General features: G+C 56.1%; 53 protein-coding genes and 1 pseudogene (2 of these 54 cut by a window edge). 25 read left to right on the top strand and 29 right to left on the bottom strand.

Features of this window, described 5'->3' with window-relative positions:
* The 3 genes in view from mdcC to mdcA are tightly spaced (at most 9 nt apart) and all read right to left on the bottom strand, a layout consistent with a single transcriptional unit that may run on beyond the window.
* A protein-coding gene (gene mdcC / locus DAI21_RS06435; protein ID WP_107702724.1) for a malonate decarboxylase acyl carrier protein crosses the window boundary here: on the bottom strand, positions 1–244 show its 5' portion. It extends 56 nt beyond the left edge of the window; the window shows 244 of its 300 coding nt (coding positions 1–244); its start codon is at positions 242–244; the stop codon falls past the left edge of the window.
* A gap of 9 nt (positions 245–253) precedes the next feature.
* Entirely contained in the window at positions 254–1,111 is an 858-nt protein-coding gene (locus DAI21_RS06430; RefSeq protein ID WP_107702723.1) for a triphosphoribosyl-dephospho-CoA synthase, read from the bottom strand.
* Entirely contained in the window at positions 1,111–2,766 is a 1,656-nt protein-coding gene (mdcA, locus tag DAI21_RS06425) for a malonate decarboxylase subunit alpha (protein WP_100778629.1), read from the bottom strand. Before mdcA ends, DAI21_RS06430 begins: the two co-directional genes overlap by 1 nt.
* A gap of 279 nt (positions 2,767–3,045) precedes the next feature.
* Between mdcA and DAI21_RS06420 the strand changes: the two genes are divergently transcribed.
* Genes DAI21_RS06420 through DAI21_RS06410 form a run of 3 tightly spaced genes read left to right on the top strand, consistent with a single transcriptional unit; the run spans position 3,046 to position 5,183 of the window.
* Positions 3,046–4,068, top strand: a complete 1,023-nt coding sequence (locus DAI21_RS06420; protein ID WP_107702722.1) for a hydrolase — start codon at positions 3,046–3,048, stop codon at positions 4,066–4,068.
* Complete coding sequence (locus DAI21_RS06415; RefSeq protein WP_095283693.1) at positions 4,065–4,283, top strand: YheU family protein; 219 nt, start codon at positions 4,065–4,067, stop codon at positions 4,281–4,283. The genes DAI21_RS06420 and DAI21_RS06415 overlap by 4 nt, the downstream gene beginning before the upstream one ends.
* A gap of 30 nt (positions 4,284–4,313) precedes the next feature.
* Complete coding sequence (locus DAI21_RS06410; RefSeq protein ID WP_100778627.1) at positions 4,314–5,183, top strand: phosphoribulokinase; 870 nt, start codon at positions 4,314–4,316, stop codon at positions 5,181–5,183.
* 83 nt (positions 5,184–5,266) lie between these two features.
* On the opposite strand, the gene DAI21_RS06405 is transcribed toward DAI21_RS06410, so the two are convergent.
* Positions 5,267–5,671, bottom strand: coding sequence for an OsmC family protein (locus tag DAI21_RS06405; protein WP_100780801.1), 405 nt, complete (start codon positions 5,669–5,671; stop codon positions 5,267–5,269).
* A 306-nt stretch (positions 5,672–5,977) separates the two neighbouring features.
* Here DAI21_RS06405 and crp point away from each other — a divergent pair, with 306 nt between their 5' ends.
* Together crp and DAI21_RS06390 are read left to right on the top strand one after the other, a co-directional pair.
* Positions 5,978–6,610 carry a cAMP-activated global transcriptional regulator CRP gene (crp, locus tag DAI21_RS06395; RefSeq protein ID WP_000242758.1) on the top strand — a complete coding sequence of 211 codons (633 nt, stop codon included), beginning with the start codon at positions 5,978–5,980 and terminating at the stop codon, positions 6,608–6,610.
* Positions 6,611–6,668: 58 nt separating this feature from the next.
* A complete protein-coding gene (locus DAI21_RS06390) occupies positions 6,669–8,756 on the top strand; it encodes a YccS/YhfK family putative transporter (protein WP_107702721.1) in 2,088 nt (695 codons plus the stop codon).
* Between the two features lie 45 nt (positions 8,757–8,801).
* Here the strand turns inward: DAI21_RS06390 and DAI21_RS06385 are convergent, their stop codons facing one another.
* The 5 genes from DAI21_RS06385 to ppiA all read right to left on the bottom strand — a co-directional run bounded on the left by DAI21_RS06385 (position 8,802) and on the right by ppiA (position 12,143).
* A complete protein-coding gene (locus DAI21_RS06385) occupies positions 8,802–10,022 on the bottom strand; it encodes an aspartate aminotransferase family protein (RefSeq protein WP_159075406.1) in 1,221 nt (406 codons plus the stop codon).
* Between the two features lie 86 nt (positions 10,023–10,108).
* Complete coding sequence (gene pabA, locus DAI21_RS06380; protein ID WP_107702719.1) at positions 10,109–10,672, bottom strand: aminodeoxychorismate synthase component 2; 564 nt, start codon at positions 10,670–10,672, stop codon at positions 10,109–10,111.
* 32 nt (positions 10,673–10,704) lie between these two features.
* Entirely contained in the window at positions 10,705–11,307 is a 603-nt protein-coding gene (locus tag DAI21_RS06375; protein ID WP_107702718.1) for a putative adenosine monophosphate-protein transferase Fic, read from the bottom strand.
* Positions 11,297–11,464, bottom strand: coding sequence for a YhfG family protein (locus DAI21_RS06370; RefSeq protein ID WP_100778622.1), 168 nt, complete (start codon positions 11,462–11,464; stop codon positions 11,297–11,299). Before DAI21_RS06370 ends, DAI21_RS06375 begins: the two co-directional genes overlap by 11 nt.
* A gap of 106 nt (positions 11,465–11,570) precedes the next feature.
* The gene (ppiA, locus tag DAI21_RS06365) at positions 11,571–12,143 is read right to left on the bottom strand and encodes a peptidylprolyl isomerase A (protein WP_095283699.1); all 573 of its coding nucleotides are present in this window, start codon (positions 12,141–12,143) and stop codon (positions 11,571–11,573) included.
* A gap of 276 nt (positions 12,144–12,419) precedes the next feature.
* Here ppiA and tsgA point away from each other — a divergent pair, with 276 nt between their 5' ends.
* Positions 12,420–13,604, top strand: a complete 1,185-nt coding sequence (gene tsgA, locus DAI21_RS06360; RefSeq protein ID WP_102105346.1) for an MFS transporter TsgA — start codon at positions 12,420–12,422, stop codon at positions 13,602–13,604.
* 3 nt (positions 13,605–13,607) lie between these two features.
* On the opposite strand, the gene DAI21_RS06355 is transcribed toward tsgA, so the two are convergent.
* Positions 13,608–14,924 carry a cytosine deaminase gene (locus DAI21_RS06355; protein ID WP_107702717.1) on the bottom strand — a complete coding sequence of 439 codons (1,317 nt, stop codon included), beginning with the start codon at positions 14,922–14,924 and terminating at the stop codon, positions 13,608–13,610.
* 240 nt (positions 14,925–15,164) lie between these two features.
* Between DAI21_RS06355 and nirB the strand changes: the two genes are divergently transcribed.
* The 4 genes from nirB to DAI21_RS06335 all read left to right on the top strand — a co-directional run bounded on the left by nirB (position 15,165) and on the right by DAI21_RS06335 (position 19,885).
* Positions 15,165–17,708, top strand: coding sequence for a nitrite reductase large subunit NirB (gene nirB / locus DAI21_RS06350; RefSeq protein WP_107702716.1), 2,544 nt, complete (start codon positions 15,165–15,167; stop codon positions 17,706–17,708).
* Positions 17,705–18,031, top strand: coding sequence for a nitrite reductase small subunit NirD (nirD, locus tag DAI21_RS06345; protein ID WP_102105343.1), 327 nt, complete (start codon positions 17,705–17,707; stop codon positions 18,029–18,031). The genes nirB and nirD overlap by 4 nt, the downstream gene beginning before the upstream one ends.
* Positions 18,032–18,183: 152 nt before the next feature.
* Entirely contained in the window at positions 18,184–19,557 is a 1,374-nt protein-coding gene (cysG, locus tag DAI21_RS06340; protein WP_107702715.1) for a siroheme synthase CysG, read from the top strand.
* Between the two features lie 154 nt (positions 19,558–19,711).
* Positions 19,712–19,885: a YhfL family protein gene (locus DAI21_RS06335; protein WP_100778616.1), complete on the top strand. Its 174-nt coding sequence runs from the start codon at positions 19,712–19,714 to the stop codon at positions 19,883–19,885.
* Between the two features lie 118 nt (positions 19,886–20,003).
* Here the strand turns inward: DAI21_RS06335 and trpS are convergent, their stop codons facing one another.
* From trpS to DAI21_RS06270, 12 genes and pseudogenes are all read right to left on the bottom strand, one after another.
* Complete coding sequence (gene trpS, locus DAI21_RS06330; RefSeq protein ID WP_100778615.1) at positions 20,004–21,008, bottom strand: tryptophan--tRNA ligase; 1,005 nt, start codon at positions 21,006–21,008, stop codon at positions 20,004–20,006.
* Positions 21,001–21,762, bottom strand: coding sequence for a phosphoglycolate phosphatase (gph, locus tag DAI21_RS06325; protein ID WP_107702714.1), 762 nt, complete (start codon positions 21,760–21,762; stop codon positions 21,001–21,003). The genes trpS and gph overlap by 8 nt, the downstream gene beginning before the upstream one ends.
* A complete protein-coding gene (rpe, locus tag DAI21_RS06320; RefSeq protein ID WP_100778613.1) occupies positions 21,755–22,432 on the bottom strand; it encodes a ribulose-phosphate 3-epimerase in 678 nt (225 codons plus the stop codon). The genes gph and rpe overlap by 8 nt, the downstream gene beginning before the upstream one ends.
* A gap of 41 nt (positions 22,433–22,473) precedes the next feature.
* Positions 22,474–23,289, bottom strand: coding sequence for an adenine-specific DNA-methyltransferase (dam, locus tag DAI21_RS06315; protein WP_100778612.1), 816 nt, complete (start codon positions 23,287–23,289; stop codon positions 22,474–22,476).
* Positions 23,290–23,356: 67 nt separating this feature from the next.
* Positions 23,357–24,643, bottom strand: coding sequence for a cell division protein DamX (damX, locus tag DAI21_RS06310; protein ID WP_107702713.1), 1,287 nt, complete (start codon positions 24,641–24,643; stop codon positions 23,357–23,359).
* 92 nt (positions 24,644–24,735) lie between these two features.
* Positions 24,736–25,824 (bottom strand): 3-dehydroquinate synthase, encoded by a 1,089-nt coding sequence (aroB, locus tag DAI21_RS06305; protein WP_107702712.1) that lies wholly within the window; start codon positions 25,822–25,824, stop codon positions 24,736–24,738.
* Between the two features lie 57 nt (positions 25,825–25,881).
* Positions 25,882–26,403 (bottom strand): shikimate kinase AroK, encoded by a 522-nt coding sequence (gene aroK, locus DAI21_RS06300; protein ID WP_010436374.1) that lies wholly within the window; start codon positions 26,401–26,403, stop codon positions 25,882–25,884.
* Positions 26,404–26,700: 297 nt separating this feature from the next.
* Positions 26,701–27,941: pseudogene (gene hofQ / locus DAI21_RS06290) on the bottom strand (DNA uptake porin HofQ).
* Complete coding sequence (locus DAI21_RS06285; RefSeq protein WP_107702711.1) at positions 27,850–28,254, bottom strand: HofP DNA utilization family protein; 405 nt, start codon at positions 28,252–28,254, stop codon at positions 27,850–27,852. The pseudogene hofQ and the gene DAI21_RS06285 overlap by 92 nt, the downstream one beginning before the upstream one ends.
* Positions 28,244–28,705, bottom strand: a complete 462-nt coding sequence (locus tag DAI21_RS06280; protein ID WP_107702710.1) for a hypothetical protein — start codon at positions 28,703–28,705, stop codon at positions 28,244–28,246. Before DAI21_RS06280 ends, DAI21_RS06285 begins: the two co-directional genes overlap by 11 nt.
* Before the next feature lie 3 nt (positions 28,706–28,708).
* The gene (locus tag DAI21_RS06275) at positions 28,709–29,227 is read right to left on the bottom strand and encodes a PilN domain-containing protein (protein ID WP_107702709.1); all 519 of its coding nucleotides are present in this window, start codon (positions 29,225–29,227) and stop codon (positions 28,709–28,711) included.
* Positions 29,224–30,006, bottom strand: coding sequence for a DNA utilization protein HofM (locus DAI21_RS06270; RefSeq protein WP_107702708.1), 783 nt, complete (start codon positions 30,004–30,006; stop codon positions 29,224–29,226). The genes DAI21_RS06275 and DAI21_RS06270 overlap by 4 nt, the downstream gene beginning before the upstream one ends.
* A gap of 119 nt (positions 30,007–30,125) precedes the next feature.
* Between DAI21_RS06270 and mrcA the strand changes: the two genes are divergently transcribed.
* A complete protein-coding gene (gene mrcA / locus DAI21_RS06265) occupies positions 30,126–32,678 on the top strand; it encodes a peptidoglycan glycosyltransferase/peptidoglycan DD-transpeptidase MrcA (protein ID WP_102105333.1) in 2,553 nt (850 codons plus the stop codon).
* 90 nt (positions 32,679–32,768) lie between these two features.
* On the opposite strand, the gene nudE is transcribed toward mrcA, so the two are convergent.
* The gene (gene nudE / locus DAI21_RS06260) at positions 32,769–33,329 is read right to left on the bottom strand and encodes an ADP compounds hydrolase NudE (RefSeq protein WP_100778602.1); all 561 of its coding nucleotides are present in this window, start codon (positions 33,327–33,329) and stop codon (positions 32,769–32,771) included.
* A gap of 321 nt (positions 33,330–33,650) precedes the next feature.
* On the opposite strand from nudE, the gene DAI21_RS06250 reads away from it, so the two are divergent.
* From DAI21_RS06250 to pckA, 5 genes are all read left to right on the top strand, one after another.
* Entirely contained in the window at positions 33,651–35,789 is a 2,139-nt protein-coding gene (locus tag DAI21_RS06250; protein WP_100778601.1) for an intracellular growth attenuator family protein, read from the top strand.
* 64 nt (positions 35,790–35,853) lie between these two features.
* Positions 35,854–36,537 carry a GMP/IMP nucleotidase gene (gene yrfG, locus DAI21_RS06245; protein ID WP_107702707.1) on the top strand — a complete coding sequence of 228 codons (684 nt, stop codon included), beginning with the start codon at positions 35,854–35,856 and terminating at the stop codon, positions 36,535–36,537.
* On the top strand, positions 36,534–36,935 hold the full coding sequence (hslR, locus tag DAI21_RS06240; RefSeq protein WP_100778599.1) for a ribosome-associated heat shock protein Hsp15: 402 nt from the start codon (positions 36,534–36,536) through the stop codon (positions 36,933–36,935). The genes yrfG and hslR overlap by 4 nt, the downstream gene beginning before the upstream one ends.
* Positions 36,936–36,958: 23 nt before the next feature.
* Entirely contained in the window at positions 36,959–37,837 is an 879-nt protein-coding gene (hslO, locus tag DAI21_RS06235; protein ID WP_100778598.1) for an Hsp33 family molecular chaperone HslO, read from the top strand.
* A 331-nt stretch (positions 37,838–38,168) separates the two neighbouring features.
* Positions 38,169–39,788, top strand: a complete 1,620-nt coding sequence (gene pckA, locus DAI21_RS06230) for a phosphoenolpyruvate carboxykinase (ATP) (protein WP_107702706.1) — start codon at positions 38,169–38,171, stop codon at positions 39,786–39,788.
* 79 nt (positions 39,789–39,867) lie between these two features.
* Here the strand turns inward: pckA and envZ are convergent, their stop codons facing one another.
* Together envZ and ompR are read right to left on the bottom strand one after the other, a co-directional pair.
* Complete coding sequence (envZ, locus tag DAI21_RS06225) at positions 39,868–41,214, bottom strand: two-component system sensor histidine kinase EnvZ (protein ID WP_100778596.1); 1,347 nt, start codon at positions 41,212–41,214, stop codon at positions 39,868–39,870.
* Complete coding sequence (ompR, locus tag DAI21_RS06220; RefSeq protein WP_001157751.1) at positions 41,211–41,930, bottom strand: two-component system response regulator OmpR; 720 nt, start codon at positions 41,928–41,930, stop codon at positions 41,211–41,213. The genes envZ and ompR overlap by 4 nt, the downstream gene beginning before the upstream one ends.
* A 232-nt stretch (positions 41,931–42,162) precedes the next feature.
* On the opposite strand from ompR, the gene greB reads away from it, so the two are divergent.
* From greB to feoC, 5 genes are all read left to right on the top strand, one after another.
* Positions 42,163–42,636, top strand: coding sequence for a transcription elongation factor GreB (gene greB, locus DAI21_RS06215; protein WP_100778595.1), 474 nt, complete (start codon positions 42,163–42,165; stop codon positions 42,634–42,636).
* A gap of 86 nt (positions 42,637–42,722) precedes the next feature.
* On the top strand, positions 42,723–45,050 hold the full coding sequence (locus tag DAI21_RS06210; RefSeq protein ID WP_100778594.1) for a Tex family protein: 2,328 nt from the start codon (positions 42,723–42,725) through the stop codon (positions 45,048–45,050).
* Positions 45,051–45,393: 343 nt separating this feature from the next.
* On the top strand, positions 45,394–45,621 hold the full coding sequence (gene feoA, locus DAI21_RS06205) for a ferrous iron transporter A (protein ID WP_100778593.1): 228 nt from the start codon (positions 45,394–45,396) through the stop codon (positions 45,619–45,621).
* Positions 45,622–45,651: 30 nt separating this feature from the next.
* Positions 45,652–47,970, top strand: a complete 2,319-nt coding sequence (gene feoB / locus DAI21_RS06200; protein ID WP_107702705.1) for a Fe(2+) transporter permease subunit FeoB — start codon at positions 45,652–45,654, stop codon at positions 47,968–47,970.
* A gap of 11 nt (positions 47,971–47,981) precedes the next feature.
* Positions 47,982–48,218 (top strand): [Fe-S]-dependent transcriptional repressor FeoC, encoded by a 237-nt coding sequence (gene feoC, locus DAI21_RS06195; RefSeq protein ID WP_100778591.1) that lies wholly within the window; start codon positions 47,982–47,984, stop codon positions 48,216–48,218.
* 39 nt (positions 48,219–48,257) lie between these two features.
* On the opposite strand, the gene DAI21_RS06190 is transcribed toward feoC, so the two are convergent.
* Both DAI21_RS06190 and bioH read right to left on the bottom strand, forming a co-directional pair.
* Positions 48,258–48,527: a YdgH/BhsA/McbA-like domain containing protein gene (locus DAI21_RS06190; protein ID WP_107704221.1), complete on the bottom strand. Its 270-nt coding sequence runs from the start codon at positions 48,525–48,527 to the stop codon at positions 48,258–48,260.
* A gap of 112 nt (positions 48,528–48,639) precedes the next feature.
* A complete protein-coding gene (bioH, locus tag DAI21_RS06185) occupies positions 48,640–49,413 on the bottom strand; it encodes a pimeloyl-ACP methyl ester esterase BioH (RefSeq protein WP_107702704.1) in 774 nt (257 codons plus the stop codon).
* Between the two features lie 36 nt (positions 49,414–49,449).
* On the opposite strand from bioH, the gene gntX reads away from it, so the two are divergent.
* From gntX to gntT, 3 genes are all read left to right on the top strand, one after another.
* The gene (gntX, locus tag DAI21_RS06180; protein ID WP_107702703.1) at positions 49,450–50,133 is read left to right on the top strand and encodes a DNA utilization protein GntX; all 684 of its coding nucleotides are present in this window, start codon (positions 49,450–49,452) and stop codon (positions 50,131–50,133) included.
* Positions 50,134–50,194: 61 nt separating this feature from the next.
* Positions 50,195–50,770, top strand: coding sequence for a Fe-S biogenesis protein NfuA (gene nfuA, locus DAI21_RS06175; RefSeq protein WP_100778588.1), 576 nt, complete (start codon positions 50,195–50,197; stop codon positions 50,768–50,770).
* Between the two features lie 350 nt (positions 50,771–51,120).
* Positions 51,121–52,437 carry a gluconate transporter gene (gene gntT / locus DAI21_RS06170; protein WP_100778587.1) on the top strand — a complete coding sequence of 439 codons (1,317 nt, stop codon included), beginning with the start codon at positions 51,121–51,123 and terminating at the stop codon, positions 52,435–52,437.
* An 89-nt stretch (positions 52,438–52,526) separates the two neighbouring features.
* Here gntT and malQ read toward each other — a convergent pair whose 3' ends face one another.
* Together malQ and malP are read right to left on the bottom strand one after the other, a co-directional pair.
* Positions 52,527–54,605 (bottom strand): 4-alpha-glucanotransferase, encoded by a 2,079-nt coding sequence (gene malQ, locus DAI21_RS06165; RefSeq protein WP_107702702.1) that lies wholly within the window; start codon positions 54,603–54,605, stop codon positions 52,527–52,529.
* A 9-nt stretch (positions 54,606–54,614) separates the two neighbouring features.
* A complete protein-coding gene (malP, locus tag DAI21_RS06160; protein ID WP_107702701.1) occupies positions 54,615–57,008 on the bottom strand; it encodes a maltodextrin phosphorylase in 2,394 nt (797 codons plus the stop codon).
* 589 nt (positions 57,009–57,597) lie between these two features.
* Here malP and malT point away from each other — a divergent pair.
* Positions 57,598–57,671, top strand: partial view of an HTH-type transcriptional regulator MalT gene (gene malT, locus DAI21_RS06155; protein WP_100778584.1) — the beginning only. The gene runs 2,632 nt beyond the window's last position; 74 of the gene's 2,706 nt are visible here — the first part of the coding sequence; it begins with the start codon at positions 57,598–57,600; its stop codon lies off the right edge, out of view.

The following is a 57,671-nucleotide window of genomic DNA, read 5'->3' as shown; positions in this document are numbered from 1 at the left end:
GGGTGGCACCAAAGTCATGAATGGTGAGGCGACCGGCAGGCAGGCTGCTCACGGTGTGCAGACGGTTGAATAGCGCCTCCCAGCGACCACGGCTGTTGTCGACGGAAGTGGTGATATCGATGGTTAAGGTCTGGCTCTGGTCGGCGGTGAATAACACCTCCATATCACCAGAACCGACAACCCCTGCCAGCGCCCTGCCGCTTAATTCGCGGCTGGCTGGCACGGTCAATGTGATTTTTTCCATAACATCCTCTTAATGCTTTGAATAAGGCGTCTCGACGCGGTCAAGGAACAGCGTGGCGGCAAGCAGATCGGCGGCACCACCCGGAGAGGCGTTGAGCGCCAGCATCCGGCGGTCAAGTTCCGCCAAAGCGCGCTGGCCTTCCGGCTGCGCGGTTCCGCCCGCATTCAGCACGGCGCGAGCGCCGTCCTGCATTGTCTCCAGTCCTTCCATCCCGGCGCGGGAGAGCACGCAGGTGTCGGTCAGCGAGGTCATGATGGCCATCAGCGCATCAAGCCTGGCGTGCGATTCGCTGCTGCCGTTCAGGCGGCTGAGACGAAGCTGCGGCAGTGCCCGCTGTAAAACGTGTGGGAACGCCTGCTGCGCCTCTTCGCGTGCGCCCGGCACCCGGTAGCGGTGCGTGGCGCGAAGCCCTTTGCTGAACACTTTCGGGGCGGCGTCATCGGGCAGCGTGGCCAGTTCGGCTGCAGTCCGTGCGATAGTCTGCGGAAGCGCGTCGCCGCCCAGCATCGCTACCGCGCTTACCAGCAGTCCGAGCGCCCAGATTGCGCCACGGTGGGTGTTCACTCCCTGGGTGGCCGCCATCATGTTCTGCTCGCCCTCACGGCCGAGCCTGCCGATGGTTTGTCTGAGCGCAATGTCGGCCGGACGTTGCCAGCTTTGCTGTGCCAGTGCCTGAAACGTGGGGGTCAGGCTGTGCGCGGACCGCTCCATTAACGCGAGCGAGAGATCCAGGTGCGCGCCATTCCCCCGACTGTCCACCAGACCGGGTTTCGGGCTTAATCGTGCTTCGTCAATCAGACACTGCGTGGCGGTTCGCGCCAGCCATTCGGCACCGCCTTCAACCTGAATCTGTGGCAGAAGTTTCATTACCAGCTCCGGAATTTCGCAGGTGGGTTGTAAAGACCGCCGGACCATTCCACCAGGTCAGAGACACTCCCGGCTGCCAGCAGAGATCGGGTCGCATCGGTACGACGAATACCCATATCTTCCGGATAGACCACTTTGCCGCTCTGGCGCAGCGCGGCGACGCGTTTGGCGTCGACGCCCAGGCCGATGTCGGTGATCCCGGCCACTGCCGCAACCATTGCACGGCGCTCTTCGAGATTTTCAGCGCGATAGAGGTACGCAATCCCCTCTTCGGTGAGCACGTGCGTCACGTCATCGCCGTAGATCATGACTGGCGCCAGCGGCATCCCGGAGGTTTTCGCCACTTCAACGGCATCGAGTTTTTCCACGAAGGTTGGTTTAACGCCCGCCTGGAAAGTTTCCACCATCTGCACCACCAGCTTTTTACCGCGCTGCATCGGATCTGGTTCGGTGATCATGTTGAGCCATGCTGGTGTGGCATGACGACGACCGTGGGGATCGTGGCCCATGTTTGGCGCACCGCCGAAGCCCGACAGGCGACCGCGGGTCACAGTCGAGGAGTTGGCATAGCCGTCAACCTGGAGGGTCGAACCGATAAACATATCCACCGCGTACTGGCCTGCCAGCTGGCAGAATGCACGGTTAGAACGCATAGAGCCGTCGGCACCGGTAAAGAACACGTCAGGACGGGCACGGATGTACTCTTCCATCCCCAGCTCACCGCCGAAGCAGTGGACGCTCTCGACCCAGCCGCTTTCAATCGCCGGAATCAGCGTTGGGTGCGGGTTCAAGGTCCAGTGCTTACAGATTTTACCCTTCAGACCGAGCTGTTCGCCGTAGGTCGGCAGCAGCAGCTCAATCGCTGCGGTGTTAAAGCCAATACCGTGGTTCAGAGACTGCACCTGGTGTTCCGCGTAGATGCCCTTAATCGCCATCATCGCCATCAGGATGTGTTCTTGTTTGATGAGACGCGGGTCACGGGTAAACAGCGGTTCGATGAAGAACGGCTTGTCGGCAACGACCACGTAATCAATCCACGAGCCAGGAATATCGACGCGCGGCAGATCGCACTCATCGTCCACCAGCTCGTTCACCTGAGCGATGACGATCCCGTCGTGGAACGCGGCGGCTTCCACCAGTGCAGGCGTGTCTTCGGTGCTTGCGCCGGTATACAGGTTGCCTTTGCGGTCCGCTTTAAAACCGGCAATCAGCGCCACGTTCGGCGAAAGATCGACGTACAGGCGGGAGTAGAGTTCGATGTAAGTATGAATGGCGCCGATTTCGAGCTGGCCGTCCTCCAGCAGCTGCGAAATACGCAGGCTTTGGGTTCCGGAGAAGGAGAAATCGAGTTTGCGGGCGATGCCCTTTTCGAAGATATCGAGATGCTCGCTGCGACCGACGCTTGGCATGATCATATGCAGGTCATGCACGATTTGCGGATTGACCTCGGCCAGTGAACGGGACAGAAAATCAGCCTGCTTTTGGTTGTTGCCTTCCAGTACGACTTTATCGCCCGGAGCAATCAGTTTTTCCAGCATGGCGACAAGATCGTCGGTTGGCAGAACCTTGCCTTGCACCGGGACAGAAGCCAGGCGGCGCGCTTTTTCAGTGCGACGCGTGTTCCAGACCCGGGCGGGTGTTTGCCCAGATAACATTATTAACCTCCTGATTCAGCACATCATTCTGATTTGCTTAACGCTGAACAAAGTGTGCGCTCTGGTGAGAAAGGCATCAATTAAGCGTAGTGTGGAATCATTAGCCTGAGAGTAATAATCGAGGTAAAGATTTGTGATCGAGATCAGTTCGCATCGCGCGAAAAAATGCCAGAGGTGGCAGAAATGGCTGAATCGGAGGTAAACGCTCTTCGTTTTTATAAACAGGGTACAATTCGGAAGGTATAGTAAATGACTGACAAGAATTAACATTGCATCGTTATGACTCAAATTATTCCATCAGATTTCGACATCGCAAGCGATGAGAGCGCAGCATTCGTCCCCATGCGGGGTGTGGCGAACCCACATCTGCAGACCATGCTGCCGCGTATTTTGCGCCGAAAACTGCAGTTTACGCCGCACTGGCAGCGCCTCGACCTGCCGGACGGAGATTTCGTGGATTTAGCCTGGAGCGAAGATCCCGAACAGGCCAGGCACAAACCGCGTCTGGTGGTGTTTCATGGCCTGGAAGGGAGCCTGCACAGCCCCTATGCCCACGGGCTGATCCACGCGGCAAAATCACGCGGCTGGCTCGGCGTCGTGATGCATTTTCGCGGCTGCAGCGGCGAGCCGAATCGCCGTGAGCGAATTTATCACTCCGGTGAAACCGAAGACGGCACCTGGTTTTTACACTGGTTAAGCACTACCTTCGGCAGCGTGCCGACGGCCGCCGTAGGCTACTCCCTGGGCGGTAATATGCTCGCCTGCCTGCTGGCAAAAGAGAGCAATAACGTTCCGCTGGATGCGGCGGTGATTGTCTCCGCACCGTTCATGCTTGAGCAGTGCAGCTACCATATGGAAAAGGGTTTTTCGCGGGTCTATCAGCGCTATCTGCTCAACCTGCTGAAAGCTAACGCCGCGCGTAAGCTAAAGGCCTATCCGGACACTCTGCCCATCAGCCTGCAACAGCTGAAGCGGATGCGTCGTCTTCGCGAATTTGACGATCTGATCACGTCGAAGATCCACGGCTTTGCTGACGCGATCGACTACTATCGTCAGTGTAGCGCGATGCCATTGCTGAACCAGATCACCAAGCCGACGCTGATCATCCATGCGAAGGATGATCCCTTTATGGATCATCACTCCATTCCGGCCCCGGAACATCTGCCTGCAAACGTGCAGTATCAGCTGACCGAACACGGCGGCCACGTCGGCTTTATCACCGGGACGTTGCTTCGCCCGAAAATGTGGCTGGAATCGCGCATCCCTGACTGGTTAACCCCCTTTCTGGAGAGAGTAAAATGATGATTCCCTGGCAGGATCTGGCTCCCGAAACGCTGGATAGCCTGATTGAAAGCTTTGTATTACGCGAAGGCACCGATTATGGTGAACATGAGCGTTCGCTCGAACAAAAGGTCGCCGATGTAAAACGGCAGCTACAGAGTGGCGAGGTGTTGCTGGTGTGGTCTGAACTGCACGAAACCGTCAACATCATGCCGCGCAATCAGTTTCGCGGTTGATTGTTCCATCTTTCCAGTCAGGGAGTTGCTATGTCCGCCAGACATCCGGTTATTGCCGTTACGGGTTCGAGTGGTGCGGGAACCACCACCACCAGCCTCGCTTTTCGCAAGATTTTCGCGCAGCTCAATCTGCGCGCTGCCGAGGTTGAGGGCGACAGTTTTCATCGCTTCACCCGTCCTGAAATGGACATGGCTATCCGCAAGGCCCGGGATTTAGGTAAACACATCAGCTATTTCGGGCCAGACGCCAACGACTTTGGCCTGCTGGAACAAACTTTCCAGGACTACGGCCACACGGGAAAAGGTCAGTCGCGTAAATATCTGCACACCTACGATGAAGCGGTGCCGTGGAATCAGGTTCCTGGCACATTCACACCGTGGCAGCCCCTGCCGGAGCCGACGGACGTGTTGTTTTATGAAGGATTGCACGGCGGCGTGGTAACGCCGCAGCACGACGTGGCGCGCCATGTGGATCTGCTGGTCGGCGTGGTGCCGATTGTCAATCTGGAGTGGATTCAGAAGCTGACCCGTGACATGAGCGAGCGCGGCCATTCGCGTGAAGCGGTGATGGATTCGGTCGTACGCTCGATGGAAGATTACATCAACTTCCTGACGCCGCAGTTCTCGCGCACCCACATCAACTTCCAGCGCGTCCCGACGGTGGACACCTCTAACCCGTTTGCGGCGAAAACAATTCCGTCGCTGGACGAGAGTTTTGTGGTGATTCACTTCCGCAATCTGGAAGACATTGATTACCCCTGGCTGCTGGCGATGCTGCAGGGTTCATTCATTTCCCATATCAATACATTAGTGGTCCCGGGCGGGAAGATGGGGCTGGCGATGGAATTGATCATGATGCCGCTGGTGCAACGGCTGATGGAAGGCAAGAAGATCGCCTGATTTCAGTCGCCGGAGGGCACTTCGCTATCCGGCTGAATCATGCGGTGACAGGCCCGGCAAGCGTAGCGCTACCGGGCGTAGTGTTAAGCGTCGATCACTTCGTACGAATGCGTAATGTTCACCGCTTTTTCCAGCATCAGTGCCACGGAGCAGTACTTCTCCGCAGACAGATCCACCGCACGGGAAACCGCCGCATCCTTCAGCTCTTTACCGGTGACGATAAAATGCAAGTTGATGTGCGTAAAGAGACGTGGCGCCTCTTCGCGACGCTCTGACGTTAGCTTCACTTCGCAGTCCGTCACGTCATGACGGCCTTTCTGCAAAATCGAAACCACATCAATCGCGCTGCATCCGCCCGCCGCCATCAGCACCACTTCCATCGGGCTTGGCGCTTTATCTCCGGAGTTGCCGTCCATCAAAATCTGGTGTCCTGAAGCGGATTCGCCAAGGAACGTTAAACCTTCAACCCATTTCACACGCGCTTGCATTTTCATTAACTCCAAAGTTGCATTTTTCCGAACAGATTACGCGTGCGTTACAATTCTCGCAACGGAAGGCGACCTGCATCATGCTGAAGCGAGACACCAGGAGACACGCGGCTAAAGCTATGCTAAAACAGTCTCGATGCTACAGTAATACATTGACGTTACACATGTATGCAGAGGACATCAAACTTTACTGGCTGCGAACAGTGCGACAGCCACTTCCCAGGTACGGGTAAGAATTCGATTGCAACCCCAGAGTCAGGATGCGATTTTGACTCTGAGACAGCTTATAACAGAGGATAACAGCGCATGGTGCTTGGCAAACCGCAAACAGACCCGACTCTCGAATGGTTCTTGTCTCATTGCCACATTCATAAGTACCCATCGAAGAGCACGCTGATTCACCAGGGTGAAAAAGCGGAAACGTTGTATTACATCGTCAAAGGCTCGGTGGCAGTGCTGATCAAAGATGAAGAAGGGAAAGAGATGATCCTTTCTTATCTGAACCAGGGCGATTTCATCGGTGAACTGGGCCTGTTTGAAGAAGGCCAGGAACGTAGCGCCTGGGTGCGTGCGAAAACCGCGTGTGAAGTTGCAGAGATCTCCTATAAGAAATTCCGCCAGCTGATCCAGGTAAACCCGGACATCCTGATGCGTCTTTCTTCGCAGATGGCTCGCCGCCTGCAGGTCACTTCCGAGAAAGTGGGTAACCTCGCCTTCCTGGACGTAACAGGCCGCATCGCGCAGACCCTGCTGAACCTGGCGAAACAACCTGACGCCATGACCCACCCGGACGGTATGCAAATTAAAATTACCCGTCAGGAGATTGGTCAGATCGTCGGCTGTTCTCGTGAAACCGTTGGCCGTATCCTGAAAATGCTGGAAGATCAAAACCTGATCTCCGCTCACGGTAAAACTATCGTGGTCTACGGAACGCGTTAATTCCGGAACGAACGGCGTGCCATCGCGAGGTGTCACGCCGTTTTTGTCTCTGACGATCATGTGGCGCAGGCTGATTTATCACCCCGAAGTTAACTACGCACTACGTCAAACTCTGGTGTTATGTCTTCCCGTGGCTGTCGGTTTAATCCTGGGCCATCTGCAACATGGGCTGTTGTTTTCTCTCGTTCCTGCCTGCTGCAACATTGCCGGTCTCGATACACCGCATAAACGCTTTTTCAAACGCCTGATTATCGGCGGCTGCCTGTTCGCCGGATGTAGCCTGGCCGTGCAGTTGCTGCTGGCCCGTGATATCCCGCTGCCGTTAATCCTTACCGTGCTGGCGATGACGCTGGGCGTCACGGCGGAGATCAGTTCGCTGCACGCTCGCCTGCTGCCCGCCTCACTGATAGCCGCTATTTTCACACTGAGCCTCGCCGGAAATATGCCCGTCTGGGAGCCGCTGCTGATCTATACGTTCGGTACCCTGTGGTATGGGCTGTTTAACTGGTTCTGGTTCTGGATGTGGCGGGAGCAGCCCCTGCGCGAATCCCTGAGCCTGCTCTACGTCCAGCTCGCGGACTATTGCGAAGCCAAATACACCCTGCTGACGCAACACACAGACCCGGAAAAATCATTGCCCCCGCTGCTTACGCGCCAGCAAAAAGTGGTCGACTTAATCAGCCAGTGCTATCAGCAGCTGCACATGCTGGCGGCCAATAAAAACCATGAATACAAGCGACTGCTGCGCGTCTTCCAGGTGGGGCTTGATCTGCAGGAGCATATTTCGGTCAGTCTGCATCACCCCCAGGAGGTGCAAAAACTGGTGGAGCGCAGCCACGCCGAAGCGGTGATCCGCTGGAATGCCCAGACCGTCGCGGCCCGCCTGCGGGTGCTGGCTGACGATATTCTTTACCACCGTTATCCCACGCGTTTTACGATGGATAAACAGCTGGGCGCGCTGGAGAAAATTGCCCGTCAGCATCCGGATAATCCGGTTGGGCAGTTCTGCGCGTGGCACTTTAGTCGCATCGCACGCGTACTGCGCACTCAGCGCCCGCTCTACCCGCGCGACCTGATGGCCGATAAACAAAAGCGTCTGCCGCTGCTGCCGGCACTGAAAAGCTATTTATCACTGAAATCTTCCGCCCTGCGCAATGCCGCACGCATCAGCGTGATGCTGAGCATCGCCAGCCTGATGGGCGTCGCGCTGCACTTACCCAAGCCCTACTGGATTTTAATGACCGTGCTGTTTGTCACGCAGAATGGCTATGGCGCGACGCGCGTGCGAATTCTGCACCGTGCGCTCGGGACGTTTGCCGGGCTGGTGATTGCCGGTATCACACTGCACTTCCATGTTCCTGACGGCTATACCCTGCTGGGAATGCTGGTCATTACCCTGGTCGGCTATCTGATCATTCGCAAAAACTACGGCTGGGCAATGGTTGGGTTTACGGTGACGGCGGTATATACCCTGCAACTGCTGACCCTGAACGGCGAGCAGTTTATCGTGGCGCGGCTGGTGGATACGTTGATTGGCTGTCTGATCGCCTTCGGCGGCATGGTTTGGCTGTGGCCACAGTGGCAGAGCGGGCTGCTGCGCCAGAACGCCCACGACGCCCTTGAAGCGGACCAGCAGGCCATTCGTCTGATCCTGAGCGACGATCCCAAACCTTCGCCGCTGGCGTACGAGCGCATGAAGGTCAACCAGGCGCACAACGCGCTGTATAACTCCCTCAACCAGGCGATGCAGGAGCCGGGCTTTAATTCAGACTATCTGGCAGATATGAAACTGTGGGTGACGCACAGCCAGTTCATCGTCGAACACATTAACGCGATGACGACCCTGGCGCGCGAGCACACAATGCTGACGCCGGATCTGGCGCAGCGCTATTTGCAGTCGTGTGAAATTGCATTGCAGCGTTGCCAGCAGCGTCTGGAGTACGACGCGCCGGGAGAGTCGGGAGATTCCAATATTCTGGAAGCGCCAGAGACGCTCACCCACGGGCCAATGAGCACTCTGGAGCAGCATTTACAGCGCGTAATAGGACACCTGAACACCATGCACACCATTTCGTCGGTGGCATGGCGTCAGCGTCCGCATCACGGGATTTGGCTGACGAGGATTATGCGCCGTAAGGCGTCGTGAGGTTTGCGGCTCCGTAGGTCGGAACAAAACGAAGCCGCTGCTCCACTAGCCCTGAACGATCTTCATCACCGCACTGGCAAAGCGGTTCATACCGTCATCGATATCCTGCCCTTCAATCACTAGCGACGGCGCAAAGCGCATCACATCCGGCCCGGCATTCAGCACCATCACCCCTTCGTGGGCAGCGGCGTGGAGGAAATCGCGCGCGCGGCCTTTGTACTGCGGCTTCAGTTCCGCACCGACTAACAGTCCCATGCCGCGAATATCGCTGAACACGTCGCACTGCGCGTCGATCTGCTGGAGATGCTGCACAAACTGCTCACGCTTCGCGTTTACGCCGTTCAGCACTTCCGGGGTGTTGATAATATCGAACGCCGCCCCGGCGATCGCGCACGCCAGCGGGTTACCGCCATAAGTGGAGCCGTGAGAGCCAACGTGGAAGGCCGAGGCGATCTCTTGCGTCGTCAGGACGGCGCTCACCGGGAAACCGCCGCCGAGCGCTTTGGCACTGGTCAGGATATCTGGCGTTACGCCGTAGTGCATATAGGCAAACAGATCGCCGGTACGGCCCATACCGCTCTGCACTTCATCAAAGACCAGCAATGCCTGATGCTCATCGCATAGCTCGCGCAGTCCTTTCAGGAATTCTGGCGTCGCGGCCATCACGCCGCCCTCGCCCTGGATCGGCTCAACCACCACCGCGCAGGTGTGATCGTCCATCACCGCTTTTACCGCATGCAGATCGTTAAACGGCACGTGGATAATATCAGCGGGTTTTGGACCAAAACCGTCGGAATATTTCGGCTGCCCGCCCACGGAAACGGTGAACAGCGAACGGCCATGGAAGGCGTTATGGAATGCAATAATCTTGCTTTTGTATGGGCTGTGACGCGTGGAAGCGTAATAGCGCGCCAGCTTAAAGGCGGTTTCATTGGCTTCGGTGCCGGAGTTCATGAACAGCACACGCTCGGCAAAGGTAGCATCAATGATCTTACGGCCCAGGCGCAGCGCCGGTTCGTTGGTGAACACGTTGCTGGTGTGCCACAGGGTTTCCCCCTGGGTTTTCAGCGCCTCAACCAGCGCCGGATGGCAGTGCCCCAGCGCCGTCACCGCAATGCCGCCCGCGAAATCAACGTACTCTTTGCCCTGTTGATCCCATACCCGACTGCCTTTCCCTTTCACCGGGATAAACTCCGCCGGTGCATAAACCGGCAGAATCACTTCATCGAATGTTGCGCGCGTAATTGCAGGTTGTTCAGTTGCCATGTCATGCCCGTCCGTTTTATGCCACATTAATTGTGAAAATATAATCACAAAATATGCATAAAAAATCACAACAAGGCAATAAAAATTCAGCGATTGAGGAAATTGGCGAGAAGCTGGTGGCCCTGTTCGCTCAGAATGCTCTCCGGGTGGAACTGCACCCCTTCGAGGTCCCACTCGCGATGGCGAATGCCCATGATCTGCCGGGTGTCGCTCCAGGCGGTGACGTCAAAGCACACGGGAAGCGTGGGCGGGTCGATCACCAGCGAGTGGTAGCGCGTGACGGTCAGCGGGTTATTCAGCCCCTGAAACACGCCCACGCCGGTGTGGGTGACCGGTGAGGTTTTGCCGTGCATCACGCGTTCGGCACGAACAATGGTCGCACCAAACACCTGCGCGATAGCCTGATGACCGAGACAAACCCCCAGAATCGGCAGTTTGCCGGAATAGTGGCGGATGACCTCCAGCGAAATACCCGATTCGTCAGGCGTACACGGCCCCGGTGAAATCACGATTTTCTGCGGGGCCAGTGCGTCGATATCAGCCAGCGTGATGTCATCGTTGCGCCGGACAATGACCTCTGGACCCAGTTCACAAAAGTACTGGTAAAGGTTCCAGGTAAAGGAATCGTAATTATCAATCAGCAGGATCATGGCGGCTCCGGGACAAAAATAGCCGCCCTATTCTACTCAGTTTCCCGCGCTTCGCTCACAACTTTGGCAAAGATGGCGTTGAGCGCGGTCAGATCGCCCATCGCCCCGCTCTGGTTGGCCGCCGACCACGCATCCGGATCGATCCCCTGCCAGCTCAGCTGATAGCCTGCGTGGATCGCCAGCTGCTCGAAGAAGACGCGCTGCGCGATGCCGTTGCCAATGCGAAACGGGTGCAGCACGTTAATCTCGCAGTAGTAGTGGCTGAGTCTGGCAATAAACGCCTCGCGCTCAAGGCCGGTGAGATAGTGCTCCTCCTCCAGGTCCTGCATCAGGGCGTTGCCCTCTTTTTCGATGTAGGCAAAATGGCAGAAACGGGTATCGCCCTGATAAATATCGACCTCACGAATAGCCCCCGCCCAGCTAAAAATATCCTGATAAAGGTGGCGATGGATGGCGCACAGATGCGGCAACCCGCGGGCCGGCGGGCCGAGAGGCAGCGTGGCCGCGCGCAGGGCGGTGAGTTCGTAGGAGGCCTGTGCCAGACGCTCCGCCTGACGAATACTGAGCGCATTACGCATCACATTCAGGCCGGGATAGAGGTACGGATCGCGGTCGTCACCAATTTTATCGCTCATAGTGCCTCCTGAGTTCCTGGATACGAACCTCGGCGTCCTGCGCACTGAGCGTGACTAACGGGCTATCGACGCCTTCGAGACGGCGGCTGGCCTGGAAATTGGTATTTCGCTGTTGCTCCCAGAGACGGGATTTTTGCTTATCGGTGAGTTTTTTCACTTAACGCCTCCCTGAATGTGTCCGTTTGCCACAAGTATAAGCAGCAAACTGCGCTTTCGCAGGGAGGGGAAAGCAATGCGGGCGAGAATGCCCGCAGAGGAGAATCTTACGGCAGCACTTTTGCGGAGAGGATAACTACCGGTTTTGTCGGCACATTCTGGTATGGACCGACGTCGTGGGTTTGCACCTGAGAGATCTTGTCCGCCACGTCCATGCCTTTCACAACTTTACCGAAGACCGCATAACCAAAATCACGCTGACCGTGATCGAGGAAGGCGTTATCAGCAACGTTCAGGAAGAACTGGCTGGTCGCGCTGTCTTTGTCGGCAGTACGTGCCATGGAGATGGTGCCACGGGTGTTACGCAGGCCGTTATCGGCTTCGTTTTTGATCGGCGCGTTAGGCTGTTTCTGCTGCATCTGCTCGTTAAAACCGCCGCCCTGGAGCATAAAGCCCGGGATCACGCGGTGGAATGTGGTGTTGTTATAGAAACCGCTATTGACGTAATCAAGGAAGTTTTTCACAGAAACAGGAGCTTTCTGGCTATTCAGTTCCAGCTCAATATTCCCGGCGGACGTTGTCAGCAAAACATGGGGGTCGCCTTTCGCTGCGAGAACAGCAGGAGAGACAGCAGAAAGAGCAAACACAGCTGCGACAGCCGCCAGAGTTGATTTGAGCATGAGAATTCCTTAAAAAAGCGCGGTAAATAAGGCAAGTTGCTTGATTCTAAAGAGCAGTATGGATGGAGGCCAGCCTTTTACCTAATTTTACGAATTTGAAACAGTTGTAACGGCGCAAACAGTTGAATCCAGCAGGTAAAAAAGTGACTTACGTCATGATAAATACTGTAACGATGATCATAATTTTCAGAAAAGATTTAAATAGATCACTTTAATGACTAAAATCTGCCCGCACTTCGCGCGTCAACGCGCTTTACGTACATATACAAGGCAGACATGACTAACAGCAACCGCATCAAGCTCACATGGATCAGCTTCTTCTCGTACGCCCTCACCGGCGCACTGGTGATCGTCACCGGGATGGTAATGGGCAATATTGCCGATTATTTCCAGCTACCTGTTTCCAGCATGAGTAACACCTTCACCTTCCTGAACGCCGGGATCCTGATTTCGATCTTTTTAAACGCCTGGCTGATGGAAATCGTGCCGCTGAAAACGCAGCTGCGCTTCGGCTTTGTGCTGATGGTCGCCGCCGTGGCGGGCCTGATGGTCAGCCACAGTATCGCCCTGTTCTCGGCGTCGATGTTCGTTCTCGGGCTGGTCAGTGGGATCACCATGTCCATCGGGACCTTCCTGATCACCCACATGTATGAAGGCCGCCAGCGCGGCGCGCGTCTGCTGTTCACCGACTCGTTCTTCAGCATGGCGGGGATGATCTTCCCAATGGTGGCCGCCGTTCTGCTGGCGCGTAGCATCGAGTGGTACTGGGTTTATGCCTGCATCGGGCTGGTGTACGTTGCCATCTTTATTCTGACCTTCGGCTGCGATTTCCCGGTACTGGGCAAAAAAGCGGTGCAAACGTCTGAGCCGGTGGTGAAAGAGAAATGGGGAATCGGCGTGCTGTTCCTCTCCATAGCCGCGCTGTGCTATATCCTCGGCCAGCTGGGCTTTATCTCCTGGGTGCCGGAATATGCCAAAGGGCTAGGCATGAGTCTGAACGACGCCGGTAAACTGGTGAGTGATTTCTGGATGTCGTACATGTTTGGCATGTGGGCGTTTAGCTTCATCCTGCGCTTCTTCGATCTGCAGCGCATCCTGACCGTACTGGCGGGCCTGGCAACCGTGCTGATGTATCTTTTCATTAACGGTTCGCCGGAGCATATGCCGTGGTTTATTCTGACCCTCGGTTTCTTCTCCAGCGCGATTTACACCTCGATCATTACGCTCGGCTCCCTGCAAACTAAAGTGGCGTCGCCGAAGCTGGTAAACTTTGTGCTGACCTGCGGCACCATCGGCACCATGCTGACCTTCGTGGTGACCGGTCCAATCGTGGCACACAGTGGCCCGCTGGCAGCCCTGCACACGGCTAACGGCTTGTACGCCGTGGTGTTCGTGATGTGTCTGATTCTGGGCTTTGTCACCCGCCACCGTCAGCACAACACGGCAGCGGCTTCTCACTAATGCCTACGCCCCTTTGCCATCGGCGAAGGGGCTATTTCGGGTAAAACTCACTTCCTCTCCCCCGCTATCGGTTTGTATCCACGTTTGCGCCAGCTGTGTGGTGGCGATCACCCGTCCCTGACGAATCGACCAGCGCACCGGCACCTGGCAACGCACCGCTTCGAAACCGCTCTCAGCAGGCAGAATAATCAGGTTCGCCGGATGACCCGTTTCGATGCCGTAATCCGTCAGGCCAAACGTTCTGGCGCTGTTGTGCGTGATCAGATTTAACCCGCTGTCGATTTGCGGATAGCCCATCATCTGGCAAACATGCAGCCCCATGTGCAGCACCTGCAACATATTGCCCGTCCCCAGCGGATACCAGGGATCAAAGACGTCATCATGACCGAAGCAGACGTTAATCCCAGCCTCGAGCAGCTCCTTCACGCGGGTGATGCCGCGCCGTTTCGGATAGTCGTCAAAACGCCCTTGCAGATGGATATTCACCAGCGGATTGGCGACAAAGTTGATGTCTGACATTTTCAGCAGGCGGAACAGGCGCGACGTGTAAGCGCCGTTGTAGGAGTGCATCGCCGTGGTATGGCTGGCGGTCACGCGATGCCCAATGCCCGCCTCGTACGCCAGCATGGCGACGGTTTCGATGAAGCGCGACTGCTCATCGTCGATCTCATCGCAGTGGATATCCAGCGGGCGGTCATATTTTTTCGCCAGCGCGAAGGCGATGTGCAAGGACTCCACGCCGTACTCGCGGGTAAATTCAAAGTGCGGGATCGCCCCGACCACATCGGCCCCCAGTTTCAAGGCTTCCTCCAGCAGCGCCGCGCCGTTGGGATAAGAGAGAATGCCTTCCTGCGGGAATGCGACGATTTGCAGCGTAACCCACGGCGCCACCTCCTGCTTCACTTCCAGCATCGCTTTCAGGGCGGTAAGAGTCGGATCGGAGACATCCACATGGGTGCGCACGAACTGGATACCGTTGGCGATTTGCCATTTCAGGGTTTTCCACGCGCGGGCTTTGACATCGTCATGGCTGAGCAGCGCCTTGCGTTCGGCCCAGCGTTCGATGCCTTCAAACAGCGTCCCCGACTGGTTCCAGCTCGGTTCCCCGGCGGTTTGCGTCGTATCCAGATGAATATGAGGCTCGATAAACGGCGGAATCGCCAGTCCACCGCGAGCGTTAAGCACCTCATAACTTTCGTCATGAGCATCGCGCATCGGGGTGATCTCTGCAAAACGGCCATTCTCAATGCCGATTTGCCATAACCCTTCCCGGCCAGGTAACCGAACATTCTGAACCAGCCAAAGCGGTGTTGTCGTCATACCTTTCTCCCGAAAAATGCGGCTGAAATTAAGGGGTACGTCATCGTAATCATTAGCCCCCTAATTTGTATATAAATTAGACGCTCGCGAAAAGCGTGCTATTTCCATGACTTATAAAAATCCTGACAAATCAGGCATATACCCACTAAGTGGTAGGTTAAGGCGTATTTGATTTGCATCAATAAGTGCCCCTGCTGAATCGTTAAGGTAGGCAGTAATAGAAAAGAAATCGAGGCAAAAATGAGCAAAGTCAGACTCGCTATTATCGGTAACGGCATGGTCGGCCACCGCTTTATTGAGGATCTCCTTGATAAAGCTGACGCTGCCCAGTTCGATATTACCGTCTTCTGTGAAGAACCCCGCAAAGCATACGATCGTGTACACCTCTCTTCCTACTTCTCTCATCACACCGCGGAAGAACTTTCGCTGGTGCGTGAAGGTTTCTACGAGAAGCATGGCGTTAAGGTGCTGGTGGGCGAACGCGCTATCACCATCAACCGCCAGGAAAAAGTGATCCACTCCAGTGCCGGACGCACGGTTTTTTACGATAAGTTGATCATGGCGACTGGCTCTTACCCGTGGATCCCGCCAATCAAAGGCTCGGAAACGCAGGATTGCTTCGTTTATCGTACCATTGAAGACCTCAAAGCGATCGAATCCTGCGCGCGCCGCAGTAAACGCGGTGCGGTAGTCGGCGGCGGTCTGCTGGGCCTCGAAGCGGCAGGCGCGCTGAAAAACCTGGGGGTCGAAACCCACGTCATCGAATTTGCCCCGATGCTGATGGCAGAACAACTCGACCACATGGGTGGCGATCAGCTGCGCCGTAAAATCGAAAGCATGGGTGTGAAAGTTCACACCAGCAAAAATACCAAAGAGATTGTTCAGGAAGGCACCGAAGCGCGTAAAACCATGCGCTTTGCCGACGGCAGCGAGCTGGAAGTCGACTTCATCGTCTTCTCCACCGGTATCCGCCCACGCGATAAAATGGCGACCCAGTGCGGTCTGGCCGTGGCTCAGCGCGGCGGGATCATGATTAACGACGCCTGTCAGACCTCCGACCCGGACATTTACGCCATCGGCGAATGCGCCAGCTGGAACAACCGCGTGTATGGTCTGGTGGCACCCGGCTACAAAATGGCGCAGGTCGCCGTTGACCATATTCTCGGTAACGAAAATGCCTTCACCGGCGCGGACATGAGCGCCAAGCTGAAACTGCTCGGCGTGGACGTCGGCGGGATCGGCGATGCGCACGGTCGCACACCAGGCTGTCGCAGCTACGTTTACCTCGACGAAAGCAAAGAGGTCTACAAACGCCTGATCGTCAGCCAGGACAACAAAAACCTGCTGGGTGCGGTGCTGGTGGGGGATACCAGCGATTTCGGTAACCTGCTGCAGCTGGTCCTGAACGCCATCGAACTGCCGGAAAACCCGGACGCGCTGATCCTGCCGGCTCACGCCTCCAACGGTAAACCTTCTATCGGCGTGGATAAACTGCCCGACAGCGCGCAGATTTGCTCCTGCTTCGACGTGACCAAAGGCATGCTGATCTCGGCGATCAACAAAGGCTGCCATACCGTCGCCGCCCTGAAAGCCGAAACCAAAGCCGGTACCGGCTGCGGCGGCTGTATCCCGCTGGTCACCCAGGTGCTGAACGCCGAACTGGCGAAACAGGGCATCGAAGTGAACAACAACCTGTGTGAGCACTTCTCTTACTCACGCCAGGAGATTTACCACCTGATCCGCGTGGAAGGCATCAAAACCTTCGACGAACTGCTGCAAAAACACGGTCAGGGCTACGGCTGCGAAGTCTGTAAACCGACCGTCGGTTCACTGCTGGCTTCCTGCTGGAATGAATACATCCTGAAGCCAGAGCACACGCCGCTGCAGGACACTAACGACAACTTCCTGGCGAACATCCAGAAAGATGGGACCTACTCCGTGATCCCACGTTCCGCCGGTGGCGAAATCACCCCGGAAGGGCTGGTGGCCGTGGGCCGTGTGGCGCGCGAATTTAACCTGTACACCAAAATCACCGGTTCCCAGCGTATCGGCCTGTTTGGCGCGCAGAAAGATGATCTGCCGGAAATCTGGCGTCAGCTGATCGACGCGGGCTTCGAAACCGGTCATGCGTATGCCAAAGCGCTGCGTATGGCGAAAACCTGCGTCGGCAGCACCTGGTGCCGTTACGGCGTGGGCGATAGCGTGGGCTTTGGCGTTGAGCTGGAAAACCGCTACAAAGGCATCCGTACCCCACACAAAATGAAGTTTGGCGTCTCCGGCTGTACCCGCGAATGTGCGGAAGCGCAGGGTAAAGACGTGGGGATTATCGCCACCGAAAAAGGCTGGAACCTGTACGTATGCGGTAACGGCGGGATGAAGCCGCGTCACGCCGACCTGCTGGCGGCCGATCTCGATCGCGAAACCCTGCTCAAGTATCTCGACCGCTTCATGATGTTCTACATTCGTACCGCCGACAAACTGACCCGTACCGCCTCCTGGCTCGATAACCTGGAAGGCGGCATCGAATACCTGAAATCGGTGATCATCGACGATAAACTCGGCCTGAACGAACATCTGGAAGAAGAGATTGCCCGCCTGCGCGAGGCCGTCATTTGCGAGTGGACAGAAACTGTCAACACGCCTGCCGCGCAGGTTCGCTTCAAACACTTTATCAACAGCACCCAGCGCGATCCGAACGTACAGGTTGTTCCTGAGCGCGAGCAGCACCGTCCGGCAACGCCATACGAGCGCATTCCGGTGACTCTGGTGGAGGAAAACGTATGAGCCAGTGGGTAAACATCTGCAAAATCGACGACATCATTCCGGCGACGGGCGTCTGTGCGCTGCTGGGCAACGAGCATGTGGCGATCTTCCGCCCGCGCCACGATGAACAGCTCTTCGCAATCAGCAATATCGATCCGTTCTTTGAGGCCAGCGTGTTGTCTCGCGGCCTGATTGCTGAACACCAGGGCGAGCTGTGGGTCGCCAGCCCGCTGAAAAAACAGCGTTTCCGCTTAACGGACGGGCACTGTATGGAAGATGAAAGTCACTCTGTGAAGCACTACGACGTTCGCGTGAAAGACGGCAACGTGCAGCTGAAAGGCTAAACCAGAACGGGAGGCGCAATGCCTCCCGTACGTTTCACATGTTTTCTGTATGACGCTTGTCGTTACGGGTATGCTACTCACAAAGCGGAGCATCCGACTCCGTAAACCATCGCAACTGTTCAGGCGAAAGCCCACTCTTAAGAGGTAATGTCGTGGATCACCTGCCGATTTTCTGTCAATTACGCCATCGCGACTGCCTGCTGGTGGGCGGTGGCGATGTCGCTGAACGCAAAGCGCGTCTCCTGTTAGAAGCGGGTGCCCGACTGACGGTGAATGCCCTCGCCTTTGACCCGCAGTTCACCGTATGGGCGCAGGAAGGCATGCTGACACTGGTCGAAGGCGAATTCGACGAAGCGCTGCTCGACACCTGCTGGCTGACCATTGCCGCTACAGATAACGACGAAGTGAACCAGCGCGTTAGCGACGCCTGTGAAACCCGCCGTATTTTCTGCAATGTGGTCGACGCGCCAAAAGAAGCCAGTTTTATTATGCCGTCGATTATCGACCGTTCGCCGCTGATGGTGGCGGTGTCCTCCGGCGGCACCTCTCCGGTGCTCGCGCGTTTGCTGCGTGAGAAACTGGAAGCGATACTGCCTCAGCATCTTGGTCAGGTGGCGCACTACGCGGGGCAACTCCGCTCGCGAGTGAAGAAAACCTTCGCCACCGTTGGCGAGCGCCGTCGCTTCTGGGAAAAATTCTTTGTAAACGATCGCCTGGCGCAGTCGCTGGCGAATCAGGATCAGAAAGCCATCACCGAGACCACTGAACGCCTGCTGACCGAGCCGCTGGACCATCGCGGTGAAGTGGTGCTGGTTGGCGCAGGGCCGGGTGACGCGGGGCTATTGACCCTGAAAGGGCTGCAGCAGATCCAGCAGGCGGATATCGTGGTTTACGATCGTCTGGTCTCCGATGACATCATGAATCTGGTGCGCCGCGACGCTGACCGGGTATTCGTGGGTAAACGCGCCGGGTATCACTGCGTGCCGCAGGAAGAGATTAACCAGATTCTGCTGCGCGAAGCGCAAAAAGGAAAACGCGTGGTGCGCCTGAAGGGCGGCGATCCGTTTATCTTTGGCCGCGGCGGTGAAGAGCTGGAAACGCTTTGCAATGCGGGTATTCCGTTCTCGGTTGTACCGGGAATTACGGCAGCGTCTGGCTGCTCGGCCTACTCCGGTATTCCGCTGACTCATCGCGATTACGCCCAGAGCGTGCGCCTGGTGACGGGCCACCTGAAAACCGGCAGCGAGCTGGACTGGCATAACCTGGCCGCAGAGAAACAGACGCTGGTCTTCTACATGGGGCTAAACCAGGCGGCCACTATCCAGGAAAAACTGCTGGAACACGGTATGCCGGAGGATATGCCGGTGGCGCTGGTGGAAAACGGCACTGCCATTACGCAACGCGTGGTGAGCGGCGTTCTGACTCAACTGGGTGAACTGGCGCAGCAGGTGGAAAGCCCGGCGCTGATCGTTGTCGGCCGCGTGGTCGAACTGCGCGAAAAGCTGAACTGGTTCTCCAACCATTAATCTCCCCCCGCATATTCACACTTCAGGGAGTAGTCTTTAACCGGACTACTCCCGCCTGACACCTGCCGATAACATACCGCCTGCGAAATGGAATCTTTTCCATTAATTCCCTCATTTTACATCCAAAAGTACGGCTCCAATACAAGGAAAGTGTATGTTTAAACTGGCAAAAGCCGCTGTGTTAGTTGGCTTATTATCGACCCTGACGGCGTGTACGGGTCACGTACAAAACACCAAAAACAACTGCGGCTATGATTACTTCCTGCACCCTGCGATCTCGATTTCGAAAATGATCGGCGGCTGCGGCCCGGCGGCAGAACAGCCCTAAGCCTTTTTCAGGCACAAAAAAACCGGGAATATCCCGGTTTTTTTATGGATGCAGAGTGGTTGCTTCGCCCGGTAGCGCTCGCGCTTTCCCGGTCTACGTCAAACCACCCGGCAACGGCTTACGGCTTACCTACAAACCCAATCGCGTCATACACCGCTTTCAGGGTTTCAGACGCACGGGCGCTGGCTTTGTCGGCACCGTCGCGCATCACGTTGTTCAGGAACGCTTCGTCGTTACGGAAACGGTGATAACGCTCCTGCAGGTCAGTCAGCATGCCGGAAACCGCCTCAGCCACTTCCCCTTTCAGGTGACCATACATTTTGCCTTCGAAGTGCTGCTCAAGCTCAGGGATGCTCTGACCGGTCACGCCGGAGAGAATATCCAGCAGGTTTGATACGCCCGCTTTGTTCTGCACATCGTAGCGAACGACAGGCGGCTCGTCCGAGTCTGTCACTGCACGCTTAAGCTTCTTAACCACCGCTTTCGGATCTTCCAGCAGGCCGATCACGTTATTGCGGTTATCGTCGGACTTGGACATTTTCTTGGTCGGCTCAAGCAGAGACATCACGCGCGCGCCGGATTTCGGAATGAACGGCTCTGGTACTTTAAAGACATCACCATAAATGGCATTGAAGCGCTGGGCGATATCACGGCTAAGCTCCAGATGCTGTTTCTGGTCTTCACCGACCGGGACCTGGTTAGTCTGGTACAGCAGAATATCTGCCGCCATCAGCACCGGGTAGTCAAACAGACCGGCGTTGATGTTTTCGGAGTAGCGCGCAGATTTGTCTTTGAACTGGGTCATGCGGCTCAGTTCACCGAAATAGGTGTAGCAGTTCAGCGCCCAGCCGAGCTGTGCGTGTTCTGGCACGTGAGACTGCACGAAGATGGTGCTTTTCTCAGGATCGATGCCACAGGCCAGGTACAGCGCCAGCGTATCCAGCGTTGCTTTGCGCAGTTTTTCTGGATCCTGACGCGCGGTAATCGCGTGTAAATCCACGATGCAGTAGATGCAGTGATAATCATCCTGCATGTTGACCCACTGACGTAACGCACCCATGTAGTTACCAATGGTCAATTCACCTGAAGGCTGTGCGCCACTAAATACGATGGGCTTAGTCATTTTTCGATTCCTGATGTTCACTGTGCGAAAGCCCGAGTGCGGGCAGTAAATCTTTGAAGTGATCGAACACCACGTCCGGCTCACTCAGCGTAATGGCTTCACCGTAGTTGTAGCCATAGGTTAGGCCGACGGAGGGGGATCCTGCCGATTTGGCCGCCAGAATATCATTGCGCGAATCGCCGACAAAGAGCAGCTGCTCAGGCGACAACGACAGTTTTCCTGCTACCAGTAAGATCGGCTCAGGATGCGGCTTTTTGTTTTGTACGTCATCACCGCCGACGATCACGGAGAAATACTTCGCGATGCCCAGCGCTTCAAGCAGCGGAGCGACAAACGGCGTCGGCTTGTTGGTCACCAGCGCCAGCGGCAGGCCGTTGGAATGCAGCGCGCTAAGGGTTTCCACCACGTCCGGGAACAGGAAGCTGCCCTCTTCCACCGTCTCTTCATAGTACCGATTGAAGAGTTTACGCAGGACGCGTAACTGCTCGTCCTGAGGGATATCCGAGTGATCAACGCCGGGTTTACCCTGCGCGGCGCGCTGAATCGCACGCTCCTGGCGCGCCCATGTCAGGGCACGTTCCATCAGCACGTCTGCGCCGTTACCGATCCAGGTCACTACGCGATCTTCGCCTGCCATCGGCAGCTCGAGCGCATACAGCGCCTGATCCACGGCGCTGGTTAAACCTGGCGCGCTGTCGACCAGCGTGCCATCGAGGTCGAACGCGACGCCCCGAATTACCTTCAACTTATCCATGACTTACCTTTGCCAGTTCAGCGCGCATTTCTTCAATGACTTTTTTGTAATCCGGTTGGTCGAAAATCGCCGAGCCGGCAACGAACATATCCGCACCCGCCGCCGCGATTTCGCCGATGTTGTTGACCTTCACGCCGCCGTCCACTTCCAGGCGGATGTCATAGCCAGACTCATCAATACGACGGCGCACTTCGCGCAGTTTATCCAGCGTTTGCGGGATAAAGGACTGGCCGCCAAAGCCTGGGTTAACGGACATCAGCAGGATCACATCCAGCTTATCCATGACGTAATCAAGGTAGCTGAGCGGGGTTGCCGGGTTAAACACCAGGCCCGCTTTGCAGCCGTTTTCTTTAATTAGCTGCAGCGTGCGATCGACATGCTCGGAGGCTTCGGGATGGAAGGTAATGATGCTGGCCCCTGCGGCGGCAAAATCCGGCACAATGCGATCGACCGGTTTCACCATCAGGTGAACGTCAATCGGGGCGGTGATGCCGTAGTTACGCAGCGCTTTCAGAACCATCGGGCCAATGGTCAGGTTCGGCACGTAGTGGTTGTCCATGACGTCGAAATGGACCACATCCGCACCGGCGGCTAAGGCGTTGGCCGTATCTTCACCCAGGCGGGCGAAATCGGCTGACAGAATTGAGGGAGCAATCAAAAACTGTTTCATCCGCATCTCCTTGAAATGTAGTTACCGGCGGGCGAAACGGCTCAGGGTCGATAAAGAGCCAGCAGTTCGTCCACCTTTTTACGTGTGCCGCCGTTGCTGCTGATACTGCGCCGCACTTTAAGCTGAATACGATCGTTCGCCGCTTTGTACCACTCGCGAGTATCAGGCGTATCATGGTTCGAAATTAACACCGTGATTTGCTTACTGACCAGCTTTTCCGCCATTTCAGCCAGATGAGCCTGCTCTTTCGGGCTGAAGCTGTTGGTGTGATAGGCGGTAAAATTCGCCGTGGCCGAGAGCGGGGCGTATGGCGGATCGCAATAAACTACGGAGTCCGCGTTCGCCATTTCCATGCACTTTTCATACGAGATGCAATGGAACTCCGCTTTCTGTGCCTTTTCGGCAAAATGCTGCAGCTCGGCCAGCGGGAAGTAGGGACGCTTGTAGCGGCCAAACGGCACGTTGAATTCACCCTTCAGGTTGTATCGGCACAGGCCATTGTAGCCATGACGGTTCAGATACAAGAACAACTGCGCCCGACGGAACGCATCCGTGCTCTGGTTGAACTCGGCGCGATACTGATAGTAGGCGTCCGGGTTGTTGTTCTCTGGGGTAAAGAGTTGACGCGCCGCATCGATATACTCATCTGTCTGAGTTTTAACGATGTTGTAGAGGGTAATGAGATCGCTGTTGATATCCGCAAGGATATAGCGAGAAAAGTCGGTGTTCAGGAACACCGACCCGGCACCCACGAAGGGCTCGATAAGACACTCGCCTTTCGGCAGATGTTTATTAATATCGTCGAGCAGGGGGTATTTCCCCCCTGCCCATTTTAGAAAAGCGCGATTTTTTTTCATGCTGACTAACTAATTACACCTTCTCCGGCTGTGGAAAAAGCTCCGACAGCATCCTGCGCTTTAACCATTACTTCAAATCAGCCTGAACCTGATGAATCGGTTTCGCCCACGGGTTTTTCGCCTGAACATCCGCAGGTAACGCGGCAACTGCGCGTTTCGCTTCGTCTTTAGACGCGTACACACCGCTCACCAGCACATACCAGGGTTGCCCGTTGCGGGTCGTCTGATAAACCACATAGTTTTTCAGATTTGATTTCTTCGCCCAGCCGTTCAGATTGTCGTAGCTGGAAGAGCTGCTCAACTGAAGCGTGTAGTTGCTGGAAGGCGCTGATTTCAGCGAGCCCACGTTGCCCGTAGATTTACCCGTGGCTGCAGCGCTGGCCGTTGCCGTCGCGGCTGGCGCAGGCGTGGCTGCTGGCGTTGAGGTCGTGGCCTTCGGTGCAGTCGTTGTCGCAGCAGGCGCTTTCACGGCTGCGGTTTCGGTCTGCTTAGGCTGTGCAACAGGTTTCGCTTCTGGCGCTTTCGCAACCGTCTGCGGTTTGGTTTCACGCTTCGGCTCAATGACAGCCTGTTTGCGCTCTGGTCGAGGCGCAGTCTGGGTCTGGGTCTGAGTCTGACGCGGTTTGGTTTCCGTTGCTGCGGTCTGCGGTTGAGCCGCGCCACCACGAATCGGTGCTACCGTTGCAGGCTCGGTTGGCAGCGTAGAGTTAGCCACTACGTTGTTCACCTGATCCTGACTCTGCGGTTGGGTCAGTGCGTTATTCAGATCGCCCTGAACTTCTACACGCTGCTGGCCTTCTGGCGTAGCAGGCGTTTGACCCTGAGTTGGCGTTGAGGAGACAGGCGGCAGAGAAACATCCTGCGTCGCATTTGCAGTCTGCTCAGCAGATGTTGTGCCAGGCGCAGGCTGCGCACCATTGGCCTGATCGGCAGTGTCATTCCCCGAAAGATTAATGCTCTTTTCGGCAGAAGGCGTCTGCTCAGTGGAATCTGTTGACGGTGCTTTCAGCGCGGAGCCGATGCCGATAATCAGCAGCAGCAGGACAAACACGCCAAGGCCCATCATGATGTACTGGCGGGAAGCCGGTTTTTTGGCTGCCGCTTTACGTTTGCGTGGGCGACGCTCTACAGGCTCTTCGTCCATTGAATCTTCTTCGGACTCATAACCCTCTTCTTCTTCTCGCTCATCACGCGCATTGCGGCTGCGTGACGGACGACGATCGTCTGCATCCAAATCAACATCGTCAAAGTTGATTTGCGGCTCGTTATCACGTTCTGAAGATTGACGAGAACGACCAGTACGACGATCGCTGGGATCGGGTTTCAGCTCGTCTTCTGGTTTGAATTCATCCATTTAACACCCCACTCAAAGGCTCATGCTTACGACGTTGCATTGCACCTGAATCTAAATAGCCACCTTTAACAGTAGCCAGACCTTTCTAGTTGTTACGCCTGCTGGCAATCAGCAATCGCGCCAAGAACCACTTCGTGCGACACTCCGCCGCGCACTTCACTCTTCCCTATTGCCAGCGGGAGGACTAAACGCATCTCGCCAGCCAATACTTTTTTATCACGCATCATGTGGGGTAAATACGCTTGCGAAGACATCTCGCGTGGTCCCGTCACCGGTAAACCCGCGCGCTCCAGCAGCGTGATGATGCGTTGAGTCTCTTCTTTCGTGAACTGACCCAGACGTTCGGAGGTGCGAGCAGCCATGACCATGCCTGCAGCGACCGCTTCACCATGAAGCCAGTTGCCGTAGCCCATTTCGGCTTCAATCGCGTGACCGTACGTATGCCCCAGATTCAGTAAAGCACGTAAGCCGGTTTCCCGCTCGTCCGCTGCAACGACTTCTGCTTTCAGCTCACAACAACGGCGGATGCAATACGCCAGCGCCTGACCGTCAAGGTTAAGCAGCGCATCCATGTTCTCTTCCAGCCAGGTGAAGAACTCACTGTCCAGAATAATGCCGTATTTGATCACTTCAGCAAGGCCTGACGCCAGTTCGCGTTTAGGCAGGGTTTTCAGACAGTCGAGATCCACCACCACCGAAGCGGGCTGGTAGAACGCGCCAATCATGTTTTTGCCAAGCGGATGATTGACGGCCGTTTTGCCGCCAACTGAGGAGTCGACTTGCGAGAGTAACGTGGTAGGAATTTGAATAAAACGAACACCACGTTGATAACTTGCCGCAGCAAACCCCGTCAGATCGCCAACAACACCACCGCCCAGGGCAAGTAGTGTCGTATCGCGACCATGCGGTTTTTGCAGTAATGCGGTGAAGACGGTATCGAGTACCGCCAGGCTTTTATACTGCTCGCCATCAGGCAGAATCACACTGTCGACCTTCACGCCTGCCTGTTCCAGCAGATGACGAATCTTGTCGAGATAAAGCGGAGCCAGAGTCTCGTTGGTGACCAGCATTGCCTGATCACCCGCTTTCAGTGGTAAGAAGGAAGCTGGATCGTTAAACAAGCCAGCCGCGATGGTGATAGGGTAACTACGTTCCCCGAGAGTAACTGTAATCCTCTCCATGACGCGACATCCACCTTAAATGCTTATACCCGTGGGCGAGTGTATATAAAGCCAGAATCAGTTGCTTTCCAGCATATGAATAATCTGGTTTGCAACCACTTTAGCGCTCTGATCGTCGGTACGAATGGTTACATCAGCAATCTCTTCGTACAGTGGATTGCGCTCACCGGCCAATGCTTCCAGAACTTCACGTGGAGGCGTTTCAACTTGCAGTAACGGGCGCTTTTTATCGCGCTGCGTCCGTGCCAGCTGTTTTTCGATGGTCGTCTCAAGATAGACCACAACGCCGCGGGCGGAGAGACGGTTACGAGTTTCGCGAGATTTTACAGAACCACCGCCCGTTGCCAGCACGATGCCCTGTTTTTCCGTAAGTTCATTGATAACTTTTTCTTCACGGTCACGGAAACCTTCTTCGCCTTCTACATCGAAGACCCAGCCCACATCAGCTCCGGTTCGTTTCTCAATCTCTTGATCAGAATCGTAAAATTCCATATTGAGTTGTTGAGCCAACTGGCGCCCAATAGTGCTTTTGCCGGCACCCATAGGCCCAACCAGAAAGATATTGCGTTTCTCTGCCATTTTTTCGGTACTACTAAGACTATTCGTTAATGGTAATCCCCGCTTCGCAGACACTCAGCGTAGCAGGACATGAACTGAAACCTCATATGCGATAGTGCGAGAGTCAGACTAAAAATTATCTCAGTAGTCCTGCTTGTTTGGCAACTGATTAAATCACCACGCCAGATGCTTAAAGCAACAAGAGGTAAGATTAGGAGAAGCTGAAACTCAAATCGGTACTCCTTGTATGCTAATTCATGCCCCACGTCAAACATCTGCAACAAACTGGCTGCAAAATCCTCGCGGGGATCGTTTCCATTATTGAATACTAATCAGACGCGGTGTGATGAAGACCACCAGCTCGCGCCGCTCGTTATCCTTGCCATCGTGGCGAAAGAGTTGCCCCACCCAGGGAAGCCCACCGAGACCAGGAATACTGTCACTGCCCGTTTTATTCTTTTGCGAGAAAATTCCCCCAGCGCGAGTGTTTCACCGCTTTTTACTTCCACCTGCGTTTCGATTTCCTGTTTATCAATCGCCAGGGTTTCGCCATCGGCCTGCTGTAAAACCTGGCCAGGCATATTTTCGCTAATGTGTAACTTTAACCGCACGCGGCCATTTGGAAGCACCACGGGCGTCACTTCCATCCCCAACACCGCCTCTTTGAACTCCACCGATGTCGCCCCGCTCTCACCGCTGGACACCTGATACGGAATTTCACTGCCCTGTTTGATACTGGCAGGCTGCATATGCGACGCCAATAGCCGTGGGCTGGCGATGATCTCCAGCTGCTGCTTTTGCTCCAGTGCCGACAGCTCCAGATCCAACAGCCTGCCGTCGATCCGCCCAATATTAAATCCGACGTGCGTTGTGGCGCTCGCCACTGACAAATCAGCACCCAGCGTGGTGACTTGCCCCGGTGAACCGGCACTCTGCGCCTCCGCCAGATTCCACTTCACCCCAAGTTCACGCAGGCTTTTTTCATTGATGGTGACGATATGGGCGGCGAGTTCCACCTGCGCCACGGGCAGGTCCATCTGTTCGACCCAGTGCTCCAGAGAATCGAGTACCACGGGGATATCCCGCACCAGCAGGCGGTTGGTACGTTTATCCACGGAGAGACTTCCCTTGGGGCTGAGCTGTTTTTCCGCCGCTTTTTGCAGCTCGGTGACATCCGCGTAGGCTAAAGAGAGCGCGCGCGAGGAGAGCGGCACATTCAGTTTCTGCTGCGCCAGCTCCTCCTCTTTTCGCGTCTGCTGCTCACGTTGCCCTACGGCAGTGTTGACATAGAAAATGCCGCCCTCTTCGCGCAGCACCAGTCCGGCGCTGGTCACGACGATGTGCAGCGCCTGCCGCCATGGCACATGGGTGAGATGCAGCGAAAGCGCGCCTTTTACGTCCGGTGCAACAATCAGATTGCGGCCCTCAAGCTCCACCAGTGACTGTAAAATCTGCACCACAGGCACATCATCCACCGCCAGAGTGACGGGTTTTGGCACTGCGGCCCATGTCGGCATGCTGAGCATCATCAGCAGGATGATTCTCCTGAGTCGTTTCATTCTTCGTTCCCTCTCGTTGCCATCGCCACGTTTTCGGCTCGCATCCCTCGCCAAGCCCGACGACCATTTCCGTTTCATTGAATGTCAGCACCTGCCAGCCCGCTGGCAGTCGTTCGCCCTGTCGTATGCGATGCCAGCGCTCCTGTTCATCCTTGACGATACCCACAGCACTTCCGCTCTGGATCATCCCCTGATAGCGCCAGCGTGCTAATGCACCTGTGGCACAGCGATCGTCCGGCGGGCGAAAGGGGTCACGCATGCCGGTGAGCAGTGCCAGTGAACACAAAATCAGACAGCGCAGCTCAGTTCGCATCGGTGTTCTCCACCTGCAAAATCAGCTGTAACCGCGTCTCCTCCGGCTTAACGGAAAACCCACTCACGGCCATCCCACGCTGCGCGAGCCGCTCAAACACGGCCGGAATCTGCGCCCAGTCCACTTTCAGCGTTAATTCACCTCCGTTCGCGCCAGGCAGCCAGCGCACCAGCCGCACGCCGTCGCTTTGAAAATCCAGTGGAGAAAACGGCAGCGACGCGAGGATCACAGGCGCAGCCAAAACCGGATGTGGCTGCGCTTCACTCGCCCATAATTCAGCGCGCTCTGCGCCAGCCTGACTTCGCTTTACCTCAAGCTGCGAGAGCTGCTGAATGACCGGACGCGCTAACAGCAGCCAGGCACTAAGCAGTACAGCGACGGTAAAAAGGCTCCAGCAGAACAGACGCGTGCGCGGTAGAAACCCATACCAGCGTTCATAAAAGAGGCGCACGGTTCACCCCTGACTCGTGAGGGTAAAACTGAACGTCCAGCGTCCCTCAGCGTCCTGCTGCATTTCACCCGCAGGCCCGAGAATAAAACCCGGCAGTTGCCTGAGCGACGCCGCCAGTGCAGAAAGGGCGATGGGTGTCGCGGCAAACCCCGTCAACATTAGCCGAGGCTTCTGGTACTGAAGCTGTGTCAGCCACGCCTGCGCCGGCATCGCTGACGCCAGTGAAATCAACGATGATTGCCAGGCCTGTGTTTTCGCGCGCTGTACTCCGGCTTGCGGTGTTTGCGGGTGTGCTTTCTGCAGCGCCTGCCACTGCGCGCGGTGGGCGTGCAGCTTTTGTTGAATCACGCGCTCACCCGTTAGATGCGCCTCCAGCGCCCGCATCTTAAGCCCATCGCCTGTTCGCAGGCTTATCATCACGGCAAGGGAAAGTAGGCCGGAGCCTGCAAAAAGCCATACCCAAAAACGCCAGCAGGCGTGCTGTTGCTGATGTCGCCACGGCAAAAAGTTAGTCGTTGTCACTCGAAGAGTTCTCCCATCGCGAGGGCCAGAGCAACGGTAAAATCCGCGCCACATTCAGGCAGTGGCGGCTGGGAACGCGCCAGCAGGCTAAAAGGATCACGCGCTGCGCCGTCGAAGAGCGCGATATCCTCAGGGCTAAGCGCTAACAGGGCCGCCAGCTCGGCCACATCTTTCGCCTCATCCGCGCGTTTTCGCCCCCACTGGTGACGCATCGACCATAGCCAGTGCTGGCCGTCGCACCACGCCACGCACTGCGCGGGAGGGTCAAGAAGCGGCAGGAGATTCGCCAGCGCCGCAGCGTCGGGCGTGATCGCCGCCACATGCAGACGCAACGACTCCCCGAGCGTTAACAGCGCCGCCACCTCCTGGTTTTGTGCGGCTGTCACGTGAAAGGCACGGCTAAAGGTGTCTTGCGTATAGTCAAAGCACAGCGCTTCTGGCGGCATTTCCAGTTCACGGGACATCGCAGAGGCGATCCACGACGCCTGTTCACTGTCGCGCAACGTCAGCGCCGGAGCAGGCAGCGTCTTTTGTAGCGTGCGGGCGGCCGGAAATGCGATAAACAGGCGGTGGTAATGGGGCAGTGCCTGACTCCAGTCCCTTAGGGCCGCAACCAGTTGTTCCGGCTGGATAATTTTCCCGTCGCGGATAATTCCCGCCGGTAGCGGGATACGCCACCAGCGGCGCAGACACCACCCGGTGCGCTCCTGGGTGACTGAGACAGCCAGAACGCTATCTTGTTGAAGATGAAAACCTGTTCGCCACGTTTTGAAAGCCATACTTCACGATCTCCTTATCGCCCGTCAGGTGACGGCTCTATCAATGCTTCAGGCTTGCCTTTATACTACCGCGCGATTGTTTAGAAACTGCCCAAGTGAAACTAAATGGGAAATCTCCAGTGAAGTTCGTAAAGTATTTATTGATCCTTGCAGTCTGTTGCATTCTGCTGGGAGCAGGCTCGATTTATGGTTTGTACAAATATATTGAGCCGCAACTACCCGATGTCGCCACACTGCGTGATGTGCGACTCCAGATCCCAATGCAGGTCTATAGCGCCGATGGCGAGTTGATCGCCCAGTACGGCGAAAAACGACGTATCCCGCTGACCCTTAACCAGATTCCGCCGGTGATGGTGAAAGCCTTTATCGCCACGGAAGACAGCCGTTTTTACGAACACCATGGCGTCGATCCGGTGGGGATTTTCCGTGCCGCCAGCGTCGCGCTGTTCTCTGGTCGTGCCTCTCAGGGGGCGAGTACCATCACGCAGCAGCTGGCGCGTAACTTCTTCCTCAGCCCGGAAAAAACCCTGACGCGTAAGATCAAAGAGGTGTTCCTTGCCATTCGCATCGAGCAACTGCTGAGCAAAGACGAGATCCTTGAGCTTTACCTCAACAAGATCTATCTGGGCTATCGCGCCTATGGCGTAGGTGCAGCAGCGCAGGTCTATTTCGGTAAACCTGTCGATCAGCTGACCTTAAGCGAGATGGCGACCATTGCCGGTCTGCCGAAAGCGCCGTCAACGTTCAACCCGCTCTACTCCCTCAACCGCGCCACTGCGCGTCGTAACGTGGTGTTGTCGCGCATGCTGAGCGAAGGCTACATCAGCCAGACTGAGTACGATCAGGCACGCAACGACGCCATCGACGCCAACTATCACGCGCCGGAAATCGCCTTCTCCGCCCCCTATCTGACCGAAATGGTTCGACAGGAGATGGTCAGCCGTTACGGCGAGCAGGCGTATGAAGATGGCTACCGGATCACCACCACCATCACCCGCAAAGTGCAGCAGGCGGCACAGCAGGCGGTGCGTAACAACGTGATGGATTACGACATGCGCCACGGCTACCGTGGCCCGTCGAACGTGCTGTGGAAAGTGGGCGAAAGCGCATGGGACAGCAAAAAAATCATCGACTCCCTGAAAACGCTGCCGACCTACGGGCCGCTGTTACCGGCAGTCGTCACCAGTGCCGACCCACAGGAAGCCACCGCAATGATGGCCGACGGCACCTCCGTGTCGCTGCGCATGGACGGTATCCGCTGGGCGCGTCCGTATCGCTCTGATACAGCGCAAGGCCCGACGCCGCGTAAAGTGACCGATGCGGTGCAAACCGGACAGCAAATCTGGGTGCGTCAGGTGAACGACGCCTGGTGGCTGGCGCAGGTTCCCGACGTGAACTCCGCGCTGGTGTCGATCAATCCGCAAAACGGTGCCGTGATGGCGCTGGTCGGCGGCTTTGATTTCAACCAGAGCAAATTTAACCGCGCGACGCAGGCGCTGCGCCAGGTCGGCTCGAACATCAAACCGTTCCTGTACACCGCGGCGATGGATAAAGGTCTGACGCTGGCGAGTATTCTCAACGACGTACCGATTTCACGCTGGGATGCGGGTGCCGGTTCCGACTGGCAGCCGAAAAACTCCCCTCCGGAATATTCTGGCCCTATCCGTTTACGCCAGGGTCTGGGGCAGTCCAAAAACGTAGTGATGGTTCGCGCGATGCGCGCAATGGGCGTCGATTACGCGGCAGAGTACCTGCAGCGCTTCGGCTTCCCGGCGCAAAATATTGTGCATACGGAATCGCTGGCTCTCGGCTCCGCCTCCTTTACGCCATTGCAGGTGGCGCGCGGTTACTCGGTGATGGCTAACGGCGGCTTCCTGGTCGACCCGTATTTCATCAGCAAGATTGAAAACGATCAGGGCGGCGTGCTGTTTGAGGCGAAACCGAAAATCGCCTGCCCGGAGTGCGATATTCCGGTGATTTATGGCGATACGCCAAAATCAAACGTGCTGGATAACAAAGATATGGAAGACGTTGCTCAGTCGCAGGAGCAGCAAAACGCCGTCGTTCCGCAGCCGCAGCTTGAGCAGGCAAACCAGGCGCTGGTCGCCCAAAGCGGCGCGCAGGAGTATGCACCGCACGTGATCAACACGCCGCTGTCGTTCCTGATCAAAAGCGCGCTGAACACCAACATCTTTGGGGAACCGGGCTGGCAGGGTACGGGCTGGCGTGCGGGGCGTGATTTGCAGCGCCACGATATCGGCGGTAAAACCGGGACCACCAACAGCTCGAAAGACGCCTGGTTCTCGGGTTACGGCCCGGGCGTGGTGACCTCCGTGTGGATCGGTTTTGACGATCACCGCCGCGATTTAGGTCGCACAACGGCATCCGGCGCGATTAAAGATCAGATTTCGGGTTACGAAGGTGGAGCGAAGAGTGCGCAGCCAGCCTGGGACGCTTACATGAAAGCGGTTCTTGAGGGCGTACCAGAGCAGCCGCTTACCCCTCCGCCAGGTATCGTGACGGTGAATATCGATCGCAGCACCGGTCAGTTAGCGAACGGTGGTAACAGCCGGGCAGAGTATTTCATCGAAGGCACGCAGCCGACCACACAGGCAGTGCATGAGGTGGGAACCGAGCTTATCGATAACGGCGAAACGCACGAGCTGTTCTAAGAAGTAAAATGCAAAACGGCAGCCCTGGGGCTGCCGTTTTTAACAATCCAGGCCGGGTAAGCTTAATACCTCACCCGGTTTTTTTACGCGCTACAGCCGACCCTGTCCTTTCAGCCATTCCCTCACCAGGAACAGCGCACTCACGTTACGCGCTTCGTTAAAATCGGGTTCTTCCAGCAGATCCATCAGATGCGCCAGTGGCCAGCGCACCTGCGGCAGCGGCTCAGGCTCATCCCCTTCCAGCTTCTCCGGATAGAGATCTTCTGCCAGCACGATATTCATTTTGCTGGAGAAATAGGACGGCGCCATGCTCAGCTTTTTCAAAAACGTCAGATCTTTCGCGCCAAAACCCACCTCTTCTTTCAGCTCGCGATTCGCCGCTTCAAAAACGGTTTCACCGGGATCGATAAGCCCTTTCGAGAAACCCAGCTCATAGGATTCTGTGCCCACCGCATATTCGTGGATCAGGATCAGGTGATCGTCCACAATGGGGATGATCATCACCGCCTCGCGCGTGGAGGGCCGCATACGTTCATATACGCGACGCACGCCGTTGCTGAACTCCAGGTCGACACTTTCCACCGTAAACAGGCGTGATTTGGCGACGGTTTCAACATTCAGAATGGTGGGCTTTTGTAAGGGTTTGCTCATCTTGATGGGTCTTTGCTGTGTGAACTGAGTGCATTGTGCGATACGCCGCACGGTTTCGGCAATGTCAATCGCTCTTTATTTACATTTTTGCAACGTATCGTGAGTTAATCCTCATTTCACAACAAAAGTCAAGAGGTTGAAATAACTCCAGGAATTTGCTGATATCCCGCCTTCGCTGCCTTTGCTATTATCTCCGGTCACTGGGATGCGCTTCAAAACGCTCAAGTTCGACTCCATACTTGCCGATAGCCAACCACAGAGACTCATTCACGGTAAAGGGTGCAACTGACAACACCTGAAGATAAGTAAGATGGGGAAAGCATGAGCACCATTCTAATAATTTTCGTTGCTATGCTGGCCTGCGCATTGCTCGCAGGGTGGTTATTCAGGCGTCGGGCACAACGGCAATACCGTCTGCCTTTTTTAAACGCCTTTGCCGGAGCCACCACGCGCAAACTCGCACCTGAAGAGCGCAGCGCGATTGAAAATTACCTTGATACGTTGAACCGTGTCCTGCAGACGCCAGGCCCGACCGGCGCCAGCACCGCGCCCATCTCCCTGACGTTGAACGCGCAAAGCGATACTGTGCTCTGCGTGACGCGCTCGATCACCCGCTACGGTATTAACACCGACGATCCCAATAAATGGCGCTACTATCTCGACTCCGTCGAGGTGCATCTGCCGCCGTTCTGGGAACAATATATTAATGACGAAAATAGCGTTGAGCTGATCCATACGGATTCCATCCCGCTGGTGATTGCCCTGAATGGCCATACGCTGAGCGAATATGTTCAGGAAGCGCCGCGCTTTGCGCTGGAACGCACCAGCGGCACGCAGGCGTCCATTCGCGGCGAAGAGACCGAGCAGATCGAACTGCTGAATATTCGTCAGGAAACCCACGAAGAGTACGCCCTCAGCCGCCCGGACGGCATTCGTGAAGCGGTCCTTATTGTTGCCGCCTTCCTGCTCTTTTTCTTCTGCCTGATGACGCCCGACGTCTTCGCACCGTGGCTCGCAGGCGGCGCCGTTCTGCTGCTGGCCGCAGGCCTATGGGGACTGTTCGCGAAACCGGCCAAAACCGCGCTACGTGAAATTCACTGCCTGCGCGGTACGCCAAAGCGCTGGGGCCTGTTCGGCGAGAACGATCAGGAGCATATCAACAACATTTCGCTCGGGATTATCGACCTGATCTATCCCCGCCACTGGCAGCCGTGGATCGCCCAGGATTTAGGGCAGAAAACCGATATCGATATTTACCTCGACCGCCACGTCGTGCGTCAGGGCCGTTTCTTATCGCTTCATGATGAAGTGAAAAACTTCCCGCTGCAGCACTGGCTGCGCAGTACCGTCATCGCCGGTGGCGCTGCGCTGGTGCTGGCGATGCTGATTTTGCTGGTGCCGCTCGATATGCCGATCAAATTCACTCTTTCCTGGATAAAAGGCGCACAAACCATTGAAGCCACCAGCGTTAATCAGCTGGAAGAGGCCGGTGTGCGCGTGGGTGATACGCTGAAGCTGAAAGGAACGGGCATGTGTAATATCCATGCGCCTGGCACCTGGAACACGCGGCAGAATTCACCGTTTACGCCGTTTGATTGCTCACAAATTATCTGGAACGACGCCCCACCGCTGCCGCTGCCGGAATCAGACACGGTCAGCAAAGCGACAGCCCTGACGCAGGCGCTGAGCCGCCAGCTTCATCCAAAGCCGGAAGACAACTCCCGTGTAAGCCAGTCCCTGCGCGCCGCGATTCAGAAATCCGGAATGGTGCTGCTGGATGATTTTGGCGACATCGTGATGAAAACCCAGGATTTATGCTCTGCGGAAGATGAGTGTGTACGTCTCAAAAACGCGCTGGTGAATCTCGGGAACAGCAAAGACTGGGAAGCGCTGGTGAAACGCGCTGACGCAGGGCGTCTCGATGGCGTAAACGTTCTGCTGCGCCCGGTGAGTGCCGAATCGCTTGAGAATCTGGTGACCACCTCCACCGCACCGTTTGTGATGCGGGAAACCACCCGCGCGGCCCAGGCGTTAAACAGCCCGGCACCGGGTGGGTTTGTGATTGTCAGCGACGAGGGCAGCGATTTGGTCGACCAGCCTTACCCGCCGGTGGCCCTGTATGATTATCCGGCCCAGGATCAGTGGGGCGAATTCCAGCGCCTGGCGCAGATGCTGATGCAAACGCCGTTCAGTGCCGAAGGGATTGTGACGGGCATTTTCACGGACGCCAACGGCACGCGCCACGTTGACCTGCACCGTATGCCGGACAGCGCCGGATTGTGGCGTTATATCGGCACCACCCTGCTGATGCTGGCAATGCTGGTGTGCATTATCTGGAACGGGATTGCCGCCCTGCGCCGCTACCAGCGCTCGCGAACGCGTCTTGCCGAGATCCAGCAGTACTACGAGAACTGCCTCAACCCGCAGCTCATCCCCGCGCCTGACAGCCTGATCGGATAATACCGCTGCGCGACAGTTATGCTACCCTGTCGCGCACGTTTCTTCTGGCTGGAGAGTTCCCCTCATGCATCTTGATATTGCCTGGCAGGACGTTGATACCGTCCTGCTGGATATGGACGGCACGCTGCTCGATCTCGCATTTGATACCCACTTCTGGCAAAAGCTGGTGCCTGAAACTTATGGCGCGCAGCAGGGCATCACTCCGGCAGAAGCGCAGGATTATATTCGCCAGCAGTATCACGCCGTGCAGCATACGCTAAACTGGTACTGCCTGGATTACTGGAGCGAAAAGCTCGGGCTGGATATCTGCGCTATGACCACCGCCCAGGGGCCGAACGCGGTGCTGCGCGACGATACAGTGCCGTTTCTGGGTGCACTAAAAGCGAGCGGCAAGCGACGCATTTTGCTGACCAACGCGCATCCGCACAATCTGGCGGTAAAGCTCGAACATACCGGGTTAGCGTCGCACCTTGATTTATTACTTTCCACCCACACATTTGGTTATCCGAAAGAGGATCAGCGATTGTGGCAGGCCGTGGCGGAAGAGACCGGTTTACAGCCCGAAAGAACCTTGTTCATTGATGACAGTGAACCGATTCTGGATTCGGCGGCAAAATTTGGTATTCGCTATTGTCTGGGCGTGACGAATCCTGATTCCGGCCTGGCGGATAAAAGCTATCTGCGGCATCCGGCGCTGAACGACTATCGCCGAATGATCCCCTCACTCACCGTGAAGGAGACGCCATGAAAGAAAAACCCTCCGAAGGGGTAAGACTGGATAAGTGGCTGTGGGCCGCCCGTTTTTATAAAACGCGCGCGCTGGCCCGTGAAATGGTCGACGGGGGAAAGGTGCACTACAACGGGCAGCGCAGCAAGCCAAGTAAACTTGTCGAACTGAATGCCACCCTGACCCTGCGCCAGGGAAACGATGAACGCACGGTGATCGTTAAAGCCGTTACCGAGCATCGTCGCCCGGCTGCCGAAGCGGTTCTGATGTATGAAGAGACGGCAGAAAGCGTTGAAAAGCGCGAGAAAGTGGCGCTGGCTCGCAAGATGAATGCCCTCACCATGCCGCATCCGGACAGGCGACCGGATAAAAAAGAACGTCGCGATCTGATGAAATTTAAACACGGCGAACACGAGTAATCGCCGTTTAAAGAGAGAAAATTATGTCCCAACACGACCAATTACATCGCTATCTGTTTGAGCAATTTGCCGTTCGCGGCGAGCTGGTGACGGTATCCGAAACCTGGAAACAGATCCTCGAAAACCACAGCTATCCTCAGCCGGTGAAAAACATCCTTGGCGAACTGCTGGTGGCGACCAGCCTGCTGACAGCGACGCTGAAGTTTGCAGGGGATATCACCGTGCAGCTGCAGGGCGACGGCCCGATGACCCTGGCGGTGATCAACGGCAATAACCAGCAGCAGATGCGCGGTGTGGCGCGCGTGCAGGGTGAGGTGCCGGAAGGTGCTGATTTGAAAACACTGGTCGGCAACGGTTTCCTGGTGATCACCATTACGCCAGAAGAAGGCGAGCGCTATCAGGGCGTGGTGGGTCTGGAAGGCGATACGCTGGCCGCGTGCCTGGAAGATTACTTCCTGCGTTCCGAACAGCTGCCAACGCGCCTGTTTATCCGCACCGGTGAAGTGGACGGTCAACTGGCGGCGGGCGGTATGCTCCTGCAGGTTCTGCCTGCCCAGAACGCACAGGGCAACGATTTCGAGCATCTGGCGACACTGACCGAAACCATCAAAGCAGAAGAGCTGTTTACGCTGCCTGCGAATGAAGTGCTGTGGCGTCTGTACCACGAAGAAGAGGTGACGCTTTACGATCCGCAGGACGTGGAGTTCAAATGCACCTGTTCCCGTGAACGTTGCGCAGGCGCGCTGCGTACTCTGCCGGACGAAGAGATCGACAGCATCATGGCTGAAGATGGCGAAATCGATATGAACTGTGATTACTGTGGTTCTCACTACGTGTTCAACTCGATGGATATCGCCGAGATCCGCAACAACGCCTCCCCGGCGGATCCGCAGGTTCATTGATGCCCTCCCCCTCCCGCCCGGTGAGGGGGAAAATTCCCTTTTAAGCTGAATCGTTTTTCGTAATGTAATCCTTACGTAACTTTCTTACATGTATGCGATTACATTCACATTCTTCCGGTTAAATACTCCATGTTTTAACCTTTTGAGAACATTTCCCCCCACAAAAAAGCGAATCCTGCGATAATCCGCCCTGCTTCGTGACAGGAGTCACAGCGTTTTCCGTCAGGAAGGGTTTTGTCCAGATACGTAAATCTATGAGCCCCGTCGCGGTTAACATCCTAAGAAAAACCCTACAATTTCAGGCAGTACATATTGGCTAAGGAGCAGTGACATGCGCGTTAAAGACTTAACCCCGCAAGATCTCAAGGCTTATGGTATCAACGACGTCCAGGAAATCGTCTACAACCCCGATTACGATACGCTGTATCAGGAAGAGCTCAATCCAGCACTGGAAGGATACGAGCGAGGTGTGTTGACGAACACTGGTGCTATCGCCGTGGACACCGGGATTTTTACCGGCCGTTCGCCGAAAGATAAGTATATCGTCCGTGACGACACTACCCGCGATACTCTGTGGTGGGCAGATAAGGGCAAAGGGAAGAACGACAACAAGCCGCTCTCCCAGGAAACCTGGCAGCATCTGAAAGGACTCGTCACGAATCAACTCTCCGGCAAGCGATTGTTTATTGTTGATGCCTTCTGTGGCGCCAATGCCGACACTCGCCTCTCCGTTCGCTTTATCACCGAAGTCGCCTGGCAGGCGCATTTCGTGAAAAACATGTTTATTCGCCCGACCGATGAAGAGTTACAGGATTTCGAGCCTGATTTCATCGTCATGAACGGCGCGAAATGCACCAACCCGCAGTGGAAAGAGCAGGGCCTGAACTCGGAAAACTTCATTGCCTTCAACCTGACCGAGCGCGTCCAGCTGATTGGCGGCACCTGGTACGGTGGCGAAATGAAGAAAGGCATGTTCTCGGTGATGAACTACCTGCTGCCGCTGCAGGGCATTGCCTCCATGCACTGCTCCGCTAACGTGGGCGAAGACGGTGACGTGGCCGTGTTCTTTGGTCTCTCCGGGACCGGGAAAACCACCCTCTCCACCGATCCTAAGCGCCGGTTGATTGGCGACGATGAACACGGCTGGGACGACGACGGCGTGTTCAACTTCGAAGGCGGCTGCTACGCCAAAACGATCCGTCTGTCGGCTGAAGCCGAGCCGGACATTTACGGTGCTATCCGCCGCGATGCGCTGCTGGAAAACGTCACCGTGCTTGCCGATGGCACCGTTGATTTTGACGATGCCTCGAAGACCGAAAACACCCGCGTGTCGTATCCGATCTATCACATCGATAACATCGTCAAGCCAGTTTCCAAAGCGGGCCACGCCTCGAAGGTGATCTTCCTGACCGCCGATGCCTTTGGCGTGCTGCCACCGGTCTCTCGCCTGACGGCCAGCCAGACGCAGTATCACTTCCTGTCGGGTTTCACCGCGAAACTGGCGGGTACGGAGCGCGGTGTGACGGAGCCAACCCCAACCTTCTCCGCCTGTTTCGGCGCGGCGTTCCTGTCGCTGCACCCGACGCAGTACGCAGAAGTGCTGGTGAAACGCATGCAGGCTGCAGGCGCGCAAGCTTATCTGGTGAACACCGGCTGGAACAGAACGGGGAAACGTATTTCCATCAAAGATACCCGCGCCATTATCGACGCGATTATCGATGGCTCGCTGGACGATGCGGAAACCTTCACCCTGCCGATGTTCGATCTGGCAATCCCAACGGCGTTGCCGGGCGTGGATACCCATATCCTCGACCCGCGTAATACCTACGGCTCACCGGAACAGTGGCAGGAGAAGGCAGAAGCCCTTGCGAAGCTGTTTATTGAGAACTTTGAGAAGTACACCGATACGCCAGCAGGTGCGGCGTTGGTGAGTGCGGGACCGAAGCTGTAAATAGTGTCGGGTGGCGCTGCGCTCACCCGAACTATAGAGCATGAGAAAGCCGGGTAAGCGTAACGCCACCCGGCTTTTTTTAACTCTCTTTCACCTGCCCCCGCGTCACCGGAACCGGCAGCCACGCGCGGATGCTCAACCCACCTCGTTCGCTGGTACCAATCTCCAGCAGACCGTTATGGTTATCCACAATACGCTGCACAATCGCCAGCCCTAATCCGGTGCCGCTGGTACTGCGCGCGCTGTCGCCGCGTACAAACGGCTGGAACAGATGTTTACGCTGCTCAGGCTTGATCCCCGGACCGTCATCTTCCACCTGGAACCAGGCGCGATTCAGTTCGGAGCCGCTGCTGACTTTGATCCAGCCGTTGCCGTAGCGCGCCGCGTTGACCACCATATTGGCGACCGCGCGCTTGATGGAGAGCGGGTGCATACGCACCTGAATTTCGCCCGGCTGCAGTGCCGTATCGATTTCACGCTCGTAACCACTCTCTGCGGCCACCACTTCGCCCAGTACCCCATTGAGATCTGCCATCTCCATCGGCATCTCCTGACCGGTACGCAGGTAATCGATGAACTGCTCGATGATGGCGTTACACTCTTCGATGTCCTTGTTGATGGACTCCGCGAGATAACCGTCCTCCTCGCCCATCATCTCTGTCGCCAGGCGAATGCGCGTCAGCGGTGTGCGCAGATCGTGACTCACGCCCGCCATCAGCAGCGTACGATCGTCTGCCAGCTGCTTCACCCCTGCCGCCATATGGTTGAACGCGCGCGTCACCGAACGCACCTCAGAAGCACCGTATTCGCGCAACGGCGGCGGAATAATACCTTTCCCCACCTGCAGGGCCGCATGCTCAAGATCGACCAAGGGTCGGTTTTGTATTCGGATAAACAGCCACGCGCCACCTATCGCCATCAGCATGATCGCCAGGGTGTAGCGGAACAGCGGCGAGAAATCGCCCTGATGGATTTCGGTCAGCGGGACGCGCACCCAGATATTGGGTGACAGCCAGGTTTTCAGCCAGACGACCGGCGAGCTTTTGTTGACCTCAACGCGCACTTCCGTTGGGCCGCCCAGCTGCTGCGCCATCTGCTGGCTTAAGAATTCGTAGTGTTGCGCCCAGCGCAGGCCTGCGTCTTCCGCCGCCTCGTTTGAGTACAGCGAAATGCCCAGCTCACGATAAATCTCACGGCGGAACGCCGGAGGCACCACCAGCTGCGTGCCGTCCTCAAGCTGCAGTTTATCGGTCATCAGCATACGGACTTCGTAGGCTAACACCTTATTAAACTGCTGCAGGCTTGGCAGAATCGCGAAGTTCAGCACCACCAGATACGTCGTCACCAGGCTGACGAACAGCAGGGTGACGATCAGTAACAGGGTACGGGCAAACGAGCTGCGCGGTGAAAAGCGCATTCGCTTCATGCCTTAGAACCGTCCGGCACAAAGACGTAGCCCAGACCCCAGACGGTCTGAATATAACGAGGATGCGCAGGATCTTCTTCGACCATACGGCGCAGACGGGAGATCTGTACGTCGATGGAACGCTCCATGGCGGAGTATTCGCGACCGCGTGCCAGGTTCATCAGTTTGTCGCGAGACAGTGGCTCACGTGGATGGCTGACCAGCGCTTTCAGCACCGCAAATTCACCGCTGGTGAGCGGCATCGGCTCATCTTCACGGAACATTTCGCGGGTACCGAGGTTCAGCTTGAACTTACCGAAGGCAATCACCGCTTCTTCCTGAGACGGTGCGCCCGGCAGTTCGTTCGCCTGACGACGAAGTACAGCACGGATACGCGCCAGCAGCTCACGCGGGTTAAACGGTTTAGGAATGTAGTCGTCGGCGCCAATTTCCAGGCCCACGATACGGTCAACTTCTTCCCCTTTCGCCGTCACCATAATGATCGGCATCGGGTTGCTCTGGCTACGCAGACGACGGCAGATGGAGAGCCCGTCTTCGCCAGGAAGCATTAAATCGAGCACCATCAGGTGGAACGATTCACGGGTAAGCAGGCGATCCATTTGCTCGGCGTTCGCCACGCTTCGAACCTGGAAGCCCTGCTCGGTCAGATAACGCTCCAGCAGCGCACGCAGGCGCATGTCGTCATCCACGACCAGAATTTTATAGTTCTCTTGCATTGTATGTACTCCCAAAGGCCCGGATAGTGTTTCAGTACGTATTCTAAAAAAGTGCACGTCTACGACCAGCTAAATCTGGTATAAATTCTAGTCGAAATTGTTACAAAGCATATTTAACAGGAGCTTATCTGCACATTTCATCACATAAATCATTATTAATCCTGTCTGGTAAGCTATGTGGTACGTAATGTGCGTAATGCCTGTCATTGAGTAGAGTCTTAAAGGTCATCCCATGAAAACGCCGCTGATCACCCGCGAAGGGTACGAAAAACTCAAAAAAGAGATGGATTACCTCTGGCGGGAAGAGCGCCCGGAAGTGACCAAAAAAGTGACCTGGGCAGCCAGTCTTGGCGACCGCAGCGAGAACGCTGACTATCAGTATAATAAAAAACGCCTGCGCGAGATTGATCGCCGGGTCCGTTATCTGACTAAATGCCTCGAGAACCTGCGAATCGTTGACTATTCGCCACAGCAGGAAGGCAAAGTCTTCTTCGGCGCATGGGTAGAGATCGAGAACGATGACGGCGCGACCCGGCGTTTTCGCATTGTCGGCTACGATGAAATTTTTGGTCGTAAGGATTACATCTCGATCGACTCGCCGATGGCCCGCGCGCTGCTGAAAAAGGAGGTCGGCGATTTAGCCGTCGTCCAGACACCTGCCGGGGAAGCCAGCTGGTACGTCAACGAAATCGAGTACGTTAAATAGTCCGAGAGCGCCCTCCACGACTGGCATTTTGCCGTGCCAGTCCGTATAACTATCCCCTGTTTTTCGACAAACCAGATGACAAAGCCATGATGAAAGATTCGCTCTGCCGCATTATTGCGGGTGAACTTCAGGCCAGAGCCGAACAGGTAGAAGCTGCCGTTCGTCTGCTTGATGAAGGGAACACCGTGCCGTTTATTGCACGTTATCGTAAGGAAGTCACCGGCGGTCTGGATGACACGCAGCTGCGCAACCTGGAGACCCGTCTGGGCTACCTGCGTGAGCTGGAAGACCGTCGCCAGGCTATTCTCAAATCCATTGGCGAACAGGGCAAACTGACCGATGCGCTGGCAGGTGCCATCAACGGCACAATGAGCAAAACCGAGCTGGAAGACCTCTATCTGCCGTACAAACCTAAGCGCCGCACCCGCGGGCAGATTGCGATTGAAGCAGGCCTCGAGCCGCTAGCCGATCTGCTGTGGACGACGCCGTCGCACGATCCCGAAACGGAAGCCGCGAAATTTATCGATGCAGAAAAAGGCGTGGCCGACACCAAAGCCGCCCTTGATGGCGCGCGCTACATTCTGATGGAGCGTTTTGCCGAAGACGCCGCGCTGCTCTCCAAAGTGCGTGATTACCTGTGGAAAAATGCCCACATCGTCTCTACCGTCGTGAGCGGTAAAGAAGAGGAAGGCGCGAAATTCCGCGACTACTTCGATCACCATGAACCGATTTCAACCGCCCCATCGCACCGCGCGCTGGCCATGTTCCGTGGCCGCAACGAAGGCGTGCTGCAACTCTCTCTCAATGCCGATCCGCAGTTCGACGAGCCGCCGAAAGAGAGCTACTGCGAGCAGATTATTACTGACCATCTCGGCCTGCGCCTGAATAACGCCCCGGCAGATAGCTGGCGCAAAGGCGTGGTGAGCTGGACCTGGCGCATCAAAGTGCTGATGCACCTCGAAACCGAACTGATGGGCACCGTGCGCGAGCGCGCAGAAGACGAAGCGATCAATGTTTTTGCCCGTAACCTGCATGATCTGCTGATGGCCGCCCCGGCGGGTCTGCGCGCAACGATGGGTCTCGATCCGGGCCTGCGTACCGGCGTGAAAGTGGCCGTCGTCGATGGCACCGGCAAACTGGTCGCGACCGACACCATCTATCCACACACCGGCCAGGCCGCGAAAGCCGCCGTTGTGGTTGCCGCCCTGTGTGAAAAATACAACGTTGAGCTGGTGGCGATTGGTAACGGCACCGCCTCCCGTGAAACCGAACGTTTCTTCCTCGATGTGCAGCAGCAGTTCCCGAAAGTGACCGCGCAGAAGGTGATCGTCAGCGAAGCCGGTGCGTCGGTCTATTCCGCGTCCGAACTGGCGGCGCTCGAGTTCCCGGATCTGGACGTTTCCCTGCGCGGCGCGGTCTCTATCGCCCGTCGACTGCAGGACCCGCTGGCCGAGCTGGTGAAAATCGATCCGAAATCCATCGGCGTGGGCCAGTATCAGCACGACGTCAGCCAGACTCAGCTGGCGCGTCGTCTGGATGCGGTGGTGGAAGACTGCGTGAACGCCGTCGGCGTGGACCTGAATACCGCCTCCGTCGCCCTGCTCACCCGCGTGGCGGGCTTGACCCGCATGATGGCGCAGAACATTGTTGCCTGGCGCGATGAGAACGGCCAGTTCCAGAATCGTCAGCAACTGCTGAAAGTGAGCCGCCTGGGACCGAAAGCCTTCGAGCAGTGCGCGGGCTTCCTGCGTATCAACCACGGCGATAACCCGCTGGACGCCTCTACGGTTCACCCGGAAGCCTATCCGGTCGTGGAGCGTATTCTGGCCGCCACGCAGCAGGCCCTGAAAGATCTGATGGGTAACAGCACCAACCTGCGCGATCTGAAAGCTGTCGATTTCACCGACGACAAATTCGGTGTGCCGACCGTAACCGACATCATCAAAGAGCTGGAAAAACCAGGCCGCGACCCGCGCCCTGAGTTCAAAACGGCGAAATTCGCCGAAGGCGTGGAGACGATGAAGGATCTGCAGCCGGGCATGGTGCTGGAAGGCGCGGTCACCAACGTCACCAACTTTGGTGCCTTTGTCGACATCGGCGTCCATCAGGATGGCCTGGTGCATATCTCGTCGCTGGCGGATAAGTTCGTGGAAGACCCGCACACCGTGGTCAAAGCGGGCGATATCGTGAAGGTGAAAGTGCTGGAAGTGGATATGCAGCGTAAGCGTATCGCGCTCACGATGCGTCTCGACGAGCAGCCAGGCGAAACTAACGCCCGCCGCAGCAACGGAGGTGGTGCGCGTGAGCAATCGCGTCCAAACGCGAAAGCCGCGAAACCTCGCCCTCAGGCGCAGCCTGCCGGTAACAGCGCGATGATGGATGCGCTGGCCGCCGCGATGGGCAAGAAGCGCTAACGTTAAATACATTTGCCCGGCCTGTGTATCCCCTGGCCGGGCAAACACGTTCCCGCCCGGCAATCAGACCCCACAAAGTTAAAATAAATAAGAATGTACTCACTCATTATTTATTAAATATGGAACCGATTGCATATCCATATTTAAACCATCGATTATCACTTAGTTAACAAATTAATTATTCATCCCTGACGCTCCATCTCAATAAATATTGAGCAAGGTCAAACAGTCCTCGATTTACCTCTCATATGAACATCCCGTCACATTTTAAATATTGCTGATAGAAACCATTCTCATTATCATGAACCTGTTGATTATTTAACCTTCGGTAAAAGTGGCCTCTATGCAATTCACACCAGACAGTGCCTGGAAAATTACCGGTTTTGCCCGCGAAATTAGCCCGGCGTATCGTCAAAAACTGCTGTCGTTAGGCATGCTGCCAGGATCATCATTCCAGGTGGTTCGCATTGCACCTTTGGGCGATCCCATTCATATCGAAACCCGTCGCGTCAATCTGGTATTGCGTAAGAAAGACCTCGCCTTATTAGAAGTCGAAGCTTTAGCCCGATAAACCGCCAGCAGTTATACCGAGTCTAAAACAATGAAAAAATTAACCATTGGCTTAATTGGTAATCCTAATTCCGGCAAGACAACCTTATTTAATCAGTTAACGGGTGCGCGTCAGCGAGTCGGTAACTGGGCGGGCGTCACGGTAGAACGTAAAGAAGGCCAGTTTTCAACAATCGATCATCAGGTCACCCTTGTTGACCTGCCAGGCACCTATTCACTCACCACCATTTCGTCCCAGACCTCTCTCGATGAGCAGATTGCCTGTCACTATATTCTGAGCGGCGATGCGGATTTACTGATTAACGTTGTCGATGCCTCCAATCTTGAGCGTAACCTCTACCTGACGTTACAGCTGCTGGAGCTGGGCATTCCGTGCATCGTGGCGCTGAATATGCTCGATATCGCCGAGAAGCAAAAAATTCGCATTGATATCGATGCGCTTTCCGCCCGTCTCGGCTGCCCGGTCATTCCGCTGGTCTCGACCCGCGCGCGCGGGATTGATGCCCTGAAGCTGGCGGTCGATCGCCATACGGGCAATACCGATCTGGAGCTGGTTCATTATCCGCAGCCGCTGGTGCGCGAGGCCAGCATTCTGGCCGGAGAGATGAACAACGCGATGCCACAAAAACAGCGCAACTGGCTTGGGCTACAAATGCTGGAAGGCGATATCTATAGCCGGGGCTACGCTGGCGACGCCGCAGAGAGCCTGGAGATGTCGCTGGCACGCCTGAGCGACGAGCTGGACGATCCGGCGCTGCATATCGCCGATGCGCGCTATCAGAGCATCGCGGCCATTTGCGAAGTGGTCAGCAATACCCTGACCGCCGAGCCGAGCCGTTTCACCGCAGCGGTGGATAAAATCGTTCTGAACCGTTTCCTCGGTTTGCCGATCTTCCTGCTGGTGATGTATGTGATGTTCCTGCTCGCCATCAACATTGGCGGTGCGCTGCAGCCACTGTTCGATGTCGGCTCGGTTGCGATCTTCATTCACGGCCTGCAATGGCTGGGCTACACCCTGCATTTCCCGGAGTGGCTGACGATTTTCCTCGCCCAGGGGCTGGGCGGCGGGATAAACACTGTTCTGCCGCTAGTGCCGCAGATCGGCATGATGTACCTGTTCCTCTCCTTCCTTGAAGATTCCGGTTATATGGCCCGCGCGGCGTTCGTGATGGACCGCCTGATGCAGGCGCTCGGTTTGCCGGGCAAATCCTTCGTCCCGCTGATTGTCGGCTTTGGCTGTAACGTGCCGTCAGTGATGGGCGCACGTACTCTGGATGCTCCGCGTGAGCGTCTGATGACCATCATGATGGCGCCGTTTATGTCCTGCGGGGCGCGTCTGGCGATCTTCGCGGTCTTTGCGGCGGCGTTCTTTGGTCAGGAAGGTGCACTGGCGGTCTTCTCCCTCTACCTGCTGGGGATTGTGATGGCGATTCTCACCGGCCTGATGCTCAAGCACACCATCATGCGCGGCGAAGCGTCGCCGTTTGTGATGGAGCTGCCGGTTTACCACGTGCCGCATATCAAAAGCCTGCTGATCCAGACCTGGCAGCGCCTGAAAGGCTTCGTTCTGCGCGCCGGTAAAGTGATCGTCATTGTCAGTATTTTCCTGAGCGCGCTGAACAGTTTTACCCTCAGCGGCCAGGCGGCAGATAACATCAACGACTCGGCGCTGGCTTCCGTGAGTCGCGTCATCACGCCGCTGTTCAAGCCGATTGGCGTTCACGAAGATAACTGGCAGGCCACCGTCGGGCTGTTTACCGGTGCGATGGCGAAAGAGGTGGTGGTCGGCACGCTCAACACGCTCTATACGGCGGAAAATATTCAGGAAGAGGAGTTTAACCCGGCTGAGTTCCATCTCGGTGACGAGCTGCTCAGCGCCGTGGACGAAACCTGGCAGAGCCTGAAAGACACCATCAGCCTGAGCGTACTGGCAAACCCTATCGAAGCCAGCAAAGGCGACGGCGAAATGGCCACCGGTGCGATGGGTGTGATGAGCAAGAAATTTGGTAGCCCTTCAGCGGCGTATAGCTATCTGATTTTCGTCCTGCTCTACATCCCGTGCATTTCGGTGATGGGGGCCATTGCCCGCGAATCCAGCCGCGGCTGGATGGGCTTCTCGGTCCTCTGGGGGCTGAACATCGCTTACTCGCTGGCAACCGTCTTCTACCAGGCGGCTAACTTCAGCCAGCATCCGCGCTACAGTCTGGTGTGCATTCTGGCGGTGGTGCTGTTCAACGTCGTGCTGATTGGCCTGTTGCGCCGCGCCCGTAGCCGCGTGAACGTCGACCTGCTGGCCACGAATAAAACTGCGGCAAACTGCTGTAACAGCCCTGCGGGCGACTGCCACTAAGAGGTGAGATGATGGCATCGATGATTCAGGTTCGGGATTTACTGGCTCTTCAGGGGCGAATGGAGGCCAGACAGTTGAGCCTTTCCCTGCATACGCCGCAGCCGATGATCGATGCTATGCTCGAACGAATGGAAGCGATGGGTAAAGCCGTGCGGATTCAGGAAGATGCGGAGGGTTGTTTGACGGGTAGCTGCAAAAGCTGTCCGGAAGGCAAAGCTTGCTTACGTGAGTGGTGGGCGCTGCGCTAATACGATTTGCCGGGCAGCGTATGCCGCCCGGTAATACTGTTATTTATACACTTCCGCCGTTGCATGAACGTTTTTCTCACCTTTGTTCGCGCTGGTCACCACAAAATATGTACCGCCCAGCTCATCGGCTTTTTTCGATAATTCTTTACGTGCATCCATTGGCGCAGTCGTATTTGAGGTCGTAATCTCGCCAATTTTGGTCAGATTCATCTCTTTAACTTTGTCTTTTTCCAGCTCTTTCGCTGCAAATACGCCAAATGACAGAGACCCAATAACCAGTGATGTAACAATTCCCGTAACAAGTTTCATAACCATTACTCTCCGTAGGTTTGTAGTTTTGATTATCGTAGGCTCAACTTCCGCAACGATATTTGAAGTATTGTTGCGGTATGAAACTTTTTCCAGGTGGATCAGTAAATAATCAGTTTAAACGCTGACTTAACGCCGTTAGCGCGTCGCAAAACGCCTCGGGGTGCGAGACGAAAGGCGCATGTGCGGCTTTGGCAATGACCTTCGATTCGCTGTTCGGCCATAACGCATCCAGTATCGGCACCACTTTGCGCGGCACCAGGCCATCCAGATAACCGTAGATTCGCAGATGCGGCACTGAAAGCGCAGCCAGCGGTTCACGCAGGTCGACGGTTTTCAGAATTTCCAGCCCACCGTTAAGCACCTCAACCTCCGGCATGGGAAGTGCCAGCACCGCGTTTTTGAGCATTCGCGCATCCTGACGCGCCGTTTCGGTTCCCAGAGTTTGCAGCGCCAGAAAGCGCTCAACCGTCCGCTTGAAATCTTCGCTCAGCTGCTGCTGGAAACCGGCCAACACCTCCGGCTTGATACCCGGCCACTCATCCCGTGCCGCAAAGCAAGGCGATGATGCGACCGTCACCAGCGCCTGAACGCGCTCCGGGTGCGTCAGGGCTATCTGGCTCGCCACCAGCCCGCCCAGGCTCCAGCCGAGCCAGATCGCTTTTTGCGGCGCACGTTCCAGAACATGCCGGGCCATCTCATCGAGGGGCATCGCGCCAAACCCGTGGCTGCGGCCAAATCCCGGCAGATCCACCAGATGCAGCGTAAACTGCGAGGCCAGTTCCTCCTGAATGCAATGCCAGACTTCAGCGTTCAGCCCCCATCCGTGCAGCAGCACAAGATCAACATTTCCCGTGCCCATGGTCTGCCACCAAAGATTGTTCATCGGTTAGGATTCTCTTTTTTAACAAGGAAGTTGCCCATGCTATCAGTGCCCGGCTTGTGCTGGCTATGCCGAATGCCGCTCAGGATGAGCCGCTGGGGGATCTGCTCCGTCTGCACGCGCGCCTTCGAGCGCCGCCCTCCCTGCTGCCCCCAGTGCGGTTTATCCGCAACGCGCGTCGATATCCCCTGCGGGCGATGCCTGCAAAAACCGCCGCCGTGGGGCGATCTGGTGGCGGTCGATAATTACGTTCAGCCCCTGAGCAGCCTGATCCACCAGTTTAAGTTTTCTCGTCAGACGCAGCTGGCGGGGCCGCTGGCGCGCCTGCTGATACTCGCCGTTTTGCAGGCCCGGCGCTCACGGGGGTTACCAGCCGTGGATCTTCTTATCAGCGTGCCGTTGCACCGTCGACGCCACTGGCGTCGCGGCTACAATCAGAGCGACCTGTTGTGTCGCCCTCTTGCCCGTTGGTTACGCTGTGACTGGCAACCGGACGCGTTAAAACGCACACACGCAACGGCCGTTCAGCACCGGTTAAGCGCGCGGTTGCGCAAAAGAAATCTAAAAAATGCCTTTCGCCTTGATTTAGCGGTCAAGGGGCGCCATATCGCGATTGTGGATGATGTCGTCACAACCGGCAGCACCGTGGCGGAGCTTTCCCGACTGCTTTTGCAAAGCGGCGCAGCGACGGTTCAGGTATGGTGTTTGTGTCGTACCTTGTAGCCCTTTTCCGATGGGCGTATTATTATACCCAGGTAATTTAGTCAACTATTAGGCCAAAGCTATGATCCGTATTTCCGATTCTGCACAATCACACTTTGCCAAACTGCTGGCAAATCAGGAAGAAGGGACGCAGATCCGCGTGTTTGTGATTAATCCAGGCACTCCGAATGCAGAATGCGGTGTCTCTTATTGTCCTCCGGACGCTGTGGAAGCATCTGACACTGCCCTTAAATTTGAGCAGCTCACCGCCTATGTCGATGAGTTAAGCGCGCCATACCTTGATGACGCCGAGATCGATTTCGTCACCGATCAGCTGGGTTCTCAGCTGACGCTGAAAGCACCGAACGCCAAAATGCGTAAAGTGTCTGATGATGCGCCGCTGATGGAGCGCGTAGAGTATCTGCTGCAATCCCAGATCAACCCGCAGCTAGCGGGCCACGGCGGTAAAGTCACGCTGATGGAGATCACCGAAGACGGTCTGGCGATCCTGCAGTTCGGCGGCGGCTGTAACGGCTGTTCCATGGTCGACGTGACCCTGAAAGAAGGGATCGAGAAGCAGATGCTGAACGAGTTCCCGGAACTGAAAGGCGTGCGCGATCTCACCGAACACCAGCGCGGCGAGCACTCTTACTACTAAGTTCCCGTCTGTCTTTGCCCGGTGCCGCGCAGCGATCCGGGCCGTTAAATCAGATCCCAGGCCGGGTAAGGCGATTTCGCCCCCGGCTTTTGTTTGCCCGTCGCTCCCCGCCCATATGTTGACCTGCGTCTCATAATTCAAATTTTGCCTGCCTGGGTGATTCTCAATCTGCACATGTTACCCGTATCATTCGCGTGGGCACTAAGCATCCTCATAACAGCCGACTAAACTTATTAGTTTCGCAGGCAATCAGTATTAGTGCCGTTAATTCTCTGTTCCCGGTTGGGACAATCGGAAATTGTCGTTGAAACAATGACGTTACCCATAACAATTGAAAGGCCAGGTTAATCATGCCATTAGTTATTGTCGCTATCGGTGTTGTCTTATTACTGCTCTTGATGATCCGTTTCAAACTGAACGGCTTCATCGCTCTGGTTCTGGTGGCACTTGCAGTGGGTCTGATGCAAGGGATGCCGCTGGTGAAAGTCATCAGCTCAATTAAAGCAGGTGTGGGCGGAACGCTCGGCAGCCTGGCGCTGATCATGGGCTTCGGTGCCATGCTCGGTAAAATGCTGGCAGACTGCGGTGGTGCTCAGCGCATCGCGACCACGCTGATTGCCAAATTTGGTAAACAACACATTCAGTGGGCGGTGGTGTTAACCGGTTTTACCGTCGGTTTCGCGCTGTTCTATGAAGTCGGCTTCGTACTGATGCTGCCGCTGGTCTTCACCATCGCGGCTGCCGCCAACATTCCGCTGCTGTTCGTCGGTGTACCGATGGCGGCTGCCCTGTCCGTGACGCACGGCTTCCTGCCGCCGCACCCGGGTCCAACCGCTATCGCGACCATTTTCCACGCAGATATGGGTAAAACCCTGCTGTTCGGTACAATTCTGGCGATCCCAACCGTTATTCTCGCAGGCCCGGTGTTTGCACGCTGCCTGAAAGGTATCGACAAGCCAATTCCGGAAGGTCTGTATAGCGCAAAAACCTTCACCGAAGCGGAAATGCCAAGCTTTGGCGTCAGCGTCTGGACCTCTCTGGTGCCGGTTGTGCTGATGGCGATGCGCGCAGTTGCTGAAATGGTGCTGCCAAAAGGTCACGCGTTCCTCTCCGTCGCAGAGTTCCTCGGTGACCCGGTGATGGCGACGCTGATTGCGGTTCTGATTGCCCTCTTCACCTTCGGTCTGAACCGTGGTCGTAGCATGGATCAGATCAACGAGACACTTGGCTCTTCCATCAAAATCATCGCCATGATGCTGCTGATTATCGGCGGTGGCGGTGCGTTCAAACAGGTTCTGGTCGACAGCGGCGTAGACAAATACATCGCCTCGATGATGCATGAAACCAACATTTCGCCAATCCTGATGGCCTGGTCGATTGCTGCGGTGCTGCGTATCGCACTGGGTTCTGCAACCGTTGCGGCGATCACTGCCGGCGGTATTGTTGCGCCACTGATTGCCACCACGGGCGTTAGCCCTGAGCTGATGGTTATCGCGGTGGGTTCCGGTAGCGTCATCTTCTCCCACGTGAACGATCCAGGCTTCTGGCTGTTCAAGGAGTACTTCAACCTGACTATCGGCGAGACCATCAAGTCCTGGTCGATGCTGGAAACGATTATCTCAGTGTGCGGCCTGATTGGGTGTCTGCTGCTGGCGATGGTGGTTTAAGCACAAAAAAGCCGGGTGGTGGTTGCACCTGACCCGGCGTAGAACGTTAAAAGCCCGGCAAACTGATGATGTTTGCCGGGCTTTTTTTATCACTTCTTCGCTTTTCTGCGCTTATCCAAATCCTTAATCAGCTTGTTCACACCGTCATCGGCAAACATCTTTTCAAGGGTGGTGGAGAGCTTGCGCCGCCAGTTTTTGTACTGATAGCTGGTGCCCGGAATGTTCACCGGCTCCGCCATTCCCAGCCAGTCCTCGGGTTGCAGGCCCAGCAGGGCACTATTGCTGTCGGCGATATAGCGCTGCATGCCGCGATTCAGAGTTGCCGTCATCGCCATCAGCGAGGCTTTATGCCCGGCGCGTTTTGGCAGGCAGCCGTGCTTATGCAGCGCATCCAGCAGCCCCTGTTTGGCCAGCTCGCGGTCCTGATACAGCCCGCGCAGCACCACTTCGTCTGGATATAACCCTAACGTTTTGCCGAGCGTGAGATCACCGCTCTCCCAGTAGCCTCGCAGCGTAGGAAGATCATGCGTTGTCGCGACAGCCATTGATTGTTGAGGGTACGCTTGCGGCGAACGGAACGTCTTCTCATGGTCACTTTCGAAATAGAGTACTTTGTATGAATAAACGCCACTCTCGCGTAATTTACTGACGATTTCAACCGGCACAGTGCCGAGATCTTCGCCAATGACCATGCAGTTGTGACGCTGACTTTCGAGCGCGAGGATCGACAGCAGATCGTCCACCGGGTAATGCACATAGGCACCGTGATCCGCCGTTTCACCGTAAGGGATCCACCACAAGCGCAGCACGGACATCACGTGGTCGATACGTAGCGCGCCGCAGTTTTGCATATTGGCGCGCAGCAGATCGATAAACGGCTCGTACCCGCGCGCGACCATCACATGCGGGTCCATCGGTGGCAATCCCCAATTCTGTCCTAGCGGGCCGAGGATATCTGGCGGGGCGCCGACGGAGGCTTTCAGGCAGTAAAGCTCGCGGTCGCACCAGGTTTCGGCTCCGCCTTCCGCCACGCCAACGGCCAGATCGCGATACAGACCAATCGGCATGTCGTAGCCCTGGCTCTCCTGCCAGCAGGCGGCAAACTGACTGTACGCCAGCCACTGCAGCCACAGGAAAAAGTCCACTTCATCGGCGCGTTGCTTGCAGAAGGCTTTCACCTCCGGGGAGTCCACCGACTGATAGGCTTCCGGCCACACCGGCCAGCCCCAGCGCATTTCGTCCTCTTTCACCTGATACGCATGCAGCGCGTCAAACGCCGCCTGCCAGTAGAGGCTTTCGCCTTCCTGGGCGACGAACTGACGGAATGCTTTCATCTGGTCGTCCGTGCGCTTTGCAAAGCCTTTCCAGGCCATACGCAGGGCAGCCATTTTCAGGGCTGTCACCGTCGCATAGTCCACCCAGTCGGCTTCCCGCACCTGTTTCAGTGTCTGCTGGGTGGTGGTGAGATTCCACCACGCCTGGGCCTCTTTGCTTTTCCTGAAATCCTCCAGCGCGTTGACGTCGATATAAATCACATTCAGCCAACGGCGGGAGGACGGGCTATACGGGCTGGCGCTTTCCGGATTCGCCGGATAGAGGGCGTGGATCGGGTTGAGGCCGATAAACGCCCCGCCGCGCTTGCCCACCTCCGCCAGCATATTTTTAAGATCGCCGAAATCGCCGATCCCCCAGTTTTCATTCGAACGTAGCGTGTAAAGCTGCACGCAGGCGCCCCACAGCTTTTTCCCGTCGAGCAGCGCCTGCGGCTCGTAGCAGCGTTTCGGCGCGATGATCACCCGACAGTGATAGCGCTTATCATCCTGCGTCAGCGTCAGGGTGTGGTAGCCGTGCGGCAGTTTCGCCGGAAGGGTGAGATTTTTCCCGCCGGTCGCATGGCCCTTATGCTGCTGGCCCTCTTCGGTGGTTAACAGCCAGCTGAATTCGCCGCGGCCTTCCACCAGCAACGCCATCTTCTTACCGGCCGTGAACACTTTCACCACCGGCACCGGCGCTACCGCCGCTTTCGCGGCGGGCGTTGTTTTGTGCATGGCGTCCAGCAAACGTCGTTTGGTTTCAGCGCCAATTGACTGTGGTTTGCCGTGAGCATTGATGTAACTGGGGCTGATCCCCGCCGCCAGGGCGGCATTATCCAGACGTTTGCTGTCCATCGCGCTTCCTTAGCGTTTTGCCTGCCAGATACGGGCCTGATAATCACGGATTGAACGGTCAGAGCTGAACATCCCGCAGCGCGCGGTATTCAGAATACATGCGCGCGTCCAGGCGTCCTGATCGCGGTACAGCACATCCACCTGCTTCTGCGCTTCAACATAGGCCGCGAAATCAGCCATTACCAGATATGGATCGCCGCCCTGTTTGCCGATGCTGTGCAGCATCTGGTCGAAGGCGTGTTTGTCGCCGTCGCTGTATTTGCCGCTTTCCAGCTCCTTCAGCACTGCATCCAGAACCTTGTCTTTCTTGCGCCATTTCACCGGATCGTAGCCTTTGGCTTTGAGGGCTTTCACCTCCTCGACCGTGTGACCGAAGATAAAGATATTTTCTTCACCTACCTGCTCGGCGATCTCGACGTTGGCGCCGTCCAGCGTGCCGACGGTTAAGGCTCCGTTCAGGGCCAGCTTCATGTTACCGGTGCCGGACGCCTCTTTGCCCGCAGTCGAAATCTGCTCGGAGATATCCGCCGCCGGGATCAGCATTTCCGCTGCGGATACGCAGTAATCCGGCAGGAACACCACTTTCAACTTGTCGCCAACCTGCGGATCGTTGTTCACCGCTTCAGCCACTTTGTTAATGGCGAGGATAATGTTCTTCGCCAGGTAGTAGCCCGGCGCCGCTTTGGCACCGAAGAGGAATACGCGCGGCACGCGGTTCGCGTTCGGGTTTTCGCGGATCTCTTTGTACAGTGCCAGAATGTGCAGCAGGTTCAGGTGCTGACGTTTGTACTCGTGCAGGCGTTTGATCTGGATATCAAAAATCGCTTTCGGGTTGATTTCAATCCCCGTGCGCACTTTCACGAACGCCGCGAGGCGCACTTTGTTCTCTTGTTTGATAGCCTGGTATTTCTGGCGGAATTTGGCATCGTCAGCCTGTTTTTCCAGGTTGATCAGCTGGTCGAGATCGTTGGCCCACTCTTTCTTCAGCGTTTTATCCAGCAGCGCGGCGAGAGCCGGGTTGCACTGTTTGATCCAGCGACGCGGCGTGATGCCGTTGGTAACGTTATGGAATTTGTTCGGCCAAAGCTGGTGATATTCCGGGAACAGATCTTTAACCACCAGATCCGAGTGCAGCGCTGCCACGCCGTTCACCGCAAAACCGCTGACCACGCACATGTTCGCCATGCGGACCTGTTTGTCGTGCACCACCGCCAGTTTCGCCCAGACCGCTTTATCGCCCGGCCAGGTTTTCGTCACCAGCACTTTGAACCGATCGTTGATCTGATTGATGATCTGCATATGGCGCGGCAGCAGTGCTTTCACCAGTTTCTCATCCCAGCACTCCAGCGCCTCTGGCATCAGGGTGTGGTTGGTGTAGGCGAAGGTTTTGCTGGTGATTGCCCAGGCCGCGTCCCAGCTCAGCTGGTGCTCATCCAGCAGCACGCGCAGCAGTTCCGGAATGGCGATGGTTGGGTGGGTATCGTTGAGCTGAATCACCTCGTAATCCGCCAGCTCTGACAGCTTACGGCCCGCCAGATGATGGCGACGCAGGATATCCGCCACGGAACAGGCGCACTGGAAATACTGCTGCATCAGGCGCAGCTTTTTGCCCGCCAGATGGTTGTCGTTCGGGTAGAGCACTTTAGTCAGTTTTTCGGCATCGATACCCTGCTGCTCGGCACGCAGGAAATCGCCGTCGTTAAATTTGGTCAGGTTGAACGGATGGGCGTGCTTCGCCTGCCACAGACGTAGCGGCTGCGCCACGCCGTTGCGATAGCCCAGCACCGGCAGATCCCAGGCTTCACCGGTGATCACAAAACCCGGCTCCCAGTGGCCCTGTTTAGACACTTTCCCGCCGATACCCACCTGCACATCGAGCTGTGCGTTGTGGCGGAACCACGGATAGCTGCCGCGATGCCAGTCGTCCGGCGCTTCAATCTGATTCCCGTCGTTAAAGGACTGACGGAACAGGCCGTACTGGTAGTTCAGACCATACCCGATAGCGGATTGCCCCACCGTCGCCATGGAATCCAGGAAACAGGCCGCCAGACGCCCTAACCCGCCGTTACCTAAACCGGGGTCGGTCTCTTCTTCCAGCAGATCGGTCAGGTTAACGCTGTGCTCGCTGAGCACGTCGCTCACCTCCTGATACCAGCCGAGGTTCAGCAGGTTGTTGCCGGTCAGACGACCGATCAGGAACTCCATGGAGATGTAGTTCACATGACGCTGGTTTTTCACCGGCTTCGCCGCAGGCTGAGCACTGAGCAGTTCGGCCAGCGCACCGCTCACGGCCTGCCACCACTGATGAGACGTCATGTCTTCGGCTGCAGACAAACCAAATCGCTGCCACTGACGCGTCAGGGCAGCCTGAAATTGAGCTTTGTTGAAGGTAGGCTGAGACATAGGGAATCGGCATCCTGTAGAGAAAGAAAAGATAATGGCGCTAGTGTGCCAGGCTCATTCCGGCTCTTCCTCCTCCTGCCAGGGATTAGACAGGGAGGAGTAGCGGGGATGAGCGCAAAAGTGTGATCAAGGCCACTCTGTGAGCATAGAACGAGTGTGCCAATACGGCGCGAGGATAAACGGGAAGAGTGTCAAAAAAATGAAATGCAGTTTCGGATGAAATTAATAACAGCAGAAATGATTGCTTACCAGGAATAATATTTCTTGCTTTTAGGCCTTTCTCAGAGGGTTATTTTCCAGGAATAACTATACCGGTTATTTATTAACTTCGTGATGAGAATCGCCTAATGAAACCAGTTTCAGGATAAGCGCACTAAATGCATACAAGCCAGCATCCATGCGGGATATAGGGCATCTAAGAAAGTTCCCGGTCAATGAGAAATAATTTTGTGACAGAGTGCAAATTAAGGGATAGAAAAGACGGACATAACTTGCAATAGTTCCTTTTCTGGCCGACCTTATATCTATTAATTACGAAGCGCAAAAAAAATCGATTTTCCTCGTTTCCCCACAGTGAAGTGAAAAACTTATGTTGATTCCGTCCAAATTAAGTCGCCCGGTTCGTCTTGACCATACTGTGGTCCGCGAACGTCTGCTGGCGAA

The organism is Lelliottia sp. WB101 (assembly GCF_003051885.1).
Lineage (GTDB): Bacteria > Pseudomonadota > Gammaproteobacteria > Enterobacterales > Enterobacteriaceae > Enterobacter > Enterobacter nimipressuralis.
The sequence above is the reverse complement of the archived record's forward strand: the minus strand, read 5'-3'. Positions and strand labels throughout refer to the sequence as shown.

Bases quoted from the DNA above. Each gene is read 5' to 3' on its own strand.
- DAI21_RS06430 (WP_107702723.1), bottom strand. From the start codon at position 1,111: ATGAAACTTCTGCCACAGATTCAGGTTGAAGGCGGTGCCGAATGGCTG.
- mdcA (WP_100778629.1), bottom strand. From the start codon at position 2,766: ATGTTATCTGGGCAAACACCCGCCCGGGTCTGGAACACGCGTCGCACT.
- DAI21_RS06420 (WP_107702722.1), top strand. From the start codon at position 3,046: ATGACTCAAATTATTCCATCAGATTTCGACATCGCAAGCGATGAGAGC.
- DAI21_RS06415 (WP_095283693.1), top strand. From the start codon at position 4,065: ATGATGATTCCCTGGCAGGATCTGGCTCCCGAAACGCTGGATAGCCTG.
- DAI21_RS06410 (WP_100778627.1), top strand. From the start codon at position 4,314: ATGTCCGCCAGACATCCGGTTATTGCCGTTACGGGTTCGAGTGGTGCG.
- DAI21_RS06405 (WP_100780801.1), bottom strand. From the start codon at position 5,671: ATGCAAGCGCGTGTGAAATGGGTTGAAGGTTTAACGTTCCTTGGCGAA.
- crp (WP_000242758.1), top strand. From the start codon at position 5,978: ATGGTGCTTGGCAAACCGCAAACAGACCCGACTCTCGAATGGTTCTTG.
- DAI21_RS06390 (WP_107702721.1), top strand. From the start codon at position 6,669: ATGTGGCGCAGGCTGATTTATCACCCCGAAGTTAACTACGCACTACGT.
- DAI21_RS06385 (WP_159075406.1), bottom strand. From the start codon at position 10,022: ATGGCAACTGAACAACCTGCAATTACGCGCGCAACATTCGATGAAGTG.
- pabA (WP_107702719.1), bottom strand. From the start codon at position 10,672: ATGATCCTGCTGATTGATAATTACGATTCCTTTACCTGGAACCTTTAC.
- DAI21_RS06375 (WP_107702718.1), bottom strand. From the start codon at position 11,307: ATGAGCGATAAAATTGGTGACGACCGCGATCCGTACCTCTATCCCGGC.
- ppiA (WP_095283699.1), bottom strand. From the start codon at position 12,143: ATGCTCAAATCAACTCTGGCGGCTGTCGCAGCTGTGTTTGCTCTTTCT.
- tsgA (WP_102105346.1), top strand. From the start codon at position 12,420: ATGACTAACAGCAACCGCATCAAGCTCACATGGATCAGCTTCTTCTCG.
- DAI21_RS06355 (WP_107702717.1), bottom strand. From the start codon at position 14,924: ATGACGACAACACCGCTTTGGCTGGTTCAGAATGTTCGGTTACCTGGC.
- nirB (WP_107702716.1), top strand. From the start codon at position 15,165: ATGAGCAAAGTCAGACTCGCTATTATCGGTAACGGCATGGTCGGCCAC.
- nirD (WP_102105343.1), top strand. From the start codon at position 17,705: ATGAGCCAGTGGGTAAACATCTGCAAAATCGACGACATCATTCCGGCG.
- DAI21_RS06335 (WP_100778616.1), top strand. From the start codon at position 19,712: ATGTTTAAACTGGCAAAAGCCGCTGTGTTAGTTGGCTTATTATCGACC.
- trpS (WP_100778615.1), bottom strand. From the start codon at position 21,008: ATGACTAAGCCCATCGTATTTAGTGGCGCACAGCCTTCAGGTGAATTG.
- gph (WP_107702714.1), bottom strand. From the start codon at position 21,762: ATGGATAAGTTGAAGGTAATTCGGGGCGTCGCGTTCGACCTCGATGGC.
- rpe (WP_100778613.1), bottom strand. From the start codon at position 22,432: ATGAAACAGTTTTTGATTGCTCCCTCAATTCTGTCAGCCGATTTCGCC.
- dam (WP_100778612.1), bottom strand. From the start codon at position 23,289: ATGAAAAAAAATCGCGCTTTTCTAAAATGGGCAGGGGGGAAATACCCC.
- damX (WP_107702713.1), bottom strand. From the start codon at position 24,643: ATGGATGAATTCAAACCAGAAGACGAGCTGAAACCCGATCCCAGCGAT.
- aroB (WP_107702712.1), bottom strand. From the start codon at position 25,824: ATGGAGAGGATTACAGTTACTCTCGGGGAACGTAGTTACCCTATCACC.
- aroK (WP_010436374.1), bottom strand. From the start codon at position 26,403: ATGGCAGAGAAACGCAATATCTTTCTGGTTGGGCCTATGGGTGCCGGC.
- DAI21_RS06285 (WP_107702711.1), bottom strand. From the start codon at position 28,254: ATGCGAACTGAGCTGCGCTGTCTGATTTTGTGTTCACTGGCACTGCTC.
- DAI21_RS06270 (WP_107702708.1), bottom strand. From the start codon at position 30,006: ATGGCTTTCAAAACGTGGCGAACAGGTTTTCATCTTCAACAAGATAGC.
- nudE (WP_100778602.1), bottom strand. From the start codon at position 33,329: ATGAGCAAACCCTTACAAAAGCCCACCATTCTGAATGTTGAAACCGTC.
- DAI21_RS06250 (WP_100778601.1), top strand. From the start codon at position 33,651: ATGAGCACCATTCTAATAATTTTCGTTGCTATGCTGGCCTGCGCATTG.
- yrfG (WP_107702707.1), top strand. From the start codon at position 35,854: ATGCATCTTGATATTGCCTGGCAGGACGTTGATACCGTCCTGCTGGAT.
- hslR (WP_100778599.1), top strand. From the start codon at position 36,534: ATGAAAGAAAAACCCTCCGAAGGGGTAAGACTGGATAAGTGGCTGTGG.
- hslO (WP_100778598.1), top strand. From the start codon at position 36,959: ATGTCCCAACACGACCAATTACATCGCTATCTGTTTGAGCAATTTGCC.
- pckA (WP_107702706.1), top strand. From the start codon at position 38,169: ATGCGCGTTAAAGACTTAACCCCGCAAGATCTCAAGGCTTATGGTATC.
- envZ (WP_100778596.1), bottom strand. From the start codon at position 41,214: ATGAAGCGAATGCGCTTTTCACCGCGCAGCTCGTTTGCCCGTACCCTG.
- ompR (WP_001157751.1), bottom strand. From the start codon at position 41,930: ATGCAAGAGAACTATAAAATTCTGGTCGTGGATGACGACATGCGCCTG.
- greB (WP_100778595.1), top strand. From the start codon at position 42,163: ATGAAAACGCCGCTGATCACCCGCGAAGGGTACGAAAAACTCAAAAAA.
- DAI21_RS06210 (WP_100778594.1), top strand. From the start codon at position 42,723: ATGATGAAAGATTCGCTCTGCCGCATTATTGCGGGTGAACTTCAGGCC.
- feoA (WP_100778593.1), top strand. From the start codon at position 45,394: ATGCAATTCACACCAGACAGTGCCTGGAAAATTACCGGTTTTGCCCGC.
- feoB (WP_107702705.1), top strand. From the start codon at position 45,652: ATGAAAAAATTAACCATTGGCTTAATTGGTAATCCTAATTCCGGCAAG.
- feoC (WP_100778591.1), top strand. From the start codon at position 47,982: ATGGCATCGATGATTCAGGTTCGGGATTTACTGGCTCTTCAGGGGCGA.
- DAI21_RS06190 (WP_107704221.1), bottom strand. From the start codon at position 48,527: ATGAAACTTGTTACGGGAATTGTTACATCACTGGTTATTGGGTCTCTG.
- bioH (WP_107702704.1), bottom strand. From the start codon at position 49,413: ATGAACAATCTTTGGTGGCAGACCATGGGCACGGGAAATGTTGATCTT.
- gntX (WP_107702703.1), top strand. From the start codon at position 49,450: ATGCTATCAGTGCCCGGCTTGTGCTGGCTATGCCGAATGCCGCTCAGG.
- nfuA (WP_100778588.1), top strand. From the start codon at position 50,195: ATGATCCGTATTTCCGATTCTGCACAATCACACTTTGCCAAACTGCTG.
- gntT (WP_100778587.1), top strand. From the start codon at position 51,121: ATGCCATTAGTTATTGTCGCTATCGGTGTTGTCTTATTACTGCTCTTG.
- malQ (WP_107702702.1), bottom strand. From the start codon at position 54,605: ATGGACAGCAAACGTCTGGATAATGCCGCCCTGGCGGCGGGGATCAGC.
- malP (WP_107702701.1), bottom strand. From the start codon at position 57,008: ATGTCTCAGCCTACCTTCAACAAAGCTCAATTTCAGGCTGCCCTGACG.